The sequence below is a fragment of the Collimonas silvisoli genome, assembly GCF_018305005.1.
Taxonomy (GTDB): domain Bacteria; phylum Pseudomonadota; class Gammaproteobacteria; order Burkholderiales; family Burkholderiaceae_D; genus Collimonas; species Collimonas silvisoli.
The window spans coordinates 1-47,160 of the sequence record NZ_JAGQEG010000040.1 but is presented as its reverse complement, the minus strand read 5'-3'; the positions used below and the strand labels follow the sequence as shown (position 1 = coordinate 47,160).

The following is a 47,160-nucleotide window of genomic DNA, read 5'->3' as shown; positions in this document are numbered from 1 at the left end:
CCGGCCTGCTGTTTGGCTGGTTCCGTTCCAAGCATCAGTCTTTCGGCGCCATGCCTGCCGGCGCGGTGCAAATCCTGAAAGACCTCGGCCTCGCCGGTTTCGTGGTGGTGGTCGGTTTGTCTTCCGGTTTGCAGGCGGTGCAGACTGTCAGGCAGCAAGGTTTCACTATCTTCGGGGTCGGCGTGGTGGTGACCATTTTGCCGATGATACTGACCATGCTGATCGGGCGTTACATACTGCGCTACAACAATACGGCGGTGCTCGCCGGCGCCCTCGCCGGTTCACGCAGCGCCAATCCGGCTTTCGGCGAAGTGCTGGATAAAGCGGAAAACGCGATTCCTACCGTGCCCTTTGCCATCACCTATGCCTTGGCTAATGTGTTTCTGACTTTGCTGGGTCCGCTGGTCGTGGCCTTGGTCTGATGGTATCTGGCAGCGTCAACATTTGAGCTTACCGATCCGCCGCGGCGGACCCACCTATCGAATAAGGAGTATCAGCATGGATTTCAGCAACCCGGACAAACTTGCACTGCTTAGCCCGTTTGAATTGAAAGATGCCTTGATCCAGGTGGCCTCGACCACCGACCGCGCCATGCTCAACGCCGGCCGCGGCAATCCGAATTTCCTGGCGACCACGCCGCGTCACGGCTTTTTCCAGTTCGGCCTGTTTGCCATGAGCGAAGCCGAGCGCTCCTATATCTATATGGATGGCGTCGGCGGCTTCCCGCAACGGGACGGCATCGAGGCGCGTTTCGAGATTTTCACCAAAGCCAATGCCGGCGTCGACGGGATTCGTTTCATTGAAGCTGCCGTGTCCTATGTGCGCGACCAGCTGGGCCTGTCGGCCGGCGCTTTCATCTACGAGATGTGCGAAGCCATCCTCGGTTGCAACTACCCGGTGCCGGACCGCATGCTGCGCCTGAGCGAGAAGATTGTCGGCCAGTACATCCGTCGCGAGATGATCGGCCGGCAGCCGTTTGTCGGCAATTTCGACATGTACGCGGTCGAAGGCGGCACCGCCGCCATGACTTACATTTTCAACAGCCTGCGCGAAAACCATCTGCTCAAGGCCGGCGACACCATCGCCCTCGGCATGCCGATTTTCACGCCGTATATCGAAATCCCGCACCTGAACGATTACCAGCTGGTCGAACTGATGATCGACGCGCCGCCGGAGAACAACTGGCAGTTCAGCAAGAAGGAACTCGACAAGCTGCTCGATCCCAAGGTCAAGGCGTTTTTCCTGGTCAACCCGAGCAATCCGCCGTCGGTCAAGATCAATGACGAGACCTTGGCGTATATCGCCGAGATCATCAAGCAACGTCCCGACCTGATCATTCTCACCGACGATGTGTACGGCACTTTCGCCGACAACTTCGTTTCCCTGTTTGCCATCTGTCCGTACAACACCATCCTGGTGTATTCGTTCTCCAAGTATTTCGGCGCTACCGGCTGGCGCATGGGGGTGATCGCCACCCACGAAAAGAATATCCTGGACGACAAGATCGCCGCGCTGCCGGAGGCGCGCCGCAAGGAGCTCGATCTGCGCTACAACTCGATCACCACCGAACCGCGCGCCCTGAAATTCATCGACCGCCTGGTGGCCGACAGCCGCACCGTGGCGCTCAACCATACTGCCGGCGTGTCGACCCCGGTGCAGGCGCAGATGACCTTGTTCTCCCTGTATTCGCTGATGGACGAGCCGGAGTATTACAAGAATGCGATGAAGCGCATCGTCTTGCGCCGCAAGGAAGCGTTGTACCAGGCGCTGGGCTTGCCGCTGCCGGTCGACGTCGATTCGGTCAGCTACTATCACCTGCTCGATATGGAAACGCTGGCCACGCAAATGTACGGCGCCGATTTCGCCAAGTGGATGGTGCAGCGTTTGAAGCCGAACGAAGCGCTGTTCCGGTTGGCGCAAGAAACCGGCGTCATCCTGTTGCCAGGCCGCGGCTTTGGCACGGCGCATGCGTCGGCGCGGGTCTCGCTGGCCAATCTGAACGAATACGACTATGCCAACATCGGCAAGGCGATTCGCAAGCTGGCGCAGGAATACCATGCGCAGTTTGAGAAAGCTGCCGGCAACAACAAGTAAGGCCGGCAGAAAACAGGCTCATGGATAAGCCATGAGCTTTTTTATGGCCGATAACCGTCGTTCAGGGTTTTCAGAAAGGCGATGACATCCTTGATCTCGCCATCCGTCAGCGCCGGCTTGTCGCCTGGCTTGCGGTCAAACGGCGCTTCCACATTGACGTTGCCGCGATATTCCTGCGGCAGATCGTCGTACTTGCGCACACTGCCGTCTGTATCGCGCGGATACCATTTCTGCGGCTGGGTATCGCGCTGCACATAAAATTTCATCACCTGTTCCAGGCTGGTGAACGCGCCGTTATGGAAAAACACCTGGCGCGTGGCGACGTTGCGCAGGGACGGCGTCTTGAACATGCCGCAGTACTCGGTCTTGTCCTTGAGATCGGTGCGGTCCGGGCCGCATAAACCCATATCGAAATATTTGGGATCGGCGTTGGCCGGGATATGTTTGTTGCGCGGCACGCCGATGGCGATCAGGCCGTAATCGGTAAATTGCGGAAACGCTCCGCTGGCCGAGATTTCGCTGATATGGCATGAAGCGCAATTGCCTTTGGCCGGATCGTTGAACAGGCGCAGGCCGTTCATCTCTTGTTTGCTGAGCTGGGTTTGCTGGCGCAAAAAGGCGTCGTACTTGCTGTTGTACGGATAAAACTCGGTCGGGCTTTCCTGGAATACTTCGAGCGCCATCAGCGCCCATTTGAAGGCTTGTTCCTGATTGTCGAAAATATCTTCGCCGAAGGTAGCGCGGAATTGCGCGACGTAACTGGCTTTTTTCAGCTTCGCCACCACCTCGGCTGGATTCGCATTGCCCATCTCGTGCATCGACAACAGCGGGATCCGCGCCTGGTCGTGGGCGGATGGCGCGCGGCCGTCCCAGTTGTGGCCGCCGGTGGGGCCGGCGTCGATGCTGTCGTCGCCGTCGTCATCGTGGAAATGTTCGGTGAAGGCCGGCACATTCTGTATATACCGCAAGGAAGGCACTGCGCGCGTGCCCAGCGTTTTCATTTCCTTGCCGCCGAGCTGCACCGCCAGATCATTCGGCGGCCCGAACGCATGCTCGGGACTATGGCAGGTGGCGCAAGACATCTTGCCCGAGGCCGACAGCGAAGGATCGGAGAACATGGTGCGGCCCAGTGCAGTCATGTCGGCCACCGACGGCTGCTTTTTCAGCGTTGGTGCGTAGGTGGCGCCAACGTGGGCCGGAACGGCCGGCTGGCGTGCCGCTACCTCGGCGTCCGCCAGCTGCTGGCCGCAGCCGCTCAGGAGAAGCGCGACTGTCGCGCCGAGAGATGCAATGACCGCTGGTTGCATGGGATGGAAAGTAAAGTGTGGGGGCAAGAATGGGAGCCAAGACTAGCACCGCTCTGTGACAGAACGATGACACATTCTTCGATGAAAAATATTGCGTGTTCGGCACCGCGATTTCACACAGTTGAAATATTCGAGGCATACGATGACGCTTTTTATTGCCCGGGGAGGGCTTATGGAGCGGACTATGAAGCGGACTATAAAGCGGTTGCCGATTGCGGTAGCGACGGTGGCTATGTCAGCCGGCTTGAGCGCATGCGGCGGCGGCGGCTCGGTTAGCGATAGCGGCGCGGTGACTACCGGCAAAGTGACCGGCAGCTACTATGAAAACGCGCAAGTCTGCTTCGAAGACAAGATCAAGAAAGCGACGTGCGACGCCACATCGCCGGTAGTCAAGACTGCGGCCGATGGTTCGTACTCACTCAAAGGCCAGGGCGCGGTCGTAGCCATTATCGACGCCAACGCCACCCGCCATGAGCTGCTGGGCGACAAAGGCAGCGCCGTGACGCAGAAACTGGTGTTCCGCGCTCCCGTCGGACGCAGCGCATTCGTCAGTGCGATTTCGACCGAGCTGGCGACAGCGATGGACGCCAACGGCGGCGATTTCGCCGACGCCAGCAAGAAACTGGCTGCCAAAATCGGTACCGCTGAAGCCAACCTGCTGACCGATATCAACCAGCTCGGCGCCGATGACCTGGCCAAGCTGAAGGCCGAAGCTGCGGAAATCAACGACGCCATTGCAGATGCAGTGACCAATGGCGACAACGATGATTTCGGCCGCTCTTTGGGCAGCGCGCTGGCGATGAGAAAAATCCGGAACGTGGTGGTGATCTTTGCTGAAAACCGCGGCTTCGACAATCTGTACGGCCTGTTCCCCGGCGCCAACGGCATTCCCGGCGTCAATCCGACTTCCACCTCCAGCTACGTACCGCAAAAAGACTTCGACGGCAGCACCTTGCCGGTCTTGCCCCCTACCTGGGGCGGCATGACCCTGGCCGGCCAGAGCACGGTCATCACTCAGGCGCAATCGGCCAATCTGCCAAACGCGCCGTTCCAGATCGACGATCCGAAGAGCCCGATCACGATGCCGGCGTCGGTCATCACCCGCGATCTGGTGCATCGTTTCTACAATAACCAGATGCAGATCAACGGCGGCAAGAACGATAAATTCACCGCGTACTCCGATGCCGGCGGCCTCAGCATGGGCTATTACGACGGCAGCAGCATGAAGCTGTGGAACATTGCCAAGCAATACACGCTGGCCGATAATTTCTTCATGGGCACCTTCGGCGGCTCCTTCCTGACCCATCAATATCTGATCTGCGCCTGCGCCCCGACCTATCCGAACGCCGACGCCGCCACTTCGCCTGCCAAGAACAATATCTCGGCCGTCAATCTGGATGCCAACGGCAATCTGATCGGGCTGACCCCTGGCACCGGCATGCCGACTTCGGTCCTGAACGGTGCACCGGTCTATCAAAAAGACAGCACCCTTACGCCGAAAGATGCATCCGGCATGTTCTATGCGGTCAATACCATGCAGCCGCCGTTTCAGCCGAGCGGTAATGCGGCTGCCACAGTTGCTGCGTATGCCGATCCGAGCAAGGCCACTACCCTGCCAATCCAGACCCAAACCACCATCGGCGATCAGTTGACGGTCAAGGGCGTCGATTGGGCCTGGTATGCCGGCGCCTGGAATGCCGCCGTGGCGGACGCACCGAACGCCACGCGCAGCGTCATCTACAGCGGCAAGACGCAGTTCCAGCCGCATCACCAGCCGTTCAATTACTATAGCCGCTTCGATCCGGCGACCACGGCCGGCGCGGCAGAACGTGCCAGCCATCTGAAGGATTTCGATGCGTCGTTCTTGCAGGATGCCACCGCCGGCAAACTGCCAGCAGTGGCGTTCTACAAACCGCAAGGTAATTTGAACCAGCATCCCGGCTATGCCAACGTCGCCGACGGCGACGCCCATATCGCAGACGTGATCGCCAAGCTGCAAGCCAGCCCGCAATGGAAGCACATGCTGATCGTGGTGACTTACGACGAAAACGGCGGTTTCTGGGATCACGTAGGGCCGCCGAAGGGCGATCGCTGGGGTCCGGGCACCCGCTTGCCGGCTATCCTGGTGTCGCCGTACGCGAAGAAGGGTTTCGTCGATCACACGCAATACGATACCGCCTCCATCCTGCGCTTCATCACCAAGCGCTATGCGCTGCCGGTACTGCCTGGCATCACCGCGCGCGACAAGGCGCTGGTGGCGAACGGCGGCAAGCCGATGGGCGATTTGACTGGTGCATTGACGCCGGTGCCGCAGGAGTAATTCGCTGATGGATTGCTGAAATAGCGCTGGTTCCGTAGCGGATCGGCGTTCAGTCTGGTCTCGGAAAGCCGGCTGCTCTGGAAACAGGCAGCCGGCTTTTTTCATGCCTGCCAGGAGCCCATTGGCGCCAGCGCCGGCGATTGTTCTGCCGCGCTCCAGCGCAGGGGCAAGGAAGCTTCGACCCGTATCGCCTGCTCCACATGGAAGCGTAGCAGGCGTTCGGCGCCCTTGAAGGCGGCGACTTCAGGGCCGTCCCAGATCAGCTCGGCGCTGACCGCCAGATACAACAGATCGCCGCTGGCGAAATCGATGAACAGCAGGCCGGCGCGCGGATGTTCAACCAGGTTGCCGATGGTGTTGAAGAAAAAATTGCCGACGAAATCAGGCACCGTCAGCGTCCTGGCGTCGTCGATGCGGACAAAGCCGGGCTTGCCGCCGCGGTGTGAGACATCAACCCCGTGTTGACGATTGTTTGCTTCGCTGGGGGTCGTTGGATTGTCCATGGATTTACCCAAATACGCAGTCGCAATGAAGAAAGTGTCTGCGCTGGCGATCAGTTCTTGCATCGCCGCATCGAGCTGTTCGCTTCGATGGACCACCGGCGCCGATGCGGCAGCGTCCTCGACCAGGCTGGGGCGGCGCGCCTGGATGTATTTCGGGCAGTTGCCGAAGCTCTGCTCGACTTTCAGCGTCCATCCTGCGGCGCTTGATTTTTCGACCTTGCCGTTCATGCGATTGCGGCGGCGGGTATGCGGTTCGATTCCCAGCAAGCCGATGGCGGCGTGGTCGGCCAGGTTCTGCTGCAGCGGGTCGGCCGCCAAGGCATACGCGTGTATCGTCAGATGTTCGGCGTCGGGCGAGGTCACGAAGCCGGGCGCGCCTGTCACTATCGACGCCCACGGTTGTTGCCGGCGATCGATGCTGCCGACGATCATGAACGGCAATTGCTGAAAAAATTCGCGATGCTGGTCCGGCATGAAACTGCGGATCACCTGAGCGCGGCTCGCCATTTTTTCAAGCACGCCGACGCGTTGCTGGACTGCGCGTTCGCCGCTATGGAAAGGGCTGTCTGCAGAGCTGGTTGCGGTTGCCTCAAGATTGGACATGTCTTGCCTCCTCGATGAGCGCTCTGAGCGGCGTGCCGATCAGAGCGTGCGGTCTCAGGCCGCCAACGCCGGCCGGCTGGCCTGCATGGCGACAAAGCCAGGCAAAGCTTCAACCCGGCCCAGCCATGCACGGATGTGAGGGTAGCCGTCCAGCGCAACGCCGCCTTCCGGAGCATGCGCGATATAGCTGTAAGCCGCCACATCGGCGATCGTCACTTGCGCGCCGGTCAGGAAAAGTCGACTGGCCAGATGCGGTTCCAGAATCGCGAACAATTGTCTGGCGGTAGCGCAAGCCGCCGCATGATCCAGCGGCATGCCGAACAAGGTCGCCAGGCGAGCGCTGGCCGGGCCTCTGAAGATTTCGCCGGCCGCCAGCGACAAAAAGCGCTGCACGGTTGCGGCTGCCACAGGATCTTGCGGCAGCCAGCTGGCCGCGCCATATTTGCCGGCCAGATAGACCAGGATCGCGTTCGAATCGGCCAGCGTGACCTCGCCATCTTCAATCACCGGCACCTGGCCAAACGGATTCTTCGCCAGGAATTCGGGCTTTCTTTGTTCACCCGCGCGCAGATCGATATCGATCATCTCAAACGGCAAGTCCAGCAAGGACAGAAACAGCTGAACCCGGTGGGCATGGCCGGACAAGGCGGCGCGATAAAGACGGATCGGCTGGGTTGGGCGGGCGACTGACATGCGAATCTCCTGATGGATTGAATAAAATGCATCGCAGGCGATGCTCAAAGGAATCACGGAATTCTGTACCGAACAATCGGTACAATACAAAGGCGAAACTGCCCTGTCAAGTAAAAACAGGAAACCCAGGACAGGCTACTCGCTTGCTTGAGAACCAAGCAGGATGGCGGGGAAGTTTTCTATCATGCGCAAAAAGGGGCCGTTGCTATCCAGGGCACGCGACACAATCAGCGACCCCTGAATCGCCACCACCGCATTCTCCGCCCGTATCGCCGCCTCCACCTTATCGACGCCAGCCTCTTCCGCCACCTCAGCCAGCAGCGTCATCAGCGCCCGCATGCGGCCGCCCAGATGTTGCTGGAACAGCGAACCGGCTTCGCCGATGGTGAACACATCCATCAGGCAGGGCGCCATGCCGCTGGAATAATATTCCATCAATTTGCCGGCGAAGTGCTGCAAGCGGATGGCGGCAGCCTCGGGGCTGTTCAGCGTCGATAGCACATGCTGGGAAAACCAGGCGCCGACCGCAGCCATCGCTGCACTGGCCATATCTTCCTTGCCGTTTGGAAAATAATGATAAAGGCTGGAGCGGCCCAGCCCGGTGGCTTCCGACAAGCGCGACAGGCTGCTGCCCTCATAACCGTAGCGGCGGAAAGCGGCCAAGATGCGTTCAACGACTTCGTCGCGGGTAAGGATGGCTACTGGCATTTTATGTGTACCGGATGGTTGTACCGAATGTTCGTTGTTATCAATGTAGAGGTGAAATGGTAAAACAGCAAGGGCGTAGGCACAAAATCCGCGCACGCCTGCCTCGCCGCCGGCAGAAGCTAATAATAGTTGTCTAGCTAATTAATTATGTCTAGAATAAGCCCATGTTTGATCACTGCCTATATTTCAACACCACAGCCTTGGCCCGTATCGTCGAACGTGAATGGAATGCCGCCTACCAGCCGTTCGACCTGACTGCGCCACAGGGTTTTGTCTTGCGCGCCGTGTTAAGGCAACCCGGCTTGCTCAATAGCGAACTGGCAGGCATCTTCGGTATCGCCAGGCCAACTGCAACACGCTTGCTGGATGCGCTGCTTGCGAAAAAACTTATCGAACGCCGCCCTTCCGCTGCCGACGGTCGCGAATGGAATATTTTCCCTACCGCGGCAGGATTGGCGCTGGATGCGCCGATCAACGCTGTCAGCGCGGAGGTGGCCCAACGTTTGCGCGGACAGGTCGGCGGCGAGCGCTTTGATGATTCGATCAGCGCCTTGCGCGGGGTCAGGGAAAGCATCGGCTGATTGTCAGGTAATCCTCAAGGCAGATATAGAGCGGCAAGCAAGCGCCTTACTTATCTGCCTTAATTTCTATTCATTTAGTTGTTTAGCTAACTTGTTTAATAAAAGGAATCGCCATGTCAGCCATTTCACAGGATTTGCAGAAAACTGCAGGACGCCGCACGCTGCTGTTCGCCATAGCAGTCGCGATACTTGGAATCAGCGCGTATATCTATTTCGAACCAAGCCTGTTCGGCAGCCAGGATACCTGCATCGCGGCGCATGCGCTGGATTATGGCGTCACCCCGCAGCAATTGACCCGCGACGCCAGCTATCAATCCGAATTGGTGGCGGCACTCTCGTCCTGCTCCGGCATGACGCCTTGATAAGAAACTGCAACAATATGATTCAATGGCAACTTTCTCTGGATCGCCATGCTTTAATTGTCTTGGGATATCGGACCTGCACCAGCAGCGCCGCCGGCGCAGGATTAATTGCAGACTATCTTTTTTGAGGAAGCCGAATGCAAGACCATCAATCCAAGCTGTTTGCGACACTCCCTTTGGCATTCCTTTTATGCAGCGGCAGCGCACTGGCGGGCTGCCCGCCAGCGCCGGCCGGTTTGCGCGATATCGAAGCAAACAGCTATTACTCCGACGCCCATTATTCCGTCATAGACCCGGTGCTCAAGGCCAGGAACGAGGCGGCGGTGAAACCGTTCAGCGACTATCTGAGCGCGGTCAGCGCCAATGCCGACCGCTACCTCGCCAGCGGCGATAGCGCGGCGGCGCAATGCGCGCTGAGCTGGCTGGACCGCTGGGCGGTGGATGGCGCAATGCTGGGCAAAGTCGCCAGCAGCCAGGCACAGTACGAACGCAAATGGACGCTGGCCGGCGTGGCGCTGGCCTATCTCAAACTGCGCCCGCAAGCCGAGCCGGCGCAACGCGCGCATATCGAGGCATGGCTGCCGCAACTGGCGGATGCAGCGCTGGCGTTTGCGGATAACGGCCGCCAGGCGCGCAATAACCATTATTACTGGGTTGGCCTGGCCGTGATGGCGACCGGGATGGCAACCGGCGATGCTAAATATATCAAGGCCGCCAGCCGTATCTACGACACTGCGTTGAACGATATCGGCGACGACGGCAGTTTGCCGTTGGAGCTGAATCGCGCCGGCCGTGCACTGTCCTACCATAACTACGCGCTGGCGCCGCTGGTCATGATGGCCGAACTGGCCAATCTGAATCATGAAAACTGGTACCAGCGCCAGCATGGACGCTTGCAAAAGCTGGCGCACCTGGTCTTGAGCGGCATCGCCGATCCGAGCTGGTTCGTCGAAAAGACCGGAGCCCAGCAGGAAATACCGAAAGGCAGCATTCTTGGCTGGATAACGTTTTACCGGCAAGCCGATCCGGCCTTGATTCCGCTATCGCAAGAGTTGATGGCACAGGCGCCGTTTCGCAATCCGCAGCTAGGCGGCAATCTCAGTCTGCTGGCCGACAAACGCTTCTTCGAGCCACGCTAAACCTAAGCTACGCTGTCAGGCCAGAGCCGTCGCTTATCAAGCTTATCAATTATTAGGCTTGATGATGCCCATCATGACCGCTCTGCTGATCGCGTGGCGGGTGCTGTAGACGCCCAGCTTCATCGCCACATTCTTCATGTGAAAATACACGGTGCGCTGGGATATTCCCAAGATAAGTCCGATTTCGCTGCTGGTCTTGCCGTCGGCGCTCCAGCGCAGGCATTCGAGTTCGCGCGTCGACAACACCGGTTCCTGATTCGGCGCGGCCTTGCGCCACAACAGTTCGGCCGCTTCCTGCAGATGGACGGCAAGCAGCAGGGCGTCGGCTTGCACGCTGGTAGACAGCGCGGCCTGGCGCGCCGCATTGCTATAGAAATCGAGACGGCTCACCGCATGTTTGCTGTGCATCGCCAAACTCATGCCTTGCGTGATGCCCATGGTTTTCAACAAGGGATAGATCTGTCCGCCGTGCAGCAGGCACAGCTGTTCGACCTGCCAGTTCAGCGGCAGGCATGAACGCGCCAGATGTTGTCGGACCGGGTCGCTCTTGTCGTCCGCAGGCTGGCTGAACTGCTGCAGCATCGCGCTTGGCAGGCTGCCGAACAGTTGCATCTGAGACGCGCCGTTGACGCTGCTGATCTCCATCTGCAACATGAAATCGCAAATGCCGAGTGGCGTCAGCAGACGCTGCACGCAGGCGCGCAATTGTTCCCAATCGGGTACCTGCACTACCTGCAGCAGATCGGGAGTGGATATTCGAGGAGCGGTTTCGCTACGCAGCATGGGATTCTTTCGGGTTCGATTATTTTATATCGGCGGATTGATCGCGCAAAAAATCCGCCAACGAATAAAATGGTTCGCGCAAATAATGCGCAGGGAAATCAAACAAGGCCCAGTAGTAGTCTTGTGTTCCGAAACAAATCTGAGCCGGCAAACAGTATGATAGCCAATCGTGGCGCAACGCGTCGGTATACATGCCGCCGCTGTCGGAAAAGAAAGGAACCAGTCGCATTTCGCGCAAACCGGTCAGCAATTCCAGCGGCGCACCGTAATCCTGCGCCACTTCCAGCTGCGACAACAGGCTGGCCTCGGTTTCCACCACCATCAGGGTCGCCTTGCCTTGCATGTCAAAGAACAGGATGCCGGTCGGGTTAGGAAACAGATAGTATTCGACAAAGCCGTGCCGTTTGCACAGCTGCTCGACCAGCGCCGCCATCGCCGGGTCGGACAGGAAAGTAAAGGAATGGCGCGACAGCAGATCTTTCAGCGTCAGCGACTGGGCGTGGAAGAATTCTTTTTGCAGGCTGTGTATTTCCAGTTCCAGATGATCGAGCGCGTCGTGGTCGCCCTTCTTGATGAAGCGATCGATCAGGCCGCGATTGAAGGCGTCGATCGCGATCTTTTCGTCGGCCTGGCCGGTAAACAGGATTTTTTTGCAAGGCAGGTCCTGCACCGCCTGGCAAAACGCCAGGCCGTTCATTTGCGGCATGGCGTAATCGATCACCAGCACCGAGGGCAACAGGAAACGCCGCCGATTCATCGATTGCCGGTAAATCTGATCGATATCGACCGCCACCGTGCGCCGCTCGAACGAGAATGTCTGCTCGTCATAGTTGACCCGGATCGACTGGCTCTTGCTGGGCGACTGCCGATAGGCGTCGCGCAGCCACTCCAGGGCGGCCTGAGTATCGTGGAACACTTTGCGCGCCATCTGCGGCGGCAACTGGAAAGCCAGGCTGTCCAGGAAACTCTGGCTATCGTCGATCAGGATAGTCAAGGTCGGATGTTGATAAACGGGTAATGAAATATTCATGTCGAGGCCTGGCCGGCGCAAGGACGATGTTTGCGCTTGGGATGAAAATACGGTTAATTTAACAGAGAGCGCACGTCTGCTGCTTTTTGTTGCACTACCGGCGGAAATTCCAGCACAAAAATGGTATAGCCAAGCGGACGCGAAACCACGCGTATGTGGGCGCCCCAGGCTTCCAGCACCTCTGTGCAGAATGCCAGCCCGATGCCGGTGCCGTTATGTTCGGGGTAGGCATAAAAGCGTTCGAAAATGTGCGTTGCGCGGCTCGCTTCTATGCCGCAGCCGGTATCGATAAACAACAGCCTGGGCCGCGCCCGGGCGCCGTCCAGCAGGATCCGGATGCGGCCCTTGCCGACGCGCTGGATCGAGGTCAGCGCATTGCGCAACAAATTGACCAGGACCATCGAGCACAATTCGACTTGCCCCAGAAAACGAAAATCGGAGCGGACCGTGATCGCTACAAGCGCGCGCTGTTCCTGGTTGACGAACGGATAGCGTTGCATCATCAGCTCCACCGCTGCCGCCATCGACACGATGTCCTTCGGTATCAGATTTTCCCTGCTGGTCGAGGCGCTCAACAGAAACAGGTCAATGACGTTGTTCATGTGCCGGACTTCGAGTTCGATCCGGGCCAGCGCCTTTTCCATCGGTATCTGGTTTGGCGCTGCCGGGGTGGGGCCTTCCTGCAGCAGGCGGCTCAAGCCGCGCGCATTGGCGTTAATGCTGCGCAGGGGCGTGCGCAGTTCGTGCGACACCGTCGCCAGCGCGGTCGCCATGCCAGCCAGTTTTTCCTGGGCCAGCACTTTCCTGCTGACCTTGGCGATCGATACCGTGAGGATGGCAAAAATCTGGATCGGCCATTGTTCCAGCGCATGAAAGCTCGGCGCAATAACACTGCCGTGGAGCACGACATACACGAGATAGGCCAGCGCTGTGCCCGCTGTGTAGGACAGGAAGGCCAGCGTGGTGTCAAAGTGGAACAGGATGATGAGCGCTATCAGCAGTGACTGGCCCCAGATCGAGGAGCCATCGTTCATCAGAAACATGAAGGTGAAGAAAAATGGCGCCACATAGGTCAGGCCGATAAAAAAATAAACGGTCAGCCATTTTTTTGGGATCAGATGCCGGACGAAGATGGCGGGCAGGCAAAGCACTACGCCGAAAATCCGCAAGGCGAGATTTTCATAAGGTTGCGGAAACCAGTACGCCCACACGATGTAGTACAGCGGCATGCCGACGATGGCGACCCATGCCAGCACCATCAAACGTTCGACGGAGTTGTTGTATTGCCTATAAAAGCGGGACCACCATGTACTCGTGGCGTTCCGCCAGACTGGCCAACGCTGGCTTAACCGGCTCCAAATGCTTGTGTGCTCAATCATGGGAGTTGAAATATTAGCCTATTATAAATTGCTGCGCTGCAATTAGTTGATGGGCCGGCTGATTACCGCGCTTTCACAACGATTTGCTCAGCTCGGCTCCAGATTCCAGACAGGCGAGCGCTGGCTATTCTGTCTGGCATGTCAACAGAATAGTGTCTTGGGAGAAAATTATGCCACTAACTACAAGCTACCATGCTGAATTAACTTCAGCAGCGGAGCAACGGTTGCCCGCCTTCGTATCGACTCGGATGGACGAGCATTATATTGATCGCATCGAAAGACTGCTGGGTGGCGAACACCTGCATAAATGGTGCGCGCCCGGTCCGAATGCGATTTACCTGTCCAGCAACGACTACTTGTGCATCGCGGCGGAGCCGGCCTTGATTGAGGCCCAGGTATCGCGCCTGAAGCAGGGCGACGTCGATTTGTTGATGTCGCAGGTGTTTTTACAGGAGGGCAGTCCTCAGCACTGTCTCGAACAACGGCTGGCTCGCTTCATGGAATCGGAAGACGGCCTGATCACGCAATCCGGCTGGAGTGGCAATGTCGGATTGATGCAAAGCATCGCCGGCCCCGGCGTCCCGGTGTATCTGGATATGCAAGCCCATGCATCGCTGTGGGAAGGCGTGCATTCCGGGCAGGCGCGTCCGGTGCCGTTTCTGCACAACGAGATCGAGCATCTGCGGCGGCAGGTGCTTAAGCATGGCGCCGGGGTGATTGTGGTCGATGCGGTCTACAGCACCAACGGCAGCGCTTGCCCGTTGCCCGAAGTGCTGGATATAGCCGAACAAAGCGGCAGCATTCTGGTGGTGGATGAGTCGCACTCGCTCGGCACGCATGGACCGGGAGGCGCCGGTCTGGTAGCGCAAATGGGCTTGTCCGAACGCGTGCATTTCCGTACCGCGTCGCTGGCCAAGGCGCTTGGCGGTCGGGCCGGATTCATTACCTGTTCCAGCAAGTTCAAAGGCTATTTCCTGTCGGCCTCGCGTCCTGCCATCTTCAGCTCCTGCTTGCTGGGACACGAACTTGCCTGGTTCGATGCAGCGCTCGATTTCATCCGCAACGCCGACGACCGCCGCCTCGCCTTGCATCGCAATGCACGCCGCATACGCGACGGCTTGAGCGATTTAGGCTACAACGTCAGCGACGGCACCGAGCAAATCATCGCGCTGGAAGCCGGAACAGAGCCGATGACGCTGATGTTGCGCAAAGCGCTGCAGGCGGAGGGTATTTTCGGTGCGGTTTTTTGCGCTCCGGCGACACCCAAGAACCGTTCGCTGGTCCGGCTGACACTTAATTCCGGCTTGACCGAGGTAGAGATTCAGCGGGTCTTGCAAGCATGCGCGGCGATTCGTGAAAAAGTGCAGCTGGCAAAATGGTCGTCCAGCCGCCGCATGGCTGCAGCGCCTGCGCCTATCGGCTGATTTTTGGCCTGTATCAGCCGCGTTACCGATCTTTCCCGAAGACTTGCAATCTTCGGGAAAGATTCAGTTGCCGGCGTTCAGTTGCCACCGATATCGTATTGCCGGCGCGCGCCACGGATCACGCTCTGATGGCTGCCGGCCCAGTCGGCCAGCACCTTGAGCGGCAGGCACAGCGAGCGCCCGGTATCGGTCAATGCATACTCGACCTGCGGCGGCGTGCTCGGGATCACGGTGCGCGACACCAGCCCATCGCGTTCCAGGTGGCGCAGGGTCACGGTCAGCATGCGTTGTGAAATGCCGTCAACCTGGCGCCGCAATTGATTGAAACGGCCCGGGCCGGGTTCCAGCGTGGTGATGACCAGCACGCTCCAGGCATCGCCGATACGATCCAGCACATCGCGGATCGGGCAGGGCAGGTCTTCGCGGGCACTGGGGCGGCCTCTGCCGCGTGCCGGAGCAGGCGCACCGGCGAGGGTGGTTACCTGCATGTTCCTATCGTTCATCAAAGTGCCTTCTTGCGTATAAGTTTCAAATAATTATACTGGTTACTTTAAATAACTACCAAGGCCGCGCAGCACGGCCGCAACCCAAAGGAAACCATCATGAAGATTGCCATCATCGGCGCTACCGGCAATGCCGGCTCCCGTATCGCTGCCGAGGCCCTGCGCCGCGGCCACAGCGTGACCGGCATCACCCGCTCTGCCGATCAGGCCAAAGCACCGGCCGGCGTCGCGCTGCGCCAGGGCGACGCTACCCAGCCCGCGCAACTGGCGGAGCTGATCCGCGGCCATGACGTGGTGGTCAGTTCGGCCAGGTTCAGCTCGCTGAACGCGGCCACGCTGCTGCAAGGAGTGAAGAGCGCCGGCGTCAGGCGCCTGCTGGTGATGGGCGGCGCGGCCAGCCTGGAAACGGCGCCCGGCGTGATCTTGCTGGACAGCCCGGATTTTCCGGCCCAGTACAAGGCGGAAGCGGTGCCCGGCAAGCAATTCCTGGACGACCTGCGTGCAGAAACCGAGATCGAATGGACTTTCATGTCGCCGCCAGCCATGTTCGCGCCGGGTGAGCGAACCGGCAAATTCCGCCTCGGCCGGGACCAGCTGATGGCGGACAGCCAGGGCAAGAGCCATATCTCGATGGAAGACTATGCCATCGCGATGCTGGATGAAATCGAACAGCCCAAGCATCTGCGCCAGCGCTTTACCGTAGCTTACTGATTCGCCTGGCTGTTGCCGCGCTGGCCTGGTGCGTTCATTTTCCATCCAGCACGGTGAGCAAATAGTCAGAAGATCATCGCGTTTTCAAGGCCGGCTGTCCGCTTTCGACAGAAACGCATCGGCAAAGAAATGCGCCGCCGGCAAGCCGCAAGCGGCGCCAAAATCGCGCCTTGCCGCTTCTACCACTACCGGCGCGCCGCAGGCATATACCTGATGCTGCGACAGGTCGGGATAGTCCTGCATCACCGCCAGATGGACGAAACCTTTGCGCCCCGGCCAGTGGCCGGCGGCCTCCGGTTCCGACAATACCGGTATGTAGCGGAACCAGGGCAGGGTTTCGGCCCAGCTGCGGCACAGGGCATCCCTATACAAGTCAGACTCTTTGCGGCCGCCCCAGTACAGGCACATGCTGCGCGTGCTGCCGCTGCGGATCGCTTCTTCCACCAGTGCCTTGATTGGCGCGAAGCCGGTGCCGCTGGCCAGCAGGATCACCGGCTGGCTGCCGTCGCGCAGGTAGAAGCTGCCGCACGGACCTTCGATCTGCAACTGTTCGCCGGCCTGGAGGCTGGCAAATACACGGTCGCTGAACAAGCCGCCGGGCAGATGCCGCACATGCAGTTCCAGCACATCGGCGCCGGCTGGGGTCGCCATCGAGTAGCTGCGGCGCTGGCCTTCTGCCAGCAAGACATCGACGTATTGGCCTGCGATGTACTCCAGAGGTGCAGCGCCGTTGCTGCGCAGCCGGATGACCGCGACGTCAGGCGCCGCCCGTTCGACCGCCTCGACCTGCATATTTCTGTGCTGGATGGCGGCCTCGTGCGTGAGCGCAGCCGTGTCCCTGACTTCGACTTCCACCCGTCCTGCCACGATCCGTACCGGAAAACTGCGCACCGCTTCGGTCACCGGCAGGCAGCGCGGCGCGCCGCTCCTGATGTCGAACAAGCCCTGGTGCAGCGGACATTCGATGCAGCCGTCCTCGATATAGCCGTCGGACAGCCTGGCGTTGCCGTGCGTGCATAAGTCGCGCAGCGCAAACACTTCTTCGCCGAGCCGGAATACTGCCACCGGCTGGCCGCCGGCGACTACTGCCAGCGCTTCGCCTTCATTGAAATCGTCGGCCGTGCCGATATCGTGCCAGTCGCTCATGTTCGCCTTCAGATCGGGGTAGCCAGCAAGGTCGCCACGCGCAGCGTGTCGTACACCACGCGCTTTTTGGCGTAGCGCCAGCCGGCCGGCGTCCTGACCACGCGGTCGACGTAGCGGCCGGCCTGATACACGGTCGATTCGCCATCCTGCAGGGTTTGTATCACCAAATAGCTGGATTCGGTGTCGGCCGTATCGGCGTCGATGGCCTTGATCATCAGGCCGGAAGTCATATGGCGGTAACTATGCGCTTCGTAGATGTTGGCATGGCGTAAGGACAGCACGCGATCGCGCAGCATGCGCTTGCTGTCGCAGTAGATGATGCCGATCGGCAGGCCGGCATCGGCGTTTTCGCGCGGGATGATTTCATACAGGCAGTCGTCGGTGAAGAATTCCGGCCATTCTTCCAGACGGTCGTTGTCGAGCGCATGCACATACGCTTGCTGCAGCTGGTGCAGTTCGAACCACAATGCCATGTCGGTCGTGTTAGTCGTGTTGGTCATGTTAGTCATGTCTCAAGCCTCTTCAAAGCCCATCAGTTTCTGATAGCCGAGCCAGAATCTGCGGATCAGGCCTTCGGTGATCAGCGTATCTTCCTGGTCTGGATTGTCCTTGGCCATTTCCAGCACCGAGCAGTCGTCCGGATCGCGCACCGTGCCGCGCTGCACCAGCTCGGTCGCTTCGGTGTCTTCCATCGAGATATAGCCGGCCGGGCCCACCAGATTGGCTTGCTTGATGCGCAAGGCACGCAGTTCCGGGGTATCGTCGGCATAGCCGAAGAAATGGAAGATCAATTCGAAATTCTTCGGCCCCTTCGGCAGCAGCTGGCGCGCCACCAGCGTGTTGTGGATCTGCTGCACCACCAGCTGCGGAAAGATCGGCTGGATGTGGTTGGTGGTCATCTCTTCGTACTCCTTGATCTGGCCCAGCACGGAATCGTCTTCCAGCGTGAAGCCTTCGTCGAAGGAGCGTATCGCCTGCTGCTTGTAGGCGTCGGAGGTTTCCGCTTCATTCTTGGTGGCGGTGATGATGCTGTGCAAGCCATGCCGCTTGTCGACCAGCGAGCGCGCCTTCATGCCGACCCGGAAAATATTGAACGTCGTGTGGAACAGGTGCAGCAGGCTGGCGTGATAGGGATCCTTCACGTTTTCCAGATACAGCTTCCAGTTGGATTTCGAATACTGGCGGGTGCAGCCCAGATAGACCACGGGTTTGTGGAAAATCCGGTCCAGCCAGGGCCGCATTTCGGCGCCGATATAGTCCGCCAGCGGCTCCATGGTTGCACTGAAGGTGGCAAACACCAGGCCGCGATAACTGTCGACGCGCAGCTGGCGCAAGCTATGGCATGCCGGATCGAAATCCTTGGGCATGCCGCTCATGCCTTTCTGGCCGCGGCGGAACGGCACCCCGAGCAGGTTGCCGCGGCTGTCGAAACTCCACTGGTGATAGGCGCAGCTGTGCGAGCTGGCGTTGCCGCGCGGGGTGCGGCACACCATGGCGCCGCGGTGCGCGCACTTGTTGACCCAGGCCGCCAGCGTGCCATCTTCGGTACGGGTGACCACCACCGGGGTGTCGCCGATGAAAGTGCTCTTGAAGTCGCCGTTGCCGGGAATCTCGGCTTCCAGCGCGAGAAAGTTCCAGACCTGCCCGCGGAAAATGCGTTCCTGTTCCAGGTCGTAGACTTCTTGCGAATTGAATACCTTGTATGGGGTGCGCGAACCGTCCTTGCGCGGAAACTGCACCAGCGGCGCATAGCCGGATTGTGCTGTCGTTTCATTCATCGGGATCTTCCTTCCGTATTTTTATGCACCAATGGCGAGTGCGGCCCTGGCCGCCCGTGTCTTCGTGTGTCTCCGTCCGTATCCATATGGTAGGTAAAGGCGCGGCCGGAAAATATCCGCTGCTTGCACGATTACGGGGGCGCACTATCCGATTCTTGCAAAGCTTGGCGGCCGCTTGTCAATGCAACAGTCATTGCAACATCGCCACCGTTGCGCGATATACCGCAAAGGTATGGCGCCCGCCAAAATCGGTCTTGGACAGGGCCGGCGCCTGGTCCATAAGATAGGGCAAACAACTTGAGATGCCGAAGATGAATGCCGTGATCGAAAAAATAGAAGTCATGCTGCTCGACGTGCCGACTATCAGGCCGCACCGCCTGTCGGTCGCCACCATGCATCACCAGACCCTGGTGCTGCTGCGGCTGGCCGACAGCGAAGGCATCGTCGGCTGGGGCGAGGCGACCACCATCGGCGGCCTGGCCTACGGCAGCGAAAGCCCGGAAAGCATCAAGATCAATATCGATACCTATATCGCGCCCCTGCTGCTGGGCCGCGACGCCAGCCAGGTCGCCTTGCTGATGGCCCTGGTAGCGAAAAACGTGCAGGGCAACCGCTTCGCCAAATGCGCAGTTGAAACCGCGTTGTGCGATGCCCAGGCGCAGCGGCTGGGCGTGCCGCTGAGCACGCTGTTCGGCGGTCGCGTCCGCGATTCGCTGCCGGTCGCATGGACGCTGGCCAGCGGCGATACCGCAAGGGATATTGCGGAGGCAGAAAAGATGCTGGATCTGCGCCGTCACAATATTTTCAAGCTCAAGATCGGCCTGCGCCCGGTGCGTGAAGATGTCGCCCATGTGGCGGCCATCAAGCGTGCGCTCGGCGAGCGCGCCAGCGTCCGCGTCGACATCAATCAGGCATGGAGCGAAACCGAGGCGCTGCTCGGCATGGCGCTGTTGCACGACGCCGGCGTCGATCTGGTGGAGCAGCCGATAGCTGCCCGTAATCATGAGGGGCTGCGGCAGCTGCGCGCAAAATGCAATATCCCCTTGATGGCGGACGAAGCCTTGCACGGGCCGGCGGATGCGATGGCGCTGGCGCGGCTTCATGCGGCGGACGTCTTCGCCGTCAAGATCACGCAGTCAGGCGGCCTTACCGGCGCCAGCCATGTGGCGGCGATTGCCGCCGCAGCGCATGTCGACCTGTACGGCGGCACCATGCTGGAAGGCGCCATCGGCACCATGGCGTCGGCCCAGCTGTTCGCCGGCTTTCCGACGCTGGCATGGGGTACCGAACTGTTCGGCCCTCTGCTGCTGACCGAAGAAATCTTGCAGACGCCGCTGGCATACAAGGATTTCTGCCTGCAACTGCCGATGGCGCCGGGACTGGGCATCGTGCTGGATGAGGACCGCCTGGATTTTTTGCGGCGCGACAAGAAGGCCGCCGCAGTATTCGCAATGCAATGAAGTGATCACAGGAGAAGAAGATGCTATTCAAGGTCAGGATGACTGTCCAGCTGCCGCCGGATATGCCGCAGGCGGCCGCGGACGAATTGAAAAAAACCGAGCGCGAGCTGGCACAGGAACTGCAGCGTTCAGGCAAGTGGCGGCATCTGTGGCGCGTGGTCGGCCGGTATGCCAACATCAGCATCTTCGATGTCGACAGTTCGACCGAGTTGCATGATCTGCTGACATCCTTGCCTTTGTTTCCGTACATGCAGATAGAAGTAGAGGCGCTGTGCCGGCATCCGTCGGCGATCCGCGCGGACGACCGCTGACAGACTAACCCAAGCCATCGAGGAGACCCCATGGACAAGAACACCATAGACGCCGTACTGAAAAAAATCCAAGACACGGAAACGGCCGCCGGCAATCCCCGCACCAAGGCGATCGTCAATCGCATTGTGCAGGATCTGTTTTACACGATAGAGGACCTGGATGTGCAGCCGGAAGAATTTTGGGCCGCCGTCAATTACCTGACCGAAGCCGGCCGTTCCGGCGAGTACGGCCTGATCGCCGCCGGCCTCGGCTTCGAGCATTTTCTCGATCTGCGCATGGATGAAGCGGAAGCCCGTGCCGGCATTGTGGGCGGTACGCCGCGCACGATTGAAGGCCCCCTGTATGTGGCAGGCGCGCCGGAGACGCTGGGCGAAGCCAGGCTCGACAGCGACGGCGAGCCGGGGGAGCTGCTGTTCATGCAAGGCCAGGTGCTGGCGGACGACGGCAAGCCGCTGGCCGGCGCGCTGGTGGAGGTGTGGCATGCGAATCACCAGGGCCATTATTCCTATTTCGACAAGAGCCAGCAAGAGTTCAATCTGCGCCGCAGCATACGCACCGATGCCCACGGCCGCTACCGTTTCCGCAGCGTCCTGCCGATAGGCTATAGCGTGCCGCCGAACGGCGCAACTGACCGGCTGCTGAAGCAAATGGGACGGCACGGAACGCGGCCGGCGCATATCCATTTCTTCGTATCCGCTCCCGGTCACCGCAAGCTGACCACGCAAATCAATATCGACGGCGATCCCTACCTGTGGAACGACTTCGCCTTTGCCACCCGCGAGGGCCTGGTGCCGAAACTGGTGCGCGTCACCGATCCTGCTGGCTTGGACGCGCATCAGGTTGATGCGCCATTTGCGTCGATCGACTTTAACTTCACCTTGCATGCGGAACAAGCAACGTTGCCGGACACCGAAATCATCCGTCCGCGCGCCAGTGCATAAATATAGTCACACGTCACTGTAATCATCAGGACGATGGGCATGTGTTTGATGGCAATGCTCATCGTCTTATTCCAGAGTCATTTGAAATGATTCTGGACGACAATGGCAATTTTTCAAGCTGTTGAAAAATGATCGTCAATGCGGCCGTGTTTAATACGATAAACAGATCGTTTGATTTGTCGTCTTATCTCAAGAAGCCGAAATTCCGCATAGAGACTCCACGGCGCTGCGTCGATAGCGGTCCTGAACGATTGCTCAGCTTATCGTTGCCTTTTTTATAAAAAATAAAAATATTTCAGGAGATGACGATGGAAGATGCAATGCGACAGAACACGCGGCAACATGGGCAGGACCCTGTCATCGATGTGGAAAAACTGATTGATGATGCTCCCTTGTCTGCTTTTCAGTGGACGGTATTCATCATGGCATTTTTAATCATCGCTGCGGATGGTTTCGATACCGGAGCGATGGGTTTTATTGCTCCTTCGGTGGCAAATGAATGGCAGGTCGCGCGGCAATCGATGGGGCCTGTGTTGAGCGCTGCCTTGTTCGGCATGGCGATTGGCGCGTTGATCGGCGGGCCGCTGGCTGACAGACTGGGACGCAAACTGCTGGTGTGGCTCACGGTCTTGCTTTTTGGCGGCGCTTGCCTGGCTTCTGCCACCAGTAACGGTGTGGCGGAACTGGTCGCCTGGCGTTTTCTGACCGGATTGGGATTGGGGGCGGCGATGCCGAACATGCTTACGCTTCTGGCGGAATACATGCCTAGGCGCATCCGTTCGACCATGGTGAATTTAGTGTGCTGCGCTTTTCCATTAGGTATTGCCATTAGCGGCGTGACATCGTCGTATCTGGTCGACAGCGAAGGCTGGCGCAGTGTATTGTGGGCAGGAGGTCTTTTCCCGCTGCTGCTGCTGGGGATTTTATTTTTTGCCTTGCCTGAATCGCTTCAGTTCATGGCGACTCATGAAAAGGCGCATGAAAAAATTACGCATGTTGTCAGGAAAATTCAGCCGGACATCGTCATTTCCGGCCGCGCACAATTTGTCGCTTCGGCAACCGTGGTGAAAGAAGCCGCTGCAACTGTTCAAGCAGCGTCCGCATCCACGGGTCTTGCGCTGATTGTTTCCCCGCAATTCCGGGTCGGCACGCTGCTGTTGTGGGTCACCTGCTTTATGAGTTTGCTGGTTTTTTATCTGATGACCAGTTGGCTGACAACTTTGCTGCACGTTTCCGGGCTTGCGCAGGCAGAGGCAAGCCGGGCGAGTGCTATTTTCCCGGTTGGCGGCACGGTTGGCGCGATTGCGATGGGTTATCTGATGGATAAGGTCAATTCCAATCGCACGCTGGTGCTGAGCTATGCGCTGGCCGTGTTTTTGCTGGTCCTGACGGGGCTGTTTTCCGGCGTGGCTCTATTGTTTGGCATCGGTATTTTCCTGTCTGGCGCCATGATTGGTGGCGCACAAGCTTCCATGCCTGCGCTCACCGCGTCTTTTTATCCTGTCGAAGGTCGTGCAACGGGCGTTTCCTGGATGCATGGCATTGGCCGCCTCGGGGCGATTGCCGGGACTTTTATCGGGGCCGGGCTGTTAAGCCTGAATCTCAGTCTGACCAGCATCATGCTGATACTGGCCGTTCCTGCATTGATTGCCAGCCTTGCGCTGATGTTGAAGGGGAATATCGAGCAACATGCCAGGAAGTCGGAACAAGGCGGCAATCTGCAGCCTGCCGGTGATTTGACTTAGAGCCCGTAAACCTTCGATTTGGGAGATGCGTTCCCACCAGAATCTGTGCTGGCAAGTCATGCAACGTCGCCGGCGCACAAGCGTTAGGAAAGGAGGCGCCCATGCCATTATCGAAACTTGAACTTGGAAATATCGCTTACACGCTGGATGGCCCGGTCAATGCGCCGGTCGTGGTGCTGTCGAATTCGCTGGGCACCACGCTGGCGATGTGGGACGGCCAGGCGCAGGTCCTGCAGCAGCACTACCGCGTACTGCGTTACGACACCCGCGGCCATGGCCGTTCGCTGGTGTCTGCCGCACCCTACACGTTGCAAATGCTGGGGCAGGATGTGCTGCATCTGCTCGATGCATTGCAGATAGAAAAATTTCATTTCTGCGGCATATCGATGGGCGGCTTGACTGGCTTGTGGCTGGCGCTCCATGCCGGCCAGCGTCTGCAAAGAATGGTGGTCGCCGATAGCGCTGCCTGCATAGGCACGGCCGACGGCTGGCGCACCCGGGCACAGCTGGTGCTGGACAGCGGCATGGATGCGGTGGCTGACGGCGCTGCCGGCCGCTGGTTTACACCCGCTTTCATCGCCCGCGCGCCGGAGCAGGTACTGCAGCATGTGGCTGCTTTGCGCGCCTGCAATCCGGCAGGCTACGCCGGTTGCTGCCTGGCGCTGGCCGACGCCGATCTGCGTAGCGAGATTGCCGCGATCAAGACGCCGTCCTTGCTGATTGCCGGTTTGCACGATCCCGTAACGACCACGGCCGATGCCCGCTTCATGCAAGACGCTATCGCCGGCGCACGCTATGCGGAGCTGGATGCTTCGCACCTGTCGAATATCGAAGCGCGTGCGGATTTCAATCGATTGCTGCTGCAATTCCTGGCCTGAGCGCCGGATTCAAGCTGCCGGCGGCACCACGCTGGCCACCAGCGCACGGAAATGCTGCAAGGCCGGCGAATGGTCATTGGCACGGAAGTTCATGATCACCGGTGAAAATACGCCCTTGTTCGAAAGCGGCCGATAGACCACGTCGGTACGATGCAAGCCCTGCACCGATTGCGGCACCAGCGCCACGCCGACGCCGGCCGCCACCAGTCCGATGGCGGTTTGCATTTCATTGGCTTCCTTGACAATAACCGGCTTCAGGCCTTTGTCGGCAAAGATAGTCAATACCTGGTCGGCATAGCTGGGACGCGGCTTGGCCGGATACAGGATGAAGTCTTCCGTGGCCAGCTGGACCAGCGTGACTTTGGGTTTTTTCAGCAAGGGATGGCCGACCGGAAAAACCGCGACCAGCGGTTCTTCGATAACTGTCTGGCAAACGATGTCGGGATCGTCGATATGCAGGCGGCCGAAGCCGACATCGATACGTCCCGATTTCAACGCTTCGACCTGCTCCATCGTGATCAGCTCCGAGAAGCCGACCTCGATGCCCGCGTTGTCCTGGCGAAAGCGCTTGATCAGTTCCGGCAGCACGCCATACAAGGTGGACGGCACGAAACCGATGCTGAACCAGTCTTGCTGACCGCTGGCGATGCGCCGGGTGGCGTTCTGGATTTCGCCTATGCGCGACAGCACCTGTACCGTCTGCTCGTAAAAGAACTTGCCGGCCTTGGTCAGCGCGATCGGACGCGAATCGCGGTTGATCAGCTCGACCCCGAGAATATCTTCCAGCTGGCGGATCTGCCTGCTCAGCGGCGGCTGCGCAATATGCAACAATTCGGCGGCGCGGCTGAAATTCAGTTCGCTGGCGACGGCGTTGAAATACTTAAGATGACGAAGTTCCACCATACCTCCCGCGCATACTTCGATGCAGAAACGATATTGTACGTTTTCCATGGCAAGGCCTACTATGCATAAGCATGCCAATGTAGGCATATTGACGCGAGGTAGCGATGCATAGCCAGTCAGCGAGCCTGGCGCCCTTATATCGGCGCCGCGTATTCCAGTCCAGCGAGAAGGTCGATTGCCATGCCCAGGTCGCGCAGGAACTGTCTGCCCATGACCTGCACTGGAAGGGCGACGCGGTCGACACCGTCCTGTTCAAGGCCACTATCCGCCAGCTGCAGGTGTTCATGCTGAAGTACGGCGCCGAGGTGGTGGTCAGGCCGCAACTGTTCGAGGGCTTCGTGCTGGTCCACATGACGCTGAGCGGGATTGCGGAAATAGAGGCCGACGGACAAAAAATACGCATTCCCCAGGGACGCACGGCGATCATTGCACCGAAACGGAATGTGCGGCTGTGGTGGCAGGCCGGCTCGGAACAACTGATATTGAAGGTGCCACTCGCCCTGTTTGGGGAAATCGGCGCCTGCCGCGACAGCAGTACGATCGCCATGCCGTCCCTGTTGCTGCTGCAGCCGCAGCTGGCGGCGCACTGGGAGCTCCTGATGCAATCGCTGCTCGGTGTTCTGGAGCTATCCGGGACCGGCGGCAATCATGGCTTGTGGATCGATCATTTCGAGCGCGGCGCTGCCCGGTTCCTCTGGTCGCAGCGGCCGGCAGCTACTATATCGGCAGTGTCGGGAATGCCAGCAATGCATGAGCGCGCGGAAGAAAAATCCGGATCGGCAGCATGCGGATCCGGGAAATTCAATCGTCTGCAAGCGCTCGAACAATACATGCAGGAACATTTGTGCGCGCCGCTGACGCTGGCCGAGCTGGCGTGCGCCGCCGGCGTCAGTGTGCGCGGGCTGAATGCCCTGTGCCACCAGCATCATGGCGTCGCTCCCATGGACCTGCTGCGCAACACCCGCCTGGACGCGGCGCGCCAGCGCCTGCAGGCGCAAGCAGGGGCGACTATCACTGACACTGCCTTTGAATTCGGTTTCGCCCATCTGGGCCGCTTCTCGGCGTATTACCGGCAGCGCTTCGGCGAGCTGCCCAAGCAAACCAGGGCTGCCCGTCACTAGCGGACAGCCGGCAGCCTTATTTTTGCGCCCGCACCAGCAGATTGATTTTGGCCGCAGCGGCCAGCAGCATCGGCAGGCAATGTTCCAGCATGTGCGCCGGGGTCGGATTATTTACCTGGCCGCTGATGTTGATGGCGGCAACCACCCGGCCGTTGCGGTCGAAGATCGGCGCCGCCAGCGACACCAGCCCCGGTTCCAGTTCTTCGCCAACCAGGCACCAGCCCTGGATTCTCACCTGCTGGATGATTTCGTACAGACGCTGCCGGTCAACCACGGTCTGCGCCGTATGGGCCGGCAATGAGGCCTTGGCCAAACGCTGCTTGACGGTTTCATCCGGCAAGCCGGCCAGCAGCACCCGTCCCAGCGAAGTAGAGTAGGCCGGCAAGCGGCTGCCTACGCCAAGATTGATCGACATGATTTTGTGCGCCGGCACCCGCAGCACATACACAATCTCATCGCCGTCCAGCACTGCGGCGGAACAAGACTGCCGCAAGCTTTGCACCAGATCTTCCATCACCGGCTGGGCCTGGGTCCAGATCGGCAGCGACGACAGATAAGCAAAGCCCAGCTCCAGCACTTTAGGCGTCAAACGGAACAAGCGCCCATCCATCTCGACATAGCCCAGATGCAGCAAGGTCAGCAGGATGCGGCGCGCACCGGCGCGGGTCAGTCCGGCGCTGGCCGCGACTTCGGTCAGCGTCTGCGCCGGCGCATAGGCGCCGAAGCTGCGCAGCACGGCCAGCCCGCGCGCGAACGATTGCACATAGCTGTCGCCCGGCTTCGGATCATGGGCGCTTGCATCCTCGCTGCTTGCCATCACAGCCGGACTGGGGAAGGGAGATGAATTCGACATGGCGTTAGCCTTCATTAAGTTGCCATACAGTTGCCGCACAGCTGCCATGCGACGAGGCCGCTACGGATATTGCGCCCAAGAGGCATGGTCTGCGTGCAAGGCGCTGACTTGGCTTTACGCCCAGACGCAAGAAATCAGCGCTTGACAGTGTTCTGCCAGCTGACTATTCTTTTCAAATAAGTTCTTTGTACGAATATTTGTTCATTATAAGAACTTTATTTTATTTTTCAACTTAAATGTTCGTAAAAACTATGATTAACAAAATTATTCCTACGGTCGAACAAGCCCTCGCGAATATCCATGACGGCGCCACCATCATGATCGGCGGTTTCGGCGGCGCCGGCCAGCCGGCAGAATTGATCGACGCCCTGATCGAGCAAGGCGCACGCGACCTGGTCATCGTCAACAACAATGCCGGCAACGGTGAAACCGGACTGGCCGCATTGCTCAAGACAAAACGGGTGCGCAAGATCATCTGCTCCTTCCCGCGCCAGGCCGATTCGCAAATCTTCGACGGTTTGTACCGCGCCGGCGAACTGGAGCTGGAACTGGTCCCGCAAGGCAATCTGGCGGAACGGATACGCGCGGCCGGCGCCGGCATCGGCGCCTTTTTTACGCCTACCGGCTATGGCACGGAACTCGCCAAAGGCAAGGAAACCCGCGAAATCAACGGCAAGATGTATGTGCTGGAACATCCGATTCATGCAGATGTCGCTTTGATCAAAGCCGAGCGCGGCGACCGCTGGGGCAACCTGACCTACCGCAAGACCGCCCGTAATTTCGGTCCCATCATGGCCAGCGCGGCCAAGCTCACGATTGCCTCGGTGCATGAAATCGTGGAACTGGGCAGCCTTGATCCCGAGAGCGTGATTACGCCGGGCTTGTTCGTCCATAGAGTGGTGCAAGTGCCACGCAGTGCAACCGGCCCAGCGGGCTTCAAAGCAGCATAAAAATGCGTCTAAGAGAGAACACACATGAATAAATGGAGCAGAGAGCAAATGGCGGCGCGCGTGGCGCAAGACATCCCTGACGGCGCCGTGGTCAACCTCGGGATAGGCTTGCCGACGCTGGTGGCGAACCAGTTGCCGAGCGATCGCGAGGTTATCCTGCATAGCGAAAACGGCGTGATCGGCATGGGCCCGGCGCCCGCCAAAGGCGAGGAAGACTACGATCTGATCAACGCCGGCAAGCAAGCAGTAACGCTGCTGGCGGGCGGCTGTTATTTTCATCATGCCGACAGTTTCGGCATGATGCGCGGCGGCCATCTGGATGTTTGCGTGCTGGGCGCGTTCCAGGTCTCGGTTAGCGGCGACCTGGCCAACTGGCACACCGGCGCGCCGGATGCGATTCCCGCCGTCGGCGGCGCCATGGACCTTGCCATCGGCGCTAAAAAAACCTATGTGATGATGGAACACCTCACCAAAAGTGGGGAAAGCAAACTGGTCTCCGCTTGCACCTATCCGCTCACCGGCATCGGCTGCGTCAGCCGGATCTATACCGATCTGGCAGTGATCGACTTGACTGCGGACGGCGCCAAAGTGAGCGCCATCGTCGACGGCCTATCGTTCGAGGAGCTGCAGAAGCTGACCTCGGTGCCCCTCATCATGGCTTGCTGATACGCGGTTCTACGCAGATTAATTGATTTAGGAGATTTCATGTCTCACTCTTCCATGCACCACGCTTTTATTTGTGACGCCCAACGCACCCCCTTCGGCCGTTATGGCGGCGCGCTGTCCAGCGTCCGTGCCGACGATCTCGGCGCGATCCCCATCCGCGCCCTGATCGCGCGCAATCCGCAGGTCGACTGGCAAGCCGTGGCCGATGTCATCTACGGCTGCGCCAACCAGGCCGGCGAAGACAATCGCAACGTGGCGCGCATGTCGGCGCTGCTGGCCGGCCTGCCGCTGGAAGTGCCGGGCGCGACGCTGAACCGTCTGTGCGGCTCCGGCCTGGATGCGCTGGGCACGGCGGCGCGCGCCATCAAAAGCGGCGAGGCCGGCTTGATGATCGCCGGCGGCGTCGAGAGCATGAGCCGGGCGCCGTTCGTGATGGCCAAGGCCGAGAGCGCGTTTTCGCGCGCCGCCAAAATCGAAGACACCACCATCGGCTGGCGCTTCATCAACGCTTTGATGAAGCAGCAATACGGCGTCGATTCGATGCCGGAAACCGCTGAAAATGTGGCGGCCGAATTCGGCGTCGGCCGCGCCGACCAGGACCGCATGGCGCTGGCCAGCCAGATGAAAACGGTGGCGGCGCAAAACGCCGGCTATTTCGACAGTGAAATCACGCCGGTCACGATAGCCCAGAAAAAAGGCGAAGCGATCATCGTCAGCAAAGATGAGCACCCGCGCGCCACCAGCCTGGAAGCGCTGGCCAAGCTGAAACCGGTAGTCAGGCCGGACGGCAGCGTGACGGCAGGCAACGCATCCGGTGTGAACGATGGCGCTTGCGCACTGCTGCTGGCCAGCGAAGCCAGCGCCGCAAAATATGGCCTCACGCCCAAGGCAAGAATAGTCGCCATGGCGACCGCCGGCGTGGCGCCGCGCATCATGGGCATAGGCCCGGCGCCGGCGACGCTGAAAGTGCTGGCCATGACCGGCCTGCGCCTGGAGCAGTTCGATGTGATTGAACTGAATGAGGCGTTTGCCGCACAGGGATTGGCGGTGCTGCGCCAGCTCGGCCTGCAGGACGACGACCCGCGCGTCAATCCGAACGGCGGCGCGATTGCGCTCGGCCATCCGCTGGGCGCATCCGGCGCTCGCCTGGCTACCACGGCGGTGAATCAGCTGCAGCGGATTCAGGGCCGTTATGCGCTGTGCACGATGTGCATCGGCGTCGGCCAGGGGATTGCGGTGGTGCTGGAACGGGTTTAAGCCGGGCGAAAACCCGGCGCGATAGGTAGCACATGCAGCACATGCAGCGCGTGGTATAAAACAAGGTATCTCCATTTTGCCGGACCAGCCATGAGCTATCTATGCGACGCATCCCGTACAACGCTGATCATCGTCGATTTGCAGGAAAAACTGATGCCGGTGATCAGCGACGGCGCGCAACTCCTGCAACGTGCCGTGATACTGGCGCAGGCCGCGAAACTGCTGGACATCCCTGTCATCGGCACGGCTCAGCAGCCGCTGCGGCTGGGGCCGATTGTGGCGCCGCTCCATGCGCTGCTGCATCGGACCATAGAGAAATCCAGCTTCGATGCCTGTGCCAAGGCTGAATTCATGTCGGCATTGACCAACGGCAGAGATGAACTGGTCGTGCTTGGCTGCGAAGCCCACGTTTGCGTGTTGCAGACGGTGCTGGGTTTGCTGCATCGGCAACGGCGGGTAAAACTGGTCAGCGATGCAATCGGCTCGCGCAAGGCCGGCGACAAGATTGCCGCCATCGATCGCGCCCGCGCAGCCGGCGCCGAAATCGTCACTAGCGAAATGCTGATGTTCGAATGGATGCGCGATAGCGACCATCCGAAATTCCGCGAAATACTGAAACTGATCAAGTAGCCGAGCGCCATTCGTCATCTCCTTCATCGATTTGCCGATCTCGCCAGAAAAGACAAAAACGCAGGCATTCGCTGCATCAGGATTCAGTCATCCCTTATGTATTTTTTACTCGAAATGATCAAAAATAGTTCTAACAATTTGATCACCATCATCAAAGCGCGCTATGGATCTTCGAGAAGAGTATTGGCAAAGACTGAAACCATTGTTGCCTGGGGGAGACGCTGATCCAGGCGCCACCGGCCGCAACAACCGTTTATTCCTGCAGGCCATTTTGTGGATCGTGGAGAGCCGCGCCAAATGGTCGGCCTTGCCGCCGGAATTCGGCCGCTGGCAGACTTCCTATGTGCGTTTCATGCGCTGGAATCAAGCCGACATCTGGCGCCAGCTGGCGCATCATCTGAAGGACGACAGCGAGTTGCAGAAAATGCTGGGCGCGATTGTCGCGTTTGGCGACGAATACACCCGGCGCGCTGCGCAAAGGCAGGCCAATAAAGACAACAGGATTGCTTACAGTTCGATGCTGGGCAGAGTAGCCCAGCCAAAATCTTGTTCTCTGACCGAGGAAATTACGATAGCCAACGCCAGCCCTAACTGGGTCTGGCTGCTGACGCGTAAATAAGCCGGCCGCCGCCTTAATGCCGTTCAGTTAGGCGGCACGAATTCCCCTCCGTTGCGTCATTCCCGCGAACGCGGGAATCCATTTTCACCACCATACTCAGCAACCTGGATTCCCGCGTTCGCGGGAATGACGGGGCTGCCATATGGGGGAATTGCCCCTAACTGAACGGTATTACGGGCGCCGCCTGTTTATTTAGCCACGATTGTTAGCCACGATTGCGCGAAAACTTTGCCGTCAGCTGGTTCAGCTTTTCTGCGTGCAGGCGCGCCGCTTTTTCGGCGGCCTCCTGTGCTGCTTCGGCGGCGCGCTGGGCCTTGCGCTGTTCGGCGTTTTTCTTGAAACGTTCGCGCAGCGTTTCGGTAGCATGGCTGCGGTGGACTTCCGTCACTTCATCCGTGCTGTTGCCGTCGAGATCGAATCTGTGCGTCGCTTTCTCCATCCCTTTGAGATAACGCAGCGAGTTGGTATGCATGCCCAGCGCTATGCGCAAGGTCTTGCGATTGAGTTCAGGGGACAGCGCGATAAGTTGCTTGTCGACGCCGATGGCGAGCGGCAGGTAATCGCGAAATACCGCGTATTTTTCCTGGAGCTCCTTGAGCAGAACGCGTGCGGTTTGAACGGGGTTGGGACTGGATGCAACAGCAGGTGTATTCATTGACAACAAAAGCAGTGTGTTTTAGAACGCTCAGGATATCACGGAGATGCCTCCAAGCCCTTGCCTCAGCCAGGTTTTCCGGCCCGAGGCGACGTTTTTCTTCGGCTTGTTGCTCTACAGAGAACCACGAAGCTGCGAATTGGCATCGCACGCAGTCTACCGCGCACTGGCGCGCCGACATACTGTCAATCTTGGCAGGCGTCGCATTAATTCTCTGATAGCGCTAACAGTCTTTCGGCGCAGACCCGGACCGCGTTGCGCAATTCAGGCGGATGACGGATCTCAAATGCGAAGGGCAGCCGCGCCAGCTGCCGGGCAAACCAGTCGAGGTCGTCGGACTGGTTATGGACCAGAACTCCGTCCGCCGTTTGCTCGAAGATACCGATGGCGTCGAACAGGTGATCGCGGGCTGACTTGAGATCGGTCTTGAGCAGCACTTCGATGGCGAACGCCCGCGGCATGGTGGCTACCGAAAACGCCAGATGCGCCAAAGCGTCGAAATCGGCCGGCCGGGTAAAGCTTTGCTCCAGCAGCTGCACCTGGCGGATACGATCGAGCCGGAATGAACGCAATGCCTTGCGCAGATGACACATGCCGGCCACATACCAGCGGCCGCCGCGGTAGACCAGGCCATAGGCGTCGAAATCGCGCTCGCTATCGTCGCCGCTGGCGTTGCGGTAATGCAGATGTACCCGCTGCCTGTTTTGCGCCGCCGCGCTCAGCGTTACCAGGGCGGCGTTGTCCGCCGGCGAGATGGCTTGCGACAGATCCAGTTTGACCGTCTCGTCGACGGCGCTGACGCGGCGTTTCAGATTGGCCGGCATGATCCGCTCCAGCTTGGCCTGGGCGCTCGCCACCGCCGGCGCCGCCTCGGCCAAGCCCAGGCTGCGCGCTGCCAGCAAGCCGATCGACAAGGCCAGCGCCTCGTCGTCGGTAAACATCATCGGCGGCAGCTTGAAGCCGGCCATCAATGCATAACCGCCATGGCGTCCGCGATCGGTGGTGATCGGAATCCCCATTTCTTCCAAGGTCACGATATAGCGGCGCAGCGTGCGGCCGTCGACTTCCAGGCGCGCGGCCATCTCGGCCCCGCTCATCCGGCCGTGGGTTTGCAGCAGTTCCAGCACTGCCAGCACGCGTGTGGTTGGGTGGTACATGCTCCGCAGGATAATTTATATATAGGGCGGATTATGTCCTAAATCTATCTTATCTTCGATTCCAGCAACAAAAGATGCAAGCCAACCATGGCCGAATTTTGTTGCAGATCATTAGGAGACACAACATGCATCAATCCATCAATCTCTGGCTTTACTTTCTGATCGTGTTCGGCGTCATCGTCTTGCCCGGGCTGGATATGGCCTTCGTGCTGGCTAGTGCGCTGGTCGGTGGCCGGCGCTCGGGCCTGGCGGCGGTGGCCGGCATCGTCGCCGGCGGCGTCTGCCACGTCACCATGGGCGCGCTGGGCCTGGCTGTGGTGCTCAAGCTGTGGCCCGGCTTGTTCAATCTGGTGCTGCTGGCCGGCGCTGCTTATATCACCTGGATCGGCTGGTCGCTGTTGCGCAGCGAGCATGGTTTCCACTTCACCACGTCGACGCCAGGCCAGGCTGTAGCCAAGGCGAATGCAACCACCTTTTACCAAGGCATGCTGACCAGTTTGCTCAACCCGAAAGCCTACGTCTTCATGCTGGCGATATTTCCGCAATTCCTGAAAATCGACGCCGGCCCGATCTGGAGCCAGGCGCTGGTGCTGTGGCTGATCACCGCGTCTACCCAGGCCGGCGTGTACGGTGTGATTGCCATCCTTTCCAGCCGTACCCGCGGCTGGTTCGAAGACAATCCGCGCGGCAGCCTGATCACCGCCCGCATGGTCGGCGGACTATTGATTGCTGCCGGGATATTTACCGGAATCGAGGGGTGGCAGGCAATCTAGCCGAGCTGCGGCTGACTACCGCACCGAAATAGAATGCAGTGCACCATTTTCACGCAAAAATCCTGTCAAGTGCGCTGCAACAGCGCGGCGGATAATTGTTTTTCTTACTTTTAAAATAAATAAATCGTTTTAAATCAACGGCTTACACATTTGGCACAGTGTTTGCTTTAGATCAGGTCACAGGATCAACGGCGATCCGACCTTTTCTTACGCAGGTCCAACGATGGATCTGTTGGACAACGGCGTCCTCTTGGCTTGACCACTCTGTGGTTGGGCCGAGAGGACGCCTTTTTGTTTTTAGAGACAAAAAATGGCAAACAAAGCGACCAGTATCCAACTCTTCAGCCTGCGTACACCGCAGATGCGCGCCTTTCATCTGACCTGGATGGCGTTCTTCGTCTGTTTCTTCGCCTGGTTCGCCTGCGCGCCGCTGATGCCGCTGATCAAGGGCCAGCTCGGGCTGAGCATGGCGCAGATCGCCAATATCAATATCGCCGCGGTGGCGGTGACGATACTGGTGCGCCTGCTGGTCGGTCCGCTGTGCGATCGTTACGGCCCGCGCAAGACTTATACCGGCTTGCTGCTGATCGGCGCGCTGCCGGTGTTCGGCGTGGCCCTGGTGCAGAGTTATGAGAGTTTCCTGTTCTTCCGCCTGTGCATCGGTGCGGTCGGCGCCAGTTTTGTCATCACGCAATATCACACCTCGGTCATGTTCGCCTCCAACGTGGTCGGCACCGCCAACGCCGCCTCGGCCGGCTGGGGCAATGCCGGCGGCGGCGCGGCGCAAGCCTTGATGCCGCTGCTGGTGGCGGCCATGCTGATGATGGGCGTCAGCGAGACCATGGGCTGGCGCTTGGCGTTGCTGGTGCCGGGCGTGTTGATGCTGATCATGGCGGCAGTGTACTGGCGTTACACGCAGGATTGCCCGCAAGGCAATTACGCAGATTTGCGCGCTCGCGGCGTTGCCATCGAAGGCGGTAAAAAGGGCGGCTGGGCCAGTTTCCGCGCCGCCAGCGCCAACTACCGGGTGTGGCTGCTGTTCATCACCTACGGCGCTTGTTTCGGCGTCGAGATTTTCATTCATAACATCGCCGCCATCTATTACGTCGACCACTTCGGTTTGTCGCTGAAAGGCGCAGGCATGGCGGCCGCCAGTTTCGGTTTGCTGGCCCTGTTTGCGCGTGCGTTGGGCGGCTGGCTGTCCGATAAGGCGGCAACCCGCGGCAACCTGGACAGCCGTGCGGCCTTGCTGTTTGTGCTGATGCTGGGCGAGGGTCTCGGTTTGCTGTGGTTCGCCCACGCCGGCAGCGTGGCGCTGGCGGTGGTGGCAATGCTGACCTTCGGCCTGTTCACCCACATGGCTTGCGGCGCGACTTATGCGCTGGTGCCGTTCATCGATCGCAAGGCGCTCGGCGGCGTGGCCGGCATCATCGGCGCCGGCGGCAATGTCGGCGCGGTGGCTGCCGGCTTCCTGATGAAAGGCCTGGGCGACACCCAGCAGACGCTGACCGTACTCGGCGGGCTAGTGGCGGTCTCGGCATTGTGCGCCATCGCGGTGCGTTTCAGTCCGGAGCACAAGGCGCAAGAGCAAGAGTTGCACAACGCTGCATTGGCCACTAGAAACGCTTAAGGAAAGCACCATGAAAATCATCGTCATCGGTCACGGCATGGTCGGCCACAAATTCCTGGAATGCCTGGCGGAGGCCGGCACACCAGGGATCGCAGTCACGGTGCTGTGCGAAGAACCGCGCCCGGCTTACGACCGCGTCCATCTGTCGGAATTCTTTGCCGGCAAATCGGCGCGGGATCTGTCGCTGGTGGCGCCTGGCTTTTTCGAAGGCAACCGCCATATCGAACTGAAGCTGAACGCCAAGGCGCAACTGATCGACAGCGCTGCCAAGACCGTCACCGTTAATGTCAGCGGCGCGGTTGAAACACTGTCTTACGACAAACTGGTGATCGCTACCGGTTCCTATCCCTTTGTGCCGACCCTGGCCGGCAACCAGCGCAAGGATTGTTTCGTCTATCGCACCATCGAAGATCTGGAAGCGATGCTGGAGTGCGGCAAGCGCTCGCGCAGCGGCGTGGTGATAGGCGGCGGCCTGCTTGGGCTAGAGTGCGCCAAGGCATTGCGCGACATGCAGCTGGAAACCCATGTGGTCGAATTTGCGCCGCGCCTGATGGCGGTGCAGGTGGATGAAAGCGGCGGCCGCATCCTGCGCCAGAAAATCGAAGAACTGGGCGTTACTGCGCATACCCAAAAGAACACCTTGGAAATCGTCGACGGAAAAACCGGCACGCATCGCATGAATTTCGACGACGGCAGCCATCTCGATACCGACATGATCGTGTTCTCGGCCGGCATCCGGCCACGTGACGAGCTGGCGCGCGACAGCGGCCTCAAGGTCGGCGAGCGCGGCGGCATCGTGATCGACAACAGCTGCCGCAGCTCCAATCCGGACATCTATGCGATCGGCGAATGCGCTTTGTGGAACGGCAAGATATTCGGCCTGGTCGCACCCGGTTACGACATGGCGCGCATCGCCGCCAAGCATATGCTGGCTGAATCCGACGTTGCCGCCGATGCCAGCGCGGCCACCCCGGAATTCACCGGCGCCGACATGAGCACCAAGCTCAAGCTGATGGGCGTTGACGTCGCCAGCATCGGCGATCCGCACGGCAAGGAAGCCGGCAGCCGCTCCTATCAGTACACCGACGAACGCAGACAGATCTACAAGAAAATCGTCGTATCGGAATGCGGCAAATACCTGCTGGGCGGCGTGATGGTGGGCGACGCCAGCGAATATGGCACGCTGCTGCAGATGATGCTCAACCGCATCGAGCTGCCGGCCTCGCCGGAATTTCTGATCCTGCCGCAAGCCGACGGTCAAGCCAAGGTGGGGCTAGGAGTCGACGCCTTGCCGGAGACGGCGCAAATCTGCTCTTGCAATAATGTCTCGAAGGGCGATCTGTGCGCGGCAGTCAGCGCCGGCGCCACCGACATCGGCGCCTTGAAGAGTTGCACCAAGGCCGGCACTTCCTGCGGCGGTTGCGTGGCGTTGGTGACGCAGATCATGAAGGCGGAGATGAAGAAGCAGGGCATGGCGGTCAACAACCATGTCTGCGAGCATTTTCCCTATTCGCGCCAGGAGTTGTTCCACCTGGTGAAGGTGGGCCAGATCAAGACCTTCGGCGCCTTGCTGGAACAGCATGGCAAGGGCCTCGGCTGCGATATCTGCAAGCCGGTGGCGGCCAGCATCCTGGCTTCCTGCTGGAACGATTTCGTGCTGAAAAAAGAACACGCCAGCCTGCAGGATTCCAACGACTATTTCCTTGGCAATATCCAGAAGGACGGCACCTACTCGGTGGTGCCGCGCATGGCCGGCGGCGAAGTCACGCCGGACGGTTTGATCGCGGTCGGCCAGGTGGCCAAGAAATACGGTTTGTACACCAAGATCACCGGCGGCCAGCGGGTCGATTTGTTCGGCGCTCGGGTCGAGCAATTGCCGCTGATCTGGGAAGAGTTGATCGCTGCCGGGTTTGAATCCGGCCATGCCTACGGCAAATCCCTGCGCACCGTCAAATCCTGCGCCGGCTCGACCTGGTGCCGTTATGGCGTCGACGATAGCGTCGGCCTGGCAATCGAACTGGAAAACCGCTACAAGGGATTACGGGCGCCGCACAAGATCAAGTTCGGTGTTTCCGGCTGTACCCGCGAATGCGCCGAGGCGCAGGGCAAGGATGTCGGCATCATCGCTACCGAAAAAGGCTGGAACCTGTATGTCTGCGGTAACGGCGGCATGAAACCGCGCCACGCGGAACTGCTGGTGGCCGATCTGGACAAAGCGACCTTGATCAAGACCATCGACCGCTTCCTGATGTTCTACATCCGCACCGCCGATCGCCTGCAGCGCACCAGCGTCTGGCGCGACAACCTGGAAGGCGGCCTCGACTACCTGAAGCAGGTAGTGGTGGACGATAAACTGAACATCGCAGCCGAACTGGAAGCCGACATGCAGCACGTGGTCGACACCTATGAATGCGAATGGAAGCACGCCGTGACCGATGCCGAAACGCGCAAGCGCTTCCAGCATTTCGTCAACAGCGACCAGGCCGACAACAACGTGGTGTTCATGGAAGAGCGCGGACAGATCCGGCCGGCCACGATTGAAGAACGCAAGCGCATAATTATTCCGATTGCTGTCGAAACCGCTTAAGGGAAACACCATGCACAACGATCGCCAAAGCAGCAACTGGATCGCCGTTTGCCCGCTGGAAAATATCGTGCCGAATACCGGCGTCTGCGCGCTGGTCAACGGCGAGCAGATCGCCGTATTCCATGTGATCGACGGCGAGCATCGCGTGTTCGCCATCGGCAACTACGATCCGAACGCCGAGGCCGCGGTATTGTCGCGCGGCCTGATCGGCAGCCTGGGGGAACGCATCGTAGTTGCTTCGCCCATCTACAAACATCATTTCGATTTGCAAACCGGCGAATGCCTGGAAGCGCCGGAGCATTCCGTGAGCGCTTATCCGGCCCGCATCAGCGATGGCAAGGTCTGGATAGGCGTATGAGCATTAGCAAGAAAACGGCAGCGACAGCCGGCGCGCCATCGAAAGCCAACAAGCCATCGCTGGTGGTGATCGGCAATGGCATGGCCGGCATGCGCACGGTGGAAGAGCTGCTCAAGCTGGCGCCGGACCTGTATGACATCACCGTGTTCGGCGCCGAGCCGCACGGCAATTACAACCGCATCCTGCTGTCGCCGCTGCTGGCGGGCGACAAGAGCATGGACGACATCATGCTGAATACGCCTGAATGGTATCGGCAGCACGGCATCACGCTGCATGCCGGCGATCCGGTGCTGAGCATAGACCGCCATCGGCGCATCGTCCGTTCGCGCGCCGGGGTTGAACTGCGCTACGACCGTCTGCTGCTGGCGACCGGCTCCAAGCCTTTCATCATTCCGGTGCCAGGCCATCAACTGCCCGGCGTGATCGCCTTCCGCGATATCCAGGATGTCGAAACCATGTTGACGGCGGCGCGCAACCATCGTCATGCGGTAGTCATCGGCGGCGGCCTGCTTGGCCTGGAGGCCGCCAACGGCCTGATGCGGCAAGGCATGGATGTGACCGTGGTGCATGTCATGGACAGCCTGATGGAAAGGCAGCTCGACAAGTCGGCGGCAATTCTGTTGAAGAAGGCGCTGGAACAAAAAGGCCTGCGTTTCTTATTGAACGCCCAAACAGCTGAAATCGTCGGGACAGAACAAGTGACTGCCGTGCGCTTCAAGGACGGCAGTGAAATCCCGGCCGATCTGGTGGTGATGACCGCCGGCGTCCGTCCCAATATCGAACTGGCGCAGCAAGCCGGCCTGCATTGCGAACGCGCGATCGTGGTCGACGACACTTTGCAGACTTACGATCCGCGCATCTATGCGGTCGGCGAATGTGTGCAGCATCGCATGGCGACCTTCGGCCTGGTGGCGCCGATCTGGGATCAGGCGCGGGTCTGCGGCGCCCATCTGGCCGGCGCCGGCCATCGGCGCTATGTGCAGCAAGCCACCGCCACCAAGCTCAAGGTCACCGGCGTCGACCTGTATTCCGCCGGCGATTTCATCGGCAGCGAAGGCAGCGAAGACCTGGTGTTGCGCGATCCGCGCCGCGGCATCTATAAACGGCTGGTGATCAACGGCCCGCATATTGTCGGCGCGGTGCTGTATGGCGACGTCAAGGACGGCCCCTGGTATTTCGAGATGATCCAGAGCCGCACCGATATTTCGGCCTTGCGCAGCCAGTTGCTGTTCGGCCAGGCGCTGTGCGCCCAGGCCGCCTGAGCGGGAGCGCGCATGAATTCCGTCCCCACTTTTCCCCTGGTTGCGGCCGGCCAGCTGGCCGGCAAGCTTGCTGAAAAGCCGGGCGGCACGCAGACTACCTGTCCGTATTGCGGCGTCGGTTGCGGCGTGCGCGCCACCTTGCGCAGCGACGGCCAGGTTGACATCGCCGGCGACGAAACCCATGCTTCGAATTTCGGCCGCTTGTGCGTCAAGGGTTCTGCGCTGGGTGAGACGGTCGATCTGGACGGGCGGCTGTTGTATCCGCAGATGCGAGTTCAGCAAGATGATCCACAGTCCTTGCAGCGCGTTTCCTGGGATGCGGCGTTGGATAAAGTCGCCCATGGTTTCCGCAAGATCATCGACCAGCACGGCCCGGATGCGGTCGCGCTGTATGTCTCCGGCCAGTTGCTGACGGAAGACTATTACATCGCCAACAAGCTGATGAAGGGCTACATCGGCAGCGCCAACATCGACACCAACTCGCGCCTGTGCATGTCGTCTGCCGTGGCCGGCCACAAGCGCGCTTTCGGCGCCGACCTGGTGCCGGTGTGCTACGAAGACCTGGAGCTGGCCGATCTGGTGGTGCTGGTCGGCTCGAACACCGCCTGGTGTCATCCGATCCTGTTCCAGCGCATCGCCAAAATCAAGGAGACGCGGCCGCAGATGAAGCTGGTGGTGATCGATCCGCGCCGCACCGCGACTTGCGAACTGGCCGATCTGCACCTGCCGCTGAAAGCTGGCAGTGATGTCTGGCTGTTCAATGGCTTGCTTAGTTTCCTGGCGCGCCACGATATCGCCGACGCCGGTTTTGTCGCCGCGCATACCAATGGTCTGGACGCAGCGCTGGAAGCAGCGGAGGTCGACTGCGCCGATCCAGCAGCGGTGGCAAAAATATGCAAACTTGATCCGCAGGACTTGCTGACCTTTTACGAATGGTTTGCGGCCAATGAAAAAGTCGTCACTGCTTTCTCGCAAGGCGTCAATCAGTCGTCCTCCGGCACCGACAAGGTCAACAGCATCATCAACTGCCACTTGCTGACCGGCCGCATCGGCAAAGCCGGCATGGGGCCGTTCTCGATCACCGGCCAGCCGAATGCGATGGGCGGCCGCGAAGTCGGCGGCCTGGCGAACATGCTGGCGGCGCATATGGATCTCGATAATCCCCAGCATCGCCAAACCGTGCAGGATTTCTGGCAGTCGCCAAGCATGGCCGCGCGGCCCGGCTTGAAGGCGGTCGACTTGTTCCAGGCCATCGAAGCGGGCCGCGTCAAGGCGGTATGGATCATCGCCACCAATCCTGTCGTCAGCTTGCCGGACGCCGACCAGGTCCAGCGCGCGTTAGCGAAATGCGAGCTGGTGGTGGTCTCCGACATCATCGAAAAAACCGACACCAACGCCTTTGCCCATGTCTTGCTGCCGGCCATGGGCTGGGGTGAAAAAGATGGCACGGTCACCAGCTCCGAGCGCCGCATCTCGCGCCAGCGTGCTTTTCTGAAGGCGCCGGGCGAGGCCCGCGCCGATTGGCAGATCCTATGCCAGGTGGCGCAGCGCATGGGTTATCAGGGTTTTGCATTCAGCGCGGTACACCAGATATTCGACGAACACACCCGCTTGAGCGCCTTCCGCAATGGCGACGCCTTCGGCCAGCGCCGGGCGTTCAACCTGGCCGGCCTGAGCGGTCTCGATCAAGCCGGTTTCGATGCCTTGCAGCCGGTGCAATGGCCTATCGTCACCACCGCCTCGGGTGAAAAACGGGGTACTGCGCGCCTGTTCGCCGACGGCCGATTTTCCCATGCCGACGGCAAGGCGCGTTTCGTCGCCACGCCGCCGCGAGCGCCGCAGCACGCCCCCGACGATGAATATCCGATGAGCCTGAACACCGGCCGCGTGCGCGACCAGTGGCACACCATGACGCGCACCGGCAAGTCGCCCAAGCTGGCCGACCATGTGCCGGAATCTTTCGTCGACATGCATCCGCAAGACGCTCTTTTGTACGGCGTGCGCGAAGGCATGCTGGCGCGCGTGTCGACCCGTTGGGGTGCAATGGTGGCGCGGGTGCAGCATGGCGGCGGGATTGCCCGTGGCAGTATTTTTGTGCCGATTCATTGGAATGGCCAATCGGCTTCCGATGCACGGGTGGGAGCGCTGATCAATCCGGTGGTCGATCCGGTTTCCGGCGAACCGGAATTCAAGCACACCCCGGTGCGGGTCGAAGAATTCCGCGTGGCCTGGTACGGTTTCGTGCTGAGCCGCAGCCGCCCGCTGCTGGACGATGTCACCCACTGGACCCGGATCCAGGGACGGCGCTTTAACCGTTACGAGCTGGCCGGCCGCAGCCCGATTGCCGATCACGGCGCCTGGGCCGCCAAGCTGCTGGGAGTCGACGCCGCCGACGCCGACTGGCTGGAATACGAGGACGCCAGCGCCGGCGTCTATCGTGCCGTGCATGTGGTCGATGATTGCATCGACGCCTGTGTCTTCCTGTCGCCGCGCCCGGATCTGCCGTCGCGCGCCTGGCTGGCCAGCCTGTTCATCAAGGAAAAGCTGGAAGACGCCGACCGTGTCGGCCTGTTGATCGGCCAGCCGATCGAGAAAGGCGCCGATACCGGACCTACTGTGTGTTCGTGTTTTTCGGTTGGCCGCAATACGATTTGCGATGCGGTTCGCAAGCAGGGTTTGAGCAGCGTGGCTGAAGTCACCGCTTGCTTGAAGGCCGGCGGCAACTGCGGTTCTTGCGTGCCTGAGATCAAAAAACTGTTGTCGGAGATTCTGGTCGAAGAAACGTCGTAAGCAACTGCCGCCGCCTATCCCAGCGGCGGCGTGCTCAGGCGCGCAGCCCAGTTTTCAACCCGGCCTAGCGTCAATCGCTGTTGCGCCAAGCTGCGCCAGCCTTGCGATAAAGAGGCCAGGGCAGCCACTGCGGCCAGTATATAGAGAAGGGCGCCTCTTTCGTCAAACGGAAAAATCAGGCAAGCGTTAATTGGTTCTGCTGTCCGTTTTGCCGGCTCCGGCAAACCACCAGACGAGCAGGCCGGCTGCGCTTAGTTCGGCGCCTGTCATCGAGACCCCGAACCAGCCGGCGTAGCCGTACATGGATGTCGAGAGCACCGAGCCGCAAGCGCCGCCGATGAAATAGCAAGTCATGTAGCCGGCGGTCAGGCGATTCCTGGAATCCGGGTGCAGATGATTGATGACGCTGAGATTGGTGACGTGGATCGCCTGCACCATCAGATCCAGCAGCAAGATGCCGGCGATCAGGCCAAGCAGCGAGCTTTTGGCAAACAGCAGCGGCAGCCACGACAGCAGCAACAGAGCCAGGCCGATGGTGGTCGAGCGGCCGGCATGGCCGCGATCGGCCAGCCGTCCGGCGTGCGAAGCGGCCATGGCGCCGGCGGCGCCGACCAGGCCGAACAAGCCGATGGTGCCGTCGGAATAATTGAATGGCGCGGCTGCCAGCAAGAAGGAAATCGAGGTCCACAGCACGCTGAACACGGCGAAGATGATGGCTCCCAGCAGGGCGCGGATGCGCAGCACCGGTTCCGCCGCGAACAAACTCAGGATCGAGACCAGCAAGCGCGGATAGCTGAGATGCTGCGTCTGCTGATGGCGCGGCAAAGTCCTCCCCAGCACAGCCGCAGTGACGATCATCAGCGCGGCGCCAAACCAGTACACGGTCTGCCAGCCGCCCAGCGCCGACAAATAACCGGCCACGGTACGCGCCAGCAAAATGCCCAGCAGCAGGCCGGTCATCACATGGCCGACCACCTTGCCGCGCTCATGCGGCGCGGCCAGCGTGGCGGCAAACGGCACCAGCACTTGCGACACCACCGAAAACAAACCGGTCAGCGCGGTGCCTATCAAGACGAACGCCAGGCTCTGTGCGGTGGCGGTGATCAGCAGCCCGCAGGCCGACAGCAATGTCATCACGACGATCAGTCTCTTGCGCTCGACCATGTCCGCCAGCGGCACCAGCAGCATCAAGCCCAGCGCATAACCGAGCTGGGCCACGGTAACCACCAGGCCGGCGCTGCCGTTGGAAATGCCAAAACGGGCGGCGATCGTATGCAGCAGGGGTTGTGCGTAATAATTGCTGGCCACCGCGACACCGGTGGCGATCGACATCATGATCACCAGGCCGGGACTGAGCTTGGCGGATTGTGCTTGTGCCATGTTGAAATGCCTATAAAAAATCAAGCCGCCACTTTATCCCTTATCTCAACGCAGCGCTTTGTCGGCACGTAAACTAGCCACCAGCAGGTCGACAAAATTTCTTACCTTGGCAGACGCCAGCCGTCCTTCGCGATGCAATACATGGATAGGCACGCAGGCAGGCTGATGATCCGCCAGCACGATCTGCAACTGGCCGGAATCCAGATAAGGCGCGATCTGGTAAGACAGCAGCCGGGTCACGCCGCAGCGGCAAAACTCTGTTCTTCGGCTACCGTCACGAACACGCTCATCAGGTGAAACCGGTCCATTATTGAATTCCAGTCAGAGGAAAAATGAATTGCATTCTATGATCATTCTTTATTTCAGTGGAATTCCGTAAAGTACAGGCTTGCCTGGCGCAAGCAGCCTGCAACATCCATTCATAGCCCAACCAAGGAGCTCTACCATGAGTCAAACCAGCGAAGCCCGTCCGCCATTTCCACCCTTCACCCGCGAGACGGCGATACAGAAAGTCAGGATGGCGGAAGACGGCTGGAACAGCCGCGATCCGCAACGCGTGTCGCTGGCGTATACCGTGGACAGCATCTGGCGCAACCGCCACGAATTCCCGCAGGGGCGCGAGCAGATCGTGCAGTTCCTCACCCGCAAGTGGGAGCGCGAGCTGGATTACAGGTTGATCAAGGAGTTGTGGGCCTTCGACGGCAACCGCGTCGCCGTGCGTTTCGCCTACGAATGCCACGACGCCGCCGGCAACTGGTACCGCTCTTACGGCAACGAGAATTGGGAATTCGATGAAAACGGCCTGATGCACCGGCGTTACGCCAGCATCAACGACCTGCCGATCAAGGAAGCGGAACGCAAGTTTCACTGGCCGCTGGGGCGGCGTCCGGACGATCATCCGGGATTGAGCGATCTGGGTTTGTAAGGTAGCGGGGATGGACCTGGCTATCTGAAGTAGCGTCGCGTAAAAAGTTTTCCGTACGGCTATACAATGGCGTTCTCTTCTTTAGTCCGGATGCTAGCCATGACAGATACTCAAGCCATCAACCCGCTGCTGCAAGACTGGAATACCCCATACGGATTGCCGCCTTTCGATCTGGTCAAGGCCGAGCATTTTGTCCCGGCTTTTGAAGTGGCGCTGCCGGCTCATCTGGCTGAAATCGATGCGATTGCCGGCCAGTCCGCGGCGCCCGATTTCGCCAACACGTTAGCCGCCTTCGACGCCTCGGGCCGCTTGAACAGCCGCATCAGCCTGCTGTTCGAGAACCTGACTGCGAGCGAAACCTCACCGGCCCTGCAAGCGGTCGAGGTCGAACTGGCGCCGCGATTGGCGGCGCACAAGAATGCGATTTATCTGCATGCCGGCCTGTTTGCGCGGATCGCGGCGCTGTACGCAAGGCGCGCCGAGCTTGATCTGGATCCGGAGCAACTGCGCTTGCTGGAGCGTGTGCATCTGGATTTCGTGCGCGCCGGCGCCAATCTGCCGCCGCAATCGCGGGCCCGCTACAGCGCCTTGATGGAACGACTGGCAGCCTTGAGCACCGAATTCACGCAAAACGTCCTGGCCGACGAATCCAGTTTTGCCCTGCTGCTGGAAGACGAAGCGGCACTGGCCGGCTTGCCCGAATTCCTGCGTGCTGCGGCACGCTCGGCGGCGCAGCAGCGCGGTCTGCCGGAAAACAGCCATGTGATTACGCTGTCGCCATCGCTGGCCGAACCGTTCCTGACATTTTCCGACCGGTGCGATCTGCGGCAAGCGGTGTGGCAGGGCAGGGTAGCGCGCGGCGCTCACGCCGGCGTGCATGACAATCGCCCGGTGGCCGCAGAAATCATGGCTTTGCGCCAGGAACAGGCGCAGTTGCACGGTTATCCGACTTACGCCGATTACCAGCTGATCGACCGCATGGCCGGCAAGCCGGAAGCGGTCTCGGCGTTGCTCGGCAAGGTGTGGGAACCGGCCAAGGCCAAAGCCGCCGCCGACCGTGCCGCACTGACCGAGATGGCGCGCAGCCTGGGCCAGCCGACGCCGATCGCCGCCTGGGACTGGCGCTACCTGGCCAAGAAAGTCAGGCAGGCGCGCTACGATCTGGACGACGCCGAGCTGAAGCCCTACTTTGCGCTGGAAAACATGATCAACGCCATGTTCGACTGCGCCCAGCGCCTGTTCGGCCTCAGCTTCGTCGAGCAGCACGGTGTCGCCCTGCATCACGCCGACGCCCGCCTGTGGGAAGTGCGCAATCGCGACAACGCCTTGATCGGCCTGTTCATCGGCGATAATTACGCCCGCGCCAGCAAGCGCAGCGGCGCCTGGATGCATATCTTCCGCAGCCAGTCCGGCCACAACGGCGGCACGCTGCCGGTGGTCATCAACAACAATAATTTCGCCAAGGCCGATGTGACCTTGCTGAGTTTCGACGATGTGCGCACCTTGTTCCATGAGTTCGGCCACGGTTTGCACGGCTTGCTGTCGCAGGTGAAATACGAACGCCTGGCCGGCACCCAGGTGCTGCAGGATTACGTTGAACTGCCTTCGCAGATTTTTGAAAATTGGGCGGAAGAAGAAATCGTGTTGCAGCGCCACGCCCGTCACTACCAGAGCGGCGCGGCGATGCCGTTGGCTTTGCTGGAAAAGCTGAAGCGGGCACGCCAGTTCGACCAGGCCTGGGCCACCATCATGTATGCCGGTCCGGCCCTGATCGATATGGCTTTGCACTCGCTGCCGAACGGCAGCGCGGTCGATATCGCCGCCTTCGAAGCGCAGCAGTGCGAACTGCTGGGCGTGCCGCAAGACATCGGCCAGCGCCATTATCTGTCGCACTTCCAGCATTTGTTCAGCGGCGCCGATTATGCGGCAGGTTATTACGTGTACATGTGGGCCGAGGTGCTGGACGCCGATGCCTACGACGCCTTCATCGAAGCCGGCGATCCGTTCGAACCAAAGATCGCCGAGCGCTTGCAGCGCTACATCTACAGCTCAGGCAACAAGCAGGATCCAGCCTTGGCGTTCCGCGCATTCCGTGGCCGCGATCCGAAGGTGGAGCCGATGCTGGCTAAGCGCGGCTTGATTGGATAAGTAACTTAGGGCCTGTTAACAATTGATTTGTGAGTGCGAACGCGCGGCAGGCGACGCCTGCAGCCGTTCCCGAAGGGTTCCAACCAAAACGTGCGC

44 protein-coding genes are annotated in these 47,160 nt (G+C 59.9%); 27 read left to right on the top strand and 17 right to left on the bottom strand.

The genetic code is table 11. The features are described 5' to 3' along the window. Both KHU33_RS12795 and KHU33_RS12790 read left to right on the top strand, forming a co-directional pair. Positions 1–422, top strand: a 422-nt coding sequence (locus KHU33_RS12795) for an aspartate-alanine antiporter-like transporter (protein ID WP_456236951.1), incomplete at its 5' end; no start/stop codon positions are given. 76 nt (positions 423–498) lie between these two features. Further along, positions 499–2,094, top strand: coding sequence for a bifunctional aspartate transaminase/aspartate 4-decarboxylase (locus KHU33_RS12790; RefSeq protein ID WP_211463407.1), 1,596 nt, complete (start codon positions 499–501; stop codon positions 2,092–2,094). Between the two features lie 41 nt (positions 2,095–2,135). Here the strand turns inward: KHU33_RS12790 and KHU33_RS12785 are convergent, their stop codons facing one another. Then, entirely contained in the window at positions 2,136–3,401 is a 1,266-nt protein-coding gene (locus tag KHU33_RS12785; protein ID WP_211463399.1) for a cytochrome-c peroxidase, read from the bottom strand. Between the two features lie 184 nt (positions 3,402–3,585). Here KHU33_RS12785 and acpA point away from each other — a divergent pair, with 184 nt between their 5' ends. Then, a complete protein-coding gene (acpA, locus tag KHU33_RS12780) occupies positions 3,586–5,721 on the top strand; it encodes an acid phosphatase (RefSeq protein ID WP_211463397.1) in 2,136 nt (711 codons plus the stop codon). A gap of 101 nt (positions 5,722–5,822) precedes the next feature. Here the strand turns inward: acpA and KHU33_RS12775 are convergent, their stop codons facing one another. The 3 genes from KHU33_RS12775 to KHU33_RS12765 all read right to left on the bottom strand — a co-directional run bounded on the left by KHU33_RS12775 (position 5,823) and on the right by KHU33_RS12765 (position 8,228). Then, entirely contained in the window at positions 5,823–6,827 is a 1,005-nt protein-coding gene (locus KHU33_RS12775; protein ID WP_211463395.1) for a pyridoxamine 5'-phosphate oxidase family protein, read from the bottom strand. 54 nt (positions 6,828–6,881) lie between these two features. After that, entirely contained in the window at positions 6,882–7,520 is a 639-nt protein-coding gene (locus KHU33_RS12770) for a glutathione S-transferase family protein (protein WP_211463393.1), read from the bottom strand. A gap of 135 nt (positions 7,521–7,655) precedes the next feature. Further along, on the bottom strand, positions 7,656–8,228 hold the full coding sequence (locus KHU33_RS12765; protein ID WP_230414233.1) for a TetR/AcrR family transcriptional regulator: 573 nt from the start codon (positions 8,226–8,228) through the stop codon (positions 7,656–7,658). Between the two features lie 164 nt (positions 8,229–8,392). On the opposite strand from KHU33_RS12765, the gene KHU33_RS12760 reads away from it, so the two are divergent. The 3 genes from KHU33_RS12760 to KHU33_RS12750 all read left to right on the top strand — a co-directional run bounded on the left by KHU33_RS12760 (position 8,393) and on the right by KHU33_RS12750 (position 10,310). Next, positions 8,393–8,809: a MarR family winged helix-turn-helix transcriptional regulator gene (locus KHU33_RS12760; RefSeq protein ID WP_211463389.1), complete on the top strand. Its 417-nt coding sequence runs from the start codon at positions 8,393–8,395 to the stop codon at positions 8,807–8,809. A 113-nt stretch (positions 8,810–8,922) separates the two neighbouring features. Further along, entirely contained in the window at positions 8,923–9,171 is a 249-nt protein-coding gene (locus tag KHU33_RS12755; protein ID WP_211463387.1) for a hypothetical protein, read from the top strand. Positions 9,172–9,308: 137 nt separating this feature from the next. Beyond that, positions 9,309–10,310 (top strand): alginate lyase family protein, encoded by a 1,002-nt coding sequence (locus KHU33_RS12750; RefSeq protein WP_211463385.1) that lies wholly within the window; start codon positions 9,309–9,311, stop codon positions 10,308–10,310. 45 nt (positions 10,311–10,355) lie between these two features. Here the strand turns inward: KHU33_RS12750 and KHU33_RS12745 are convergent, their stop codons facing one another. Genes KHU33_RS12745 through KHU33_RS12735 form a run of 3 tightly spaced genes read right to left on the bottom strand, consistent with a single transcriptional unit; the run spans position 10,356 to position 13,382 of the window. Further along, entirely contained in the window at positions 10,356–11,093 is a 738-nt protein-coding gene (locus KHU33_RS12745) for a LuxR family transcriptional regulator (protein WP_211463383.1), read from the bottom strand. Between the two features lie 19 nt (positions 11,094–11,112). After that, positions 11,113–12,123, bottom strand: coding sequence for a response regulator (locus KHU33_RS12740; RefSeq protein ID WP_211463381.1), 1,011 nt, complete (start codon positions 12,121–12,123; stop codon positions 11,113–11,115). A gap of 53 nt (positions 12,124–12,176) precedes the next feature. Continuing rightward, a complete protein-coding gene (locus KHU33_RS12735) occupies positions 12,177–13,382 on the bottom strand; it encodes a sensor histidine kinase (RefSeq protein ID WP_230414232.1) in 1,206 nt (401 codons plus the stop codon). 290 nt (positions 13,383–13,672) lie between these two features. Here KHU33_RS12735 and cqsA point away from each other — a divergent pair, with 290 nt between their 5' ends. Beyond that, positions 13,673–14,926, top strand: a complete 1,254-nt coding sequence (gene cqsA / locus KHU33_RS12730; RefSeq protein WP_211463377.1) for an alpha-hydroxyketone-type quorum-sensing autoinducer synthase — start codon at positions 13,673–13,675, stop codon at positions 14,924–14,926. 77 nt (positions 14,927–15,003) lie between these two features. Here cqsA and KHU33_RS12725 read toward each other — a convergent pair whose 3' ends face one another. Continuing rightward, entirely contained in the window at positions 15,004–15,414 is a 411-nt protein-coding gene (locus KHU33_RS12725; protein WP_211463375.1) for a winged helix-turn-helix transcriptional regulator, read from the bottom strand. A gap of 114 nt (positions 15,415–15,528) precedes the next feature. On the opposite strand from KHU33_RS12725, the gene KHU33_RS12720 reads away from it, so the two are divergent. Beyond that, positions 15,529–16,140: an NAD(P)-dependent oxidoreductase gene (locus KHU33_RS12720; protein WP_211463373.1), complete on the top strand. Its 612-nt coding sequence runs from the start codon at positions 15,529–15,531 to the stop codon at positions 16,138–16,140. 84 nt (positions 16,141–16,224) lie between these two features. On the opposite strand, the gene andAb is transcribed toward KHU33_RS12720, so the two are convergent. Genes andAb through andAc form a run of 3 tightly spaced genes read right to left on the bottom strand, consistent with a single transcriptional unit; the run spans position 16,225 to position 19,064 of the window. After that, positions 16,225–17,286: an anthranilate 1,2-dioxygenase ferredoxin subunit AndAb gene (gene andAb, locus KHU33_RS12715; protein WP_211463371.1), complete on the bottom strand. Its 1,062-nt coding sequence runs from the start codon at positions 17,284–17,286 to the stop codon at positions 16,225–16,227. Between the two features lie 8 nt (positions 17,287–17,294). Then, on the bottom strand, positions 17,295–17,795 hold the full coding sequence (gene andAd, locus KHU33_RS12710) for an anthranilate 1,2-dioxygenase small subunit AndAd (protein ID WP_211463369.1): 501 nt from the start codon (positions 17,793–17,795) through the stop codon (positions 17,295–17,297). A 3-nt stretch (positions 17,796–17,798) separates the two neighbouring features. Next, positions 17,799–19,064 carry an anthranilate 1,2-dioxygenase large subunit AndAc gene (andAc, locus tag KHU33_RS12705; RefSeq protein WP_211463367.1) on the bottom strand — a complete coding sequence of 422 codons (1,266 nt, stop codon included), beginning with the start codon at positions 19,062–19,064 and terminating at the stop codon, positions 17,799–17,801. A 311-nt stretch (positions 19,065–19,375) separates the two neighbouring features. On the opposite strand from andAc, the gene KHU33_RS12700 reads away from it, so the two are divergent. The 5 genes from KHU33_RS12700 to pcaD all read left to right on the top strand — a co-directional run bounded on the left by KHU33_RS12700 (position 19,376) and on the right by pcaD (position 24,400). Further along, positions 19,376–20,524 (top strand): muconate/chloromuconate family cycloisomerase, encoded by a 1,149-nt coding sequence (locus KHU33_RS12700; RefSeq protein WP_211463365.1) that lies wholly within the window; start codon positions 19,376–19,378, stop codon positions 20,522–20,524. A 20-nt stretch (positions 20,525–20,544) separates the two neighbouring features. Then, a complete protein-coding gene (gene catC / locus KHU33_RS12695) occupies positions 20,545–20,835 on the top strand; it encodes a muconolactone Delta-isomerase (protein WP_211463363.1) in 291 nt (96 codons plus the stop codon). Between the two features lie 30 nt (positions 20,836–20,865). Beyond that, the gene (catA, locus tag KHU33_RS12690; RefSeq protein WP_211463361.1) at positions 20,866–21,777 is read left to right on the top strand and encodes a catechol 1,2-dioxygenase; all 912 of its coding nucleotides are present in this window, start codon (positions 20,866–20,868) and stop codon (positions 21,775–21,777) included. Positions 21,778–22,079: 302 nt separating this feature from the next. Further along, the gene (locus tag KHU33_RS12685) at positions 22,080–23,522 is read left to right on the top strand and encodes an MFS transporter (RefSeq protein WP_329956048.1); all 1,443 of its coding nucleotides are present in this window, start codon (positions 22,080–22,082) and stop codon (positions 23,520–23,522) included. A 101-nt stretch (positions 23,523–23,623) separates the two neighbouring features. Beyond that, positions 23,624–24,400: a 3-oxoadipate enol-lactonase gene (pcaD, locus tag KHU33_RS12680; protein WP_211463357.1), complete on the top strand. Its 777-nt coding sequence runs from the start codon at positions 23,624–23,626 to the stop codon at positions 24,398–24,400. A 9-nt stretch (positions 24,401–24,409) separates the two neighbouring features. Here the strand turns inward: pcaD and KHU33_RS12675 are convergent, their stop codons facing one another. Then, entirely contained in the window at positions 24,410–25,300 is an 891-nt protein-coding gene (locus KHU33_RS12675; RefSeq protein WP_211463417.1) for a LysR family transcriptional regulator, read from the bottom strand. A gap of 107 nt (positions 25,301–25,407) precedes the next feature. Between KHU33_RS12675 and KHU33_RS12670 the strand changes: the two genes are divergently transcribed. Further along, entirely contained in the window at positions 25,408–26,424 is a 1,017-nt protein-coding gene (locus tag KHU33_RS12670) for an AraC family transcriptional regulator (protein ID WP_211463355.1), read from the top strand. 16 nt (positions 26,425–26,440) lie between these two features. Here KHU33_RS12670 and KHU33_RS12665 read toward each other — a convergent pair whose 3' ends face one another. Further along, on the bottom strand, positions 26,441–27,277 hold the full coding sequence (locus KHU33_RS12665; RefSeq protein ID WP_230414231.1) for an IclR family transcriptional regulator domain-containing protein: 837 nt from the start codon (positions 27,275–27,277) through the stop codon (positions 26,441–26,443). Between the two features lie 251 nt (positions 27,278–27,528). Between KHU33_RS12665 and KHU33_RS12660 the strand changes: the two genes are divergently transcribed. From KHU33_RS12660 to KHU33_RS12640, 5 genes are all read left to right on the top strand, one after another. Beyond that, a complete protein-coding gene (locus KHU33_RS12660; protein WP_211463353.1) occupies positions 27,529–28,227 on the top strand; it encodes a 3-oxoacid CoA-transferase subunit A in 699 nt (232 codons plus the stop codon). Positions 28,228–28,251: 24 nt separating this feature from the next. Then, positions 28,252–28,893: a 3-oxoacid CoA-transferase subunit B gene (locus tag KHU33_RS12655; RefSeq protein ID WP_211463351.1), complete on the top strand. Its 642-nt coding sequence runs from the start codon at positions 28,252–28,254 to the stop codon at positions 28,891–28,893. Between the two features lie 54 nt (positions 28,894–28,947). After that, complete coding sequence (gene pcaF / locus KHU33_RS12650) at positions 28,948–30,150, top strand: 3-oxoadipyl-CoA thiolase (RefSeq protein ID WP_211463413.1); 1,203 nt, start codon at positions 28,948–28,950, stop codon at positions 30,148–30,150. A gap of 90 nt (positions 30,151–30,240) precedes the next feature. Further along, positions 30,241–30,780, top strand: coding sequence for an isochorismatase family protein (locus KHU33_RS12645; protein WP_211463349.1), 540 nt, complete (start codon positions 30,241–30,243; stop codon positions 30,778–30,780). A gap of 163 nt (positions 30,781–30,943) precedes the next feature. Further along, on the top strand, positions 30,944–31,399 hold the full coding sequence (locus KHU33_RS12640) for a transposase (protein ID WP_211463348.1): 456 nt from the start codon (positions 30,944–30,946) through the stop codon (positions 31,397–31,399). 205 nt (positions 31,400–31,604) lie between these two features. Here the strand turns inward: KHU33_RS12640 and KHU33_RS12635 are convergent, their stop codons facing one another. Then, positions 31,605–32,054 (bottom strand): ProQ/FINO family protein, encoded by a 450-nt coding sequence (locus KHU33_RS12635; protein WP_211463346.1) that lies wholly within the window; start codon positions 32,052–32,054, stop codon positions 31,605–31,607. Between the two features lie 206 nt (positions 32,055–32,260). Next, entirely contained in the window at positions 32,261–33,211 is a 951-nt protein-coding gene (locus tag KHU33_RS12630) for a helix-turn-helix transcriptional regulator (protein WP_211463344.1), read from the bottom strand. Between the two features lie 125 nt (positions 33,212–33,336). Between KHU33_RS12630 and KHU33_RS12625 the strand changes: the two genes are divergently transcribed. From KHU33_RS12625 to KHU33_RS12600, 6 genes are all read left to right on the top strand, one after another. After that, on the top strand, positions 33,337–33,984 hold the full coding sequence (locus KHU33_RS12625) for a LysE family translocator (RefSeq protein WP_211463342.1): 648 nt from the start codon (positions 33,337–33,339) through the stop codon (positions 33,982–33,984). Between the two features lie 310 nt (positions 33,985–34,294). Further along, positions 34,295–35,614, top strand: coding sequence for an MFS transporter (locus tag KHU33_RS12620; RefSeq protein WP_211463340.1), 1,320 nt, complete (start codon positions 34,295–34,297; stop codon positions 35,612–35,614). A 10-nt stretch (positions 35,615–35,624) separates the two neighbouring features. Next, on the top strand, positions 35,625–38,201 hold the full coding sequence (gene nirB / locus KHU33_RS12615) for a nitrite reductase large subunit NirB (protein WP_211463338.1): 2,577 nt from the start codon (positions 35,625–35,627) through the stop codon (positions 38,199–38,201). Between the two features lie 10 nt (positions 38,202–38,211). After that, positions 38,212–38,559: a nitrite reductase small subunit NirD gene (nirD, locus tag KHU33_RS12610; protein WP_211463336.1), complete on the top strand. Its 348-nt coding sequence runs from the start codon at positions 38,212–38,214 to the stop codon at positions 38,557–38,559. After that, positions 38,556–39,821: an NAD(P)/FAD-dependent oxidoreductase gene (locus KHU33_RS12605; RefSeq protein ID WP_230414230.1), complete on the top strand. Its 1,266-nt coding sequence runs from the start codon at positions 38,556–38,558 to the stop codon at positions 39,819–39,821. The genes nirD and KHU33_RS12605 overlap by 4 nt, the downstream gene beginning before the upstream one ends. A 12-nt stretch (positions 39,822–39,833) precedes the next feature. Beyond that, a complete protein-coding gene (locus KHU33_RS12600) occupies positions 39,834–42,611 on the top strand; it encodes a nitrate reductase (protein WP_211463331.1) in 2,778 nt (925 codons plus the stop codon). Between the two features lie 186 nt (positions 42,612–42,797). On the opposite strand, the gene KHU33_RS12595 is transcribed toward KHU33_RS12600, so the two are convergent. Together KHU33_RS12595 and KHU33_RS12590 are read right to left on the bottom strand one after the other, a co-directional pair. Beyond that, positions 42,798–43,991: an MFS transporter gene (locus KHU33_RS12595; RefSeq protein WP_211463329.1), complete on the bottom strand. Its 1,194-nt coding sequence runs from the start codon at positions 43,989–43,991 to the stop codon at positions 42,798–42,800. Between the two features lie 45 nt (positions 43,992–44,036). After that, positions 44,037–44,231, bottom strand: a complete 195-nt coding sequence (locus KHU33_RS12590; protein WP_329956047.1) for a LysR substrate-binding domain-containing protein — start codon at positions 44,229–44,231, stop codon at positions 44,037–44,039. A gap of 205 nt (positions 44,232–44,436) precedes the next feature. Here KHU33_RS12590 and KHU33_RS12585 point away from each other — a divergent pair, with 205 nt between their 5' ends. Both KHU33_RS12585 and KHU33_RS12580 read left to right on the top strand, forming a co-directional pair. Further along, positions 44,437–44,916 carry a nuclear transport factor 2 family protein gene (locus KHU33_RS12585; RefSeq protein WP_211463327.1) on the top strand — a complete coding sequence of 160 codons (480 nt, stop codon included), beginning with the start codon at positions 44,437–44,439 and terminating at the stop codon, positions 44,914–44,916. A gap of 99 nt (positions 44,917–45,015) precedes the next feature. After that, the gene (locus tag KHU33_RS12580) at positions 45,016–47,064 is read left to right on the top strand and encodes a M3 family metallopeptidase (protein WP_230414229.1); all 2,049 of its coding nucleotides are present in this window, start codon (positions 45,016–45,018) and stop codon (positions 47,062–47,064) included. The last annotated feature ends 96 nt before the right edge of the window (positions 47,065–47,160 follow it).

What these genes read in the sequence shown, in the direction of transcription:
- KHU33_RS12700 (WP_211463365.1), top strand. Translation starts at nt 19,376, where the DNA reads ATGAATGCCGTGATCGAAAAAATAGAAGTCATGCTGCTCGACGTGCCG.
- KHU33_RS12645 (WP_211463349.1), top strand. Translation starts at nt 30,241, where the DNA reads ATGAGCTATCTATGCGACGCATCCCGTACAACGCTGATCATCGTCGAT.
- KHU33_RS12625 (WP_211463342.1), top strand. Translation starts at nt 33,337, where the DNA reads ATGCATCAATCCATCAATCTCTGGCTTTACTTTCTGATCGTGTTCGGC.
- KHU33_RS12785 (WP_211463399.1), bottom strand. Translation starts at nt 3,401, where the DNA reads ATGCAACCAGCGGTCATTGCATCTCTCGGCGCGACAGTCGCGCTTCTC.
- KHU33_RS12665 (WP_230414231.1), bottom strand. Translation starts at nt 27,277, where the DNA reads ATGTCGAATTCATCTCCCTTCCCCAGTCCGGCTGTGATGGCAAGCAGC.
- acpA (WP_211463397.1), top strand. Translation starts at nt 3,586, where the DNA reads ATGAAGCGGACTATAAAGCGGTTGCCGATTGCGGTAGCGACGGTGGCT.
- KHU33_RS12640 (WP_211463348.1), top strand. Translation starts at nt 30,944, where the DNA reads ATGGATCTTCGAGAAGAGTATTGGCAAAGACTGAAACCATTGTTGCCT.
- KHU33_RS12580 (WP_230414229.1), top strand. Translation starts at nt 45,016, where the DNA reads ATGACAGATACTCAAGCCATCAACCCGCTGCTGCAAGACTGGAATACC.
- KHU33_RS12735 (WP_230414232.1), bottom strand. Translation starts at nt 13,382, where the DNA reads ATGGTGCTGGCATGGGTCGCCATCGTCGGCATGCCGCTGTACTACATC.
- KHU33_RS12670 (WP_211463355.1), top strand. Translation starts at nt 25,408, where the DNA reads ATGCATAGCCAGTCAGCGAGCCTGGCGCCCTTATATCGGCGCCGCGTA.
- KHU33_RS12755 (WP_211463387.1), top strand. Translation starts at nt 8,923, where the DNA reads ATGTCAGCCATTTCACAGGATTTGCAGAAAACTGCAGGACGCCGCACG.
- catC (WP_211463363.1), top strand. Translation starts at nt 20,545, where the DNA reads ATGCTATTCAAGGTCAGGATGACTGTCCAGCTGCCGCCGGATATGCCG.
- KHU33_RS12760 (WP_211463389.1), top strand. Translation starts at nt 8,393, where the DNA reads ATGTTTGATCACTGCCTATATTTCAACACCACAGCCTTGGCCCGTATC.
- KHU33_RS12770 (WP_211463393.1), bottom strand. Translation starts at nt 7,520, where the DNA reads ATGTCAGTCGCCCGCCCAACCCAGCCGATCCGTCTTTATCGCGCCGCC.
- KHU33_RS12740 (WP_211463381.1), bottom strand. Translation starts at nt 12,123, where the DNA reads ATGAATATTTCATTACCCGTTTATCAACATCCGACCTTGACTATCCTG.
- KHU33_RS12620 (WP_211463340.1), top strand. Translation starts at nt 34,295, where the DNA reads ATGGCAAACAAAGCGACCAGTATCCAACTCTTCAGCCTGCGTACACCG.
- andAb (WP_211463371.1), bottom strand. Translation starts at nt 17,286, where the DNA reads ATGAGCGACTGGCACGATATCGGCACGGCCGACGATTTCAATGAAGGC.
- KHU33_RS12660 (WP_211463353.1), top strand. Translation starts at nt 27,529, where the DNA reads ATGATTAACAAAATTATTCCTACGGTCGAACAAGCCCTCGCGAATATC.
- andAc (WP_211463367.1), bottom strand. Translation starts at nt 19,064, where the DNA reads ATGAATGAAACGACAGCACAATCCGGCTATGCGCCGCTGGTGCAGTTT.
- KHU33_RS12725 (WP_211463375.1), bottom strand. Translation starts at nt 15,414, where the DNA reads ATGCAGGTAACCACCCTCGCCGGTGCGCCTGCTCCGGCACGCGGCAGA.
- cqsA (WP_211463377.1), top strand. Translation starts at nt 13,673, where the DNA reads ATGCCACTAACTACAAGCTACCATGCTGAATTAACTTCAGCAGCGGAG.
- KHU33_RS12750 (WP_211463385.1), top strand. Translation starts at nt 9,309, where the DNA reads ATGCAAGACCATCAATCCAAGCTGTTTGCGACACTCCCTTTGGCATTC.
- KHU33_RS12745 (WP_211463383.1), bottom strand. Translation starts at nt 11,093, where the DNA reads ATGCTGCGTAGCGAAACCGCTCCTCGAATATCCACTCCCGATCTGCTG.
- KHU33_RS12685 (WP_329956048.1), top strand. Translation starts at nt 22,080, where the DNA reads ATGACGATGGAAGATGCAATGCGACAGAACACGCGGCAACATGGGCAG.
- KHU33_RS12585 (WP_211463327.1), top strand. Translation starts at nt 44,437, where the DNA reads ATGAGTCAAACCAGCGAAGCCCGTCCGCCATTTCCACCCTTCACCCGC.
- KHU33_RS12765 (WP_230414233.1), bottom strand. Translation starts at nt 8,228, where the DNA reads ATGCCAGTAGCCATCCTTACCCGCGACGAAGTCGTTGAACGCATCTTG.
- pcaF (WP_211463413.1), top strand. Translation starts at nt 28,948, where the DNA reads ATGCACCACGCTTTTATTTGTGACGCCCAACGCACCCCCTTCGGCCGT.
- nirD (WP_211463336.1), top strand. Translation starts at nt 38,212, where the DNA reads ATGCACAACGATCGCCAAAGCAGCAACTGGATCGCCGTTTGCCCGCTG.
- KHU33_RS12790 (WP_211463407.1), top strand. Translation starts at nt 499, where the DNA reads ATGGATTTCAGCAACCCGGACAAACTTGCACTGCTTAGCCCGTTTGAA.
- pcaD (WP_211463357.1), top strand. Translation starts at nt 23,624, where the DNA reads ATGCCATTATCGAAACTTGAACTTGGAAATATCGCTTACACGCTGGAT.
- nirB (WP_211463338.1), top strand. Translation starts at nt 35,625, where the DNA reads ATGAAAATCATCGTCATCGGTCACGGCATGGTCGGCCACAAATTCCTG.
- KHU33_RS12605 (WP_230414230.1), top strand. Translation starts at nt 38,556, where the DNA reads ATGAGCATTAGCAAGAAAACGGCAGCGACAGCCGGCGCGCCATCGAAA.
- KHU33_RS12635 (WP_211463346.1), bottom strand. Translation starts at nt 32,054, where the DNA reads ATGAATACACCTGCTGTTGCATCCAGTCCCAACCCCGTTCAAACCGCA.
- KHU33_RS12720 (WP_211463373.1), top strand. Translation starts at nt 15,529, where the DNA reads ATGAAGATTGCCATCATCGGCGCTACCGGCAATGCCGGCTCCCGTATC.
- catA (WP_211463361.1), top strand. Translation starts at nt 20,866, where the DNA reads ATGGACAAGAACACCATAGACGCCGTACTGAAAAAAATCCAAGACACG.
- KHU33_RS12600 (WP_211463331.1), top strand. Translation starts at nt 39,834, where the DNA reads ATGAATTCCGTCCCCACTTTTCCCCTGGTTGCGGCCGGCCAGCTGGCC.
- KHU33_RS12655 (WP_211463351.1), top strand. Translation starts at nt 28,252, where the DNA reads ATGAATAAATGGAGCAGAGAGCAAATGGCGGCGCGCGTGGCGCAAGAC.
- KHU33_RS12630 (WP_211463344.1), bottom strand. Translation starts at nt 33,211, where the DNA reads ATGTACCACCCAACCACACGCGTGCTGGCAGTGCTGGAACTGCTGCAA.
- KHU33_RS12775 (WP_211463395.1), bottom strand. Translation starts at nt 6,827, where the DNA reads ATGTCCAATCTTGAGGCAACCGCAACCAGCTCTGCAGACAGCCCTTTC.
- KHU33_RS12595 (WP_211463329.1), bottom strand. Translation starts at nt 43,991, where the DNA reads ATGGCACAAGCACAATCCGCCAAGCTCAGTCCCGGCCTGGTGATCATG.
- andAd (WP_211463369.1), bottom strand. Translation starts at nt 17,795, where the DNA reads ATGACTAACATGACCAACACGACTAACACGACCGACATGGCATTGTGG.